General features: G+C 70.6%; 38 protein-coding genes and 1 rRNA gene (1 of these 39 only partly in view). 12 read left to right on the top strand and 27 right to left on the bottom strand.

Annotated features, from left to right (window positions below):
- The 4 genes from I004_RS0127010 to I004_RS0126995 form a co-directional block, all read right to left on the bottom strand.
- A 16S ribosomal RNA gene (locus tag I004_RS0127010) occupies positions 1 to 111 on the bottom strand; the annotation flags it as partial.
- Positions 112 to 679: 568 nt separating this feature from the next.
- Complete coding sequence (gene proC / locus I004_RS0127005; RefSeq protein ID WP_028438058.1) at positions 680 to 1,489, bottom strand: pyrroline-5-carboxylate reductase; 810 nt, start codon at positions 1,487 to 1,489, stop codon at positions 680 to 682.
- Between the two features lie 107 nt (positions 1,490 to 1,596).
- Positions 1,597 to 2,334 carry an ABC transporter permease gene (locus tag I004_RS0127000; protein ID WP_037977970.1) on the bottom strand — a complete coding sequence of 246 codons (738 nt, stop codon included), beginning with the start codon at positions 2,332 to 2,334 and terminating at the stop codon, positions 1,597 to 1,599.
- A gap of 73 nt (positions 2,335 to 2,407) precedes the next feature.
- The gene (locus I004_RS0126995) at positions 2,408 to 3,205 is read right to left on the bottom strand and encodes an ABC transporter ATP-binding protein (RefSeq protein ID WP_037977967.1); all 798 of its coding nucleotides are present in this window, start codon (positions 3,203 to 3,205) and stop codon (positions 2,408 to 2,410) included.
- Between the two features lie 218 nt (positions 3,206 to 3,423).
- Here I004_RS0126995 and I004_RS0126990 point away from each other — a divergent pair, with 218 nt between their 5' ends.
- The gene (locus tag I004_RS0126990) at positions 3,424 to 3,798 is read left to right on the top strand and encodes a hypothetical protein (protein WP_028438055.1); all 375 of its coding nucleotides are present in this window, start codon (positions 3,424 to 3,426) and stop codon (positions 3,796 to 3,798) included.
- A 174-nt stretch (positions 3,799 to 3,972) separates the two neighbouring features.
- Positions 3,973 to 5,493 (top strand): SulP family inorganic anion transporter, encoded by a 1,521-nt coding sequence (locus tag I004_RS36295; protein WP_051345485.1) that lies wholly within the window; start codon positions 3,973 to 3,975, stop codon positions 5,491 to 5,493.
- Between the two features lie 46 nt (positions 5,494 to 5,539).
- Here the strand turns inward: I004_RS36295 and I004_RS0126980 are convergent, their stop codons facing one another.
- From I004_RS0126980 to I004_RS0126965, 4 genes are all read right to left on the bottom strand, one after another.
- Positions 5,540 to 5,833, bottom strand: coding sequence for a hypothetical protein (locus I004_RS0126980; protein WP_028438054.1), 294 nt, complete (start codon positions 5,831 to 5,833; stop codon positions 5,540 to 5,542).
- 224 nt (positions 5,834 to 6,057) lie between these two features.
- Positions 6,058 to 7,899: a dihydroxy-acid dehydratase gene (gene ilvD / locus I004_RS0126975; protein WP_028438053.1), complete on the bottom strand. Its 1,842-nt coding sequence runs from the start codon at positions 7,897 to 7,899 to the stop codon at positions 6,058 to 6,060.
- Positions 7,900 to 8,124: 225 nt separating this feature from the next.
- Positions 8,125 to 8,742 (bottom strand): TetR/AcrR family transcriptional regulator, encoded by a 618-nt coding sequence (locus I004_RS0126970; protein WP_028438052.1) that lies wholly within the window; start codon positions 8,740 to 8,742, stop codon positions 8,125 to 8,127.
- Entirely contained in the window at positions 8,739 to 9,578 is an 840-nt protein-coding gene (locus I004_RS0126965) for a sugar phosphate isomerase/epimerase family protein (protein ID WP_028438051.1), read from the bottom strand. Before I004_RS0126965 ends, I004_RS0126970 begins: the two co-directional genes overlap by 4 nt.
- Before the next feature lie 26 nt (positions 9,579 to 9,604).
- Between I004_RS0126965 and I004_RS40525 the strand changes: the two genes are divergently transcribed.
- Positions 9,605 to 9,730, top strand: a complete 126-nt coding sequence (locus I004_RS40525; protein ID WP_486580421.1) for a hypothetical protein — start codon at positions 9,605 to 9,607, stop codon at positions 9,728 to 9,730.
- Positions 9,731 to 9,736: 6 nt separating this feature from the next.
- On the opposite strand, the gene I004_RS0126960 is transcribed toward I004_RS40525, so the two are convergent.
- Entirely contained in the window at positions 9,737 to 10,669 is a 933-nt protein-coding gene (locus I004_RS0126960; protein WP_028438050.1) for a Ppx/GppA phosphatase family protein, read from the bottom strand.
- 195 nt (positions 10,670 to 10,864) lie between these two features.
- Here I004_RS0126960 and I004_RS36290 point away from each other — a divergent pair, with 195 nt between their 5' ends.
- On the top strand, positions 10,865 to 11,713 hold the full coding sequence (locus tag I004_RS36290) for a DUF3109 family protein (protein WP_078511845.1): 849 nt from the start codon (positions 10,865 to 10,867) through the stop codon (positions 11,711 to 11,713).
- Between the two features lie 58 nt (positions 11,714 to 11,771).
- Here I004_RS36290 and I004_RS39670 read toward each other — a convergent pair whose 3' ends face one another.
- Positions 11,772 to 13,631, bottom strand: a complete 1,860-nt coding sequence (locus tag I004_RS39670) for a sigma-70 family RNA polymerase sigma factor (protein ID WP_051345484.1) — start codon at positions 13,629 to 13,631, stop codon at positions 11,772 to 11,774.
- Positions 13,632 to 13,932: 301 nt separating this feature from the next.
- On the opposite strand from I004_RS39670, the gene radA reads away from it, so the two are divergent.
- On the top strand, positions 13,933 to 15,354 hold the full coding sequence (gene radA, locus I004_RS0126945; protein ID WP_028438049.1) for a DNA repair protein RadA: 1,422 nt from the start codon (positions 13,933 to 13,935) through the stop codon (positions 15,352 to 15,354).
- Positions 15,355 to 15,424: 70 nt separating this feature from the next.
- Positions 15,425 to 16,552: a DNA integrity scanning diadenylate cyclase DisA gene (gene disA / locus I004_RS0126940; RefSeq protein ID WP_028438048.1), complete on the top strand. Its 1,128-nt coding sequence runs from the start codon at positions 15,425 to 15,427 to the stop codon at positions 16,550 to 16,552.
- A gap of 86 nt (positions 16,553 to 16,638) precedes the next feature.
- Here the strand turns inward: disA and I004_RS0126935 are convergent, their stop codons facing one another.
- Entirely contained in the window at positions 16,639 to 17,505 is an 867-nt protein-coding gene (locus I004_RS0126935) for a hypothetical protein (RefSeq protein WP_028438047.1), read from the bottom strand.
- A gap of 385 nt (positions 17,506 to 17,890) precedes the next feature.
- Between I004_RS0126935 and I004_RS0126930 the strand changes: the two genes are divergently transcribed.
- On the top strand, positions 17,891 to 18,847 hold the full coding sequence (locus tag I004_RS0126930; protein ID WP_028438046.1) for an A/G-specific adenine glycosylase: 957 nt from the start codon (positions 17,891 to 17,893) through the stop codon (positions 18,845 to 18,847).
- A gap of 77 nt (positions 18,848 to 18,924) precedes the next feature.
- Here the strand turns inward: I004_RS0126930 and I004_RS0126925 are convergent, their stop codons facing one another.
- The 3 genes from I004_RS0126925 to I004_RS0126915 form a co-directional block, all read right to left on the bottom strand.
- Positions 18,925 to 19,395, bottom strand: a complete 471-nt coding sequence (locus tag I004_RS0126925; protein WP_028438045.1) for a VOC family protein — start codon at positions 19,393 to 19,395, stop codon at positions 18,925 to 18,927.
- Between the two features lie 69 nt (positions 19,396 to 19,464).
- A complete protein-coding gene (locus tag I004_RS36280; RefSeq protein ID WP_486580417.1) occupies positions 19,465 to 19,986 on the bottom strand; it encodes a helix-turn-helix domain-containing protein in 522 nt (173 codons plus the stop codon).
- A gap of 12 nt (positions 19,987 to 19,998) precedes the next feature.
- Entirely contained in the window at positions 19,999 to 21,597 is a 1,599-nt protein-coding gene (locus I004_RS0126915; RefSeq protein WP_028438044.1) for an MDR family MFS transporter, read from the bottom strand.
- Between the two features lie 115 nt (positions 21,598 to 21,712).
- Here I004_RS0126915 and I004_RS0126910 point away from each other — a divergent pair, with 115 nt between their 5' ends.
- Complete coding sequence (locus I004_RS0126910; protein ID WP_051345483.1) at positions 21,713 to 22,273, top strand: TetR/AcrR family transcriptional regulator; 561 nt, start codon at positions 21,713 to 21,715, stop codon at positions 22,271 to 22,273.
- A gap of 168 nt (positions 22,274 to 22,441) precedes the next feature.
- Here the strand turns inward: I004_RS0126910 and I004_RS0126905 are convergent, their stop codons facing one another.
- Entirely contained in the window at positions 22,442 to 23,191 is a 750-nt protein-coding gene (locus tag I004_RS0126905; protein ID WP_028438042.1) for a peptidoglycan DD-metalloendopeptidase family protein, read from the bottom strand.
- 440 nt (positions 23,192 to 23,631) lie between these two features.
- Here I004_RS0126905 and I004_RS0126900 point away from each other — a divergent pair, with 440 nt between their 5' ends.
- Positions 23,632 to 26,283: an NACHT N-terminal Helical domain 1-containing protein gene (locus tag I004_RS0126900; protein ID WP_028438041.1), complete on the top strand. Its 2,652-nt coding sequence runs from the start codon at positions 23,632 to 23,634 to the stop codon at positions 26,281 to 26,283.
- Between the two features lie 142 nt (positions 26,284 to 26,425).
- The gene (locus I004_RS0126895) at positions 26,426 to 29,107 is read left to right on the top strand and encodes an NACHT domain-containing protein (protein WP_028438040.1); all 2,682 of its coding nucleotides are present in this window, start codon (positions 26,426 to 26,428) and stop codon (positions 29,105 to 29,107) included.
- Between the two features lie 59 nt (positions 29,108 to 29,166).
- On the opposite strand, the gene I004_RS0126890 is transcribed toward I004_RS0126895, so the two are convergent.
- The gene (locus I004_RS0126890) at positions 29,167 to 31,695 is read right to left on the bottom strand and encodes an ATP-dependent Clp protease ATP-binding subunit (protein ID WP_028438039.1); all 2,529 of its coding nucleotides are present in this window, start codon (positions 31,693 to 31,695) and stop codon (positions 29,167 to 29,169) included.
- A gap of 570 nt (positions 31,696 to 32,265) precedes the next feature.
- On the opposite strand from I004_RS0126890, the gene I004_RS36275 reads away from it, so the two are divergent.
- Positions 32,266 to 32,730, top strand: a complete 465-nt coding sequence (locus I004_RS36275) for a hypothetical protein (RefSeq protein ID WP_078511844.1) — start codon at positions 32,266 to 32,268, stop codon at positions 32,728 to 32,730.
- On the opposite strand, the gene I004_RS0126880 is transcribed toward I004_RS36275, so the two are convergent.
- The 9 genes from I004_RS0126880 to I004_RS0126840 all read right to left on the bottom strand — a co-directional run bounded on the left by I004_RS0126880 (position 32,709) and on the right by I004_RS0126840 (position 40,711).
- A complete protein-coding gene (locus I004_RS0126880; RefSeq protein ID WP_028438038.1) occupies positions 32,709 to 33,041 on the bottom strand; it encodes a histone-like nucleoid-structuring protein Lsr2 in 333 nt (110 codons plus the stop codon). The two genes, I004_RS36275 and I004_RS0126880, sit on opposite strands and share 22 nt — an antisense overlap.
- A gap of 190 nt (positions 33,042 to 33,231) precedes the next feature.
- Entirely contained in the window at positions 33,232 to 33,759 is a 528-nt protein-coding gene (locus I004_RS0126875; RefSeq protein ID WP_028438037.1) for an amino-acid N-acetyltransferase, read from the bottom strand.
- 281 nt (positions 33,760 to 34,040) lie between these two features.
- The gene (locus I004_RS0126870; RefSeq protein WP_028438036.1) at positions 34,041 to 34,448 is read right to left on the bottom strand and encodes a BlaI/MecI/CopY family transcriptional regulator; all 408 of its coding nucleotides are present in this window, start codon (positions 34,446 to 34,448) and stop codon (positions 34,041 to 34,043) included.
- Between the two features lie 51 nt (positions 34,449 to 34,499).
- Entirely contained in the window at positions 34,500 to 34,670 is a 171-nt protein-coding gene (locus I004_RS39960) for a hypothetical protein (RefSeq protein ID WP_028438035.1), read from the bottom strand.
- Positions 34,671 to 34,823: 153 nt separating this feature from the next.
- On the bottom strand, positions 34,824 to 35,621 hold the full coding sequence (locus I004_RS0126860; protein ID WP_028438034.1) for a type III pantothenate kinase: 798 nt from the start codon (positions 35,619 to 35,621) through the stop codon (positions 34,824 to 34,826).
- Positions 35,621 to 36,757, bottom strand: a complete 1,137-nt coding sequence (gene nadC, locus I004_RS0126855) for a carboxylating nicotinate-nucleotide diphosphorylase (protein ID WP_028438033.1) — start codon at positions 36,755 to 36,757, stop codon at positions 35,621 to 35,623. The genes I004_RS0126860 and nadC overlap by 1 nt, the downstream gene beginning before the upstream one ends.
- Complete coding sequence (locus I004_RS36270) at positions 36,754 to 38,691, bottom strand: L-aspartate oxidase (protein WP_078511843.1); 1,938 nt, start codon at positions 38,689 to 38,691, stop codon at positions 36,754 to 36,756. Before I004_RS36270 ends, nadC begins: the two co-directional genes overlap by 4 nt.
- Positions 38,688 to 39,758, bottom strand: a complete 1,071-nt coding sequence (gene panC / locus I004_RS0126845; RefSeq protein ID WP_078511842.1) for a pantoate--beta-alanine ligase — start codon at positions 39,756 to 39,758, stop codon at positions 38,688 to 38,690. Before panC ends, I004_RS36270 begins: the two co-directional genes overlap by 4 nt.
- A complete protein-coding gene (locus I004_RS0126840; protein ID WP_078511841.1) occupies positions 39,758 to 40,711 on the bottom strand; it encodes a DUF2520 domain-containing protein in 954 nt (317 codons plus the stop codon). Before I004_RS0126840 ends, panC begins: the two co-directional genes overlap by 1 nt.
- A 237-nt stretch (positions 40,712 to 40,948) precedes the next feature.
- On the opposite strand from I004_RS0126840, the gene I004_RS36265 reads away from it, so the two are divergent.
- Positions 40,949 to 42,151, top strand: coding sequence for a beta-eliminating lyase-related protein (locus I004_RS36265; protein WP_051345482.1), 1,203 nt, complete (start codon positions 40,949 to 40,951; stop codon positions 42,149 to 42,151).
- Positions 42,152 to 42,195: 44 nt separating this feature from the next.
- Here I004_RS36265 and I004_RS0126830 read toward each other — a convergent pair whose 3' ends face one another.
- Together I004_RS0126830 and I004_RS0126825 are read right to left on the bottom strand one after the other, a co-directional pair.
- Positions 42,196 to 42,882: a response regulator transcription factor gene (locus tag I004_RS0126830; RefSeq protein WP_028438030.1), complete on the bottom strand. Its 687-nt coding sequence runs from the start codon at positions 42,880 to 42,882 to the stop codon at positions 42,196 to 42,198.
- A 100-nt stretch (positions 42,883 to 42,982) separates the two neighbouring features.
- Positions 42,983 to 43,264, bottom strand: partial view of a DUF7134 domain-containing protein gene (locus I004_RS0126825; RefSeq protein ID WP_028438029.1) — the final stretch only. The gene runs 975 nt beyond the window's last position; the window shows 282 of its 1,257 coding nt (coding positions 976-1,257); its start codon lies off the right edge, out of view; its stop codon occupies positions 42,983 to 42,985.

Genomic DNA, 43,264 nt, shown 5'->3' with positions numbered 1-43,264 from the left:
TACTCACCCGTTCGCCACTAATCCACCCCCGAAAGGGCTTCATCGTTCGACTTGCATGTGTTAAGCACGCCGCCAGCGTTCGTCCTGAGCCAGGATCAAACTCTCCGTGAATGCCTTCAAAAAGACAGACCACAAAGAGCGGCACAACCAGGAGGAATAATCCCCGTCGTGCACAGCGTCCTCGCTGTCATCAAAGAAATCCACACCCCCAAAAAACCCGGGGATGCGGGGTATCAACATATCTGGCGTTGACTTTTGGCACGCTGTTGAGTTCTCAAAGAACGGACGCTTCCATCACAACCCTCACGGGCCACTCCGGGCGCTTCCCTCTCGGTGATCCCGACACTATCAGATCTGAATTCCCGTTCCGAACGGACCGGATTTCCCTCTCTGATTCCCCTGCCGGGAGGGGCCGTCTTCCGACGCGGCCGCCACAGTAGAGGAACTCCCCCGGCACCTCAAAATCGAGACGCCTCACAACCCACACCGAACTGATTTCCGCACACACAGGCACACGAAAAACAGCCCCGCGTTAAGGGGGATCACACCATCAGTGGTTGCCGTCGGACGGCGGGAGTGTCACCGGCGGAGCCATTGCGGCTGACCGGCAACTGTTGGAGCTTACACCACGTGCGAACGCCCCCCAAAACCGCTCCGGGTAAAGGCACGTGGAGGTCAATCAGCGCTTGCCGGCGGCCAGTTCGCGGCTGCGGTCGCGTGCCGCCTCGAGGGCGTCCAGCACGGCGGCGCGCACACGGTGGTTCTCGAGTTCGCGGATGGCGTTGATGGTGGTGCCGGCCGGCGAAGTGACGTTCTCCCGCAGGGTCACCGGGTGGTCGCCGCTGTCGCGGAGCATCGCCGCGGCGCCGATGGCGGCCTGGACGATCAGGTCGTGGGCCTTGTCACGCGGCAGCCCCAGGAGGATCCCCGCGTCCGTCATCGCCTCGACGAGGAAGTAGAAGTACGCCGGACCGGAGCCCGAGAGCGCGGTTGCCGCGTCCTGCTGGGACTCCGGGACGCGCAGCGTCTTGCCGACTCCGTTGAAGATCTCCTCGGTGAGGGCGAGATGGGCCTCGGTGGCGTGGCTGCCGGCTGAGACCACCGACATCGCCTCGTCCACGAGTGCGGGGGTGTTGGTCATCACGCGGACGACCGGGGTACCGGGCTGGAGCCGCTCCTCGAAGAGCGAAGTGGGAAGACCGGCGGCGCCGCTGATGACGAGGCGTTCGGCGGGGGTGTGCGGAGCCAGTTCGTCCAGCAGCGTGTGCATGTCCTGCGGCTTGACCGTGAGGATGAGGGTGTCCGCGTGCTTGGCGGCCTCGGTGTTGCTGACAGCCTCCACCCCGTGCCGGTCGCGCAGTTCCCGGGCCCGCTCGGGGCGGCGCGCGGTGACCAGGAGGTGGGACGGTGACCAGCCGCCCCTGAGCATCCCCGAGAGCAGGGCCTCACCGATCTTGCCGGTGCCGAGGACGGCGACTTTCTGGGTCATCGGGTGGTTCACCTCGTCCAGTGCGTACACGTGCTGTCTTCATCCTCGCACCGGCGCACGGGCCGCGGCGCATCCGTCCGGTTGGTGGATGCGCCGCGGCCGCACGGTCATGGCGTGCGTCGCCGCAGGGTCGCCGCGCCCACGAAGAGGACGAGGAGGGCCGAGCCCGCGACGATTACCCCGTCCCGAACGAAGTCGCCGGTGGGATCGGAGTGCTGGAGCACCTCGTTCATGCCGTCGACGGCGTACGACATGGGCAGGACGTTGGAGATGTACTCGAGGACCGGCTGCATACTGTCGCGCGGCGCGAAGAGGCCGCACAGCAGGATCTGCGGAAAGATGATCGCCGGCATGAACTGCACGACCTGGAACTCCGACGAGGCGAAGGCGCTCACGAAGAGCCCGAGGGCGGTGCCGAGGATCGCGTCCAGCAGGGCGATCAGCAGCAGCATGCCCGGTGAGCCCGCGAAGTCGAGGTCGAGGAGCCACACGGCCACAGTCGTGGCGATGGATGCCTGCACGACGGCGAGAACTCCGAACGCGAGCGCGTAGCCGGCGATCAGGTCCCCCTTCCCGAGCGGCATCGACAGCAGCCGCTCCAGGGTTCCCGAGGTGCGTTCGCGAAGGGTGGCGATGGACGTCACCAGGAACATCGTCACCAGCGGGAAGATGCCGAGCAGGGATGCGCCGATGGAGTCGAAGGCGCGCCGGTCGGCGTCGAAGACGTAGTACAGGAGGACGAGGAGCAGGACGGGCACGAACAGCAGCAGGCCGATCGTGCGGTGGTCGTGGCCGAGCTGGCGCAGTACGCGCCGGGCGGTGGCGAGGGTTCGGGCCGGCTTCATGGCTGTTCTCCGCGGGTCAGGGGCCAGCAGTTCGGGGGCAGGGTGCACGGGTGTGCCGTGCTGCGTGCAGGGTTCAGGACCCGGCGGTCTCGGCCCGGCGGGCCTCGTCCACCAGGTGCAGGAAGGCGCCTTCGACCGAGTCCGTGTGCGTACGGGCGCGGAGGGCGGCCGGGGAGTCGGCGGCCAGAAGCCGGCCGGAACGCATGAGCAGCAGGTTCTGGCAGCGGTCCGCCTCGTCCATGACGTGCGAGGAGATGAGGAGGGTGGTGCCGCGCTCCGCGGCGAGGCGGTGGAAGAGGTTCCACAGGTCGCGGCGGAGTACGGGGTCGAGGCCGACCGTGGGCTCGTCGAGTACGAGCAGCTCGGGCGTGCCGAGCAGGGCGACGGCGAGGGAGACGCGGGAGTGCTGGCCGCCGGAGAGGTTCCCGGTGAGTGAGTCGGCGTGGGAGGTGAGGTCCACGTCGTTCAGGGCCCGGTCCACCGTCCCGGAGCGCTCCCGGCGGGGGATCCCGAGGACGGCCGCGTAGTAGTCGAGGTTCTGGCGTGCGGTCAGGTCGCCGTAGACCGAGGGGTCCTGGGTGACGTAGCCGACGCGGGCGCGCAGGGGCGCCGATCCGGCCGGGCGGCCGAGCACGTCGAGGGTGCCGGTGACCTTGGCCTGGGTGCCGACCAGAGCGCGCATGAGCGTGGACTTGCCGCAGCCGGACGGGCCGAGCAGGCCGGTGACGCTGCCCGCGGGGACGTCGAAGGTGAGGTCGTCGACGACCGTACGGCCGCCTCGGACGACGCTGAGGCCGGCCGCGTGGATCGCCGGGCGTCCCGACCCCTGGGATTCACGTGCTGCCGGTCCCGGAGGACGCTTATTCATCATGTGATGAATTGTGTGGCGCACTCCTGGCCTGCGTCAAGCGCCGATGACAACCGCACTCGCACGCACGTATGACACCGGACCGGAACGGGGACGGGTTACAGCCATCCGCCCGTCGCTTTTCACGCAGAGTGCCTGTGCCGACTTGCAAACGCGCACAGCCTGGTTGACACAATGAAACCCTCTGTCAACAAGCGGTCGGGCGGATCGAGGGAGGCTTGATGCCGGCGAGCACACGCAGCGGCGTACGGGCCTTCGTCAGCGCCATGGTCCTGATGCTCGCCGCCCTTCTGGGCGCGGAATGCGTGTCCGCGCAGGCCATTGCGCAGGGAATGCGACCGGCGACGGCAGCTGCCGCGTACTCGGCGGTTCCGTACGAGCACACCGGCACGGCCGAGGACGACTGCAAACCGAGGCACGGACCGCGCCGCTCGACCAGCGTCCAGGCACCGAGGGGGACCCCCGGACGCGTGTGCGACTGCGATGTCCAGGCGATCGGGTCGCAGCGACGGGCGGCGTCGGTCACTGAACGTGATGGCGCCGCGCGTGGCCGCGCGGTCGACCGGCCCCTGCTCCACCAGACCTTCCGCTGCTGATCGTTGGAACGTACCCGCGTTCATCCGTGCGGACCGGACGTGCCGGCCGGACCCGGCGCCCGCCCCGCACGATCCCTCCGCTCCCTTTTCGTTCAGCGAACCCTGCAGCGACCCGTCGCGCCGTGTCCCGCCGCGCCATGCGGCGTGGACAGGCGGGCGGGCTGGAGATGCCCCATGCCTGTGAAATTCAAGGCCCGCGAGACCCTCCGGGCCGATGTCACCGCGTCCCTCGTCGTCTTCCTCGTCGCACTGCCGTTGTGTGTCGGCATCGCCGTCGCGTCAGGCGTCCCGGCCGAACTCGGCCTGGTCACCGGAATCGTGGGCGGCCTCGTTGTCGGGCTGCTGCCCGGCAGCAGCCTCCAGGTGAGCGGGCCCGCGGCAGGCCTGACCGTGCTCGTGTACGAGGCCGTGCAGGCTTACGGCCTCGCCGTTCTCGGCGTGCTGGTGCTGTGTGCCGGACTGCTTCAGCTGCTCATGGGCGCGCTGCGCCTGGGCAGGTGGTTCCGGGCGATCTCCGTCGCCGTCGTGCAGGGCATGCTCGCGGGGATCGGCATGGTGCTGATCGCGGGCCAGGTCTACGCGATGGCCGACGCGAAGGCGCCCGCCGGCGGTCCCGCGAAGATCATGGGGCTGCCGGGGCTCGGTGGCGACCTGCTCGGCGGCGGCATCGCACCGACGGCGGCCCTCTTGGGAGCGGGGACCATCGCCGTCCTCGTCCTGTGGCCCAGGTGGAGGCGCGCCGCGAAGGTCCTGCCCGCGCCGCTGGCCGCCGTCGGGCTCGCGACCGCGGCGACTGCCGCCTTCGACCTTCCGGTCGCGCGCGTACGGGTGCAGGGCGTGCTGGAGGCCGTACAGCCGCCCGGTGCACAGGACTTCGGGGCGCTGCTGTCGGTCGGGGTGGCCGCGACGGTGCTGGCCTTCACGCTCATCGCGTCGGCCGAGTCGCTCTTCAGCGCTGCTGCCGTGGACCGGCTGCACGACGGTCCCCGTACGGACTACGACAAGGAGCTGATGGCGCAGGGCGCGGGCAACGCGGTGTGCGGTGCGCTGGGCGCGCTGCCGATGACCGCAGTCATCGTGCGCAGCTCCGCGAACGTCGCCGCGGGTGCGCGGACCAAGCTCTCGCGTGTGCTGCACGGGGTGTGGCTGCTGCTCTTCGTGGCCGCGCTGCCGGGGGCGCTGGGAATGATTCCGGTGGCCACGCTGGCGGCGGTGCTGGTGCACGCGGGCTGGAAACTCATTCCCGTACGGCAGTTCGTGCCGCTGTGGCGGGAGCACCGTGCGGAGGCGGTGGTGCTGGCGGTGACCGCCTTCGCGATCGTGGGCACGAACCTGTTCGAGGGCGTGCTGGCCGGGCTGCTGCTGGCGGTGGTCAAGACCGCGTGGGAGATCTCGCACGTGCAGGTCGAGACGGAGGACGCCGGCCCGGATCAGGCGCTGCGCGTACGGGTGCTGGGCAACGCGACGTTCCTGCGGCTGCCCAAGCTGCTGGACCAGCTGGAGGCCCTGCCCGCGGACCGGAACGTCGAGCTCAATCTGGCAGGGCTGCGGCACGTCGACCACGCGTGCGGGATGGCACTGGCGGCGTGGGAGGAGGAACACAACTCCCGTGCGGGGGCTGCGCCTTCGCTCTCACCGGCAGCTCAGGGGCCCTCAGGCTCCGGGGGCTCGGGAGGGTCGGCGGCACCCGGGTGACGGACGACTCGGGTGACGGACGACTCGGGTGACGGGCGGCCGGCGGTCACTCGACCTCGCGCATCATCTTCCGGTCCAGCGAGTCGATGGCACGCCGGGCCGTCGTCAGCTCCTCGATGCTGCGACGGTGCAACTCGACGTTGTCCTCGAGGAGTTCCGCGTACTTGCGGGCGAGTTCCTTGTACTGCTCCTCGCGCGCCGCGAGCATGCGGGCGCGCCAGGTCGCGGCGATCTGCCATACGAGCACGATCAGCAGGACGAAGACGCCCGCGGTCCCGATGGCCGCTGCCCAGACTCCGGCAGGATCGGCGACCGCGAGGCCGACTGCTTGCTCACTCACTTCGCTGCCTCTTTCTCCGACTCCTGCGGGAATGTGCGCACTTGATGATGCGCACAGAGCAGGCGGGCCGGGAAGGACGCCACCGCGGACATCGGGGGCCGTTCAGGGTTCTCCCCGAGGCGGTTCCGGGTGCCGCCGTCAGCAGCACCCGGAAGGGTCCGTACGGCGGACCCGTAGGGGTCCCGCACGGCCCAAGCCGGACGGACGGCCGGGCCGGTTGCGGGCTAGCCGCCGAGCTGAGTCAGGTCGCGCACCGCGCCCTTGTCTGCGCTGGTGGCCATGACCGCGTAGGCGCGCAGCGCCGTGGACACCTTGCGGTCGCGGTCGCGGGGCGCGTACCGGCCGTTCAGTGCCTCGCGGCGCGCGGCGAGTTCCTCGTCCGGGACGTTCAGCCTCATGGTGCGGTTCGGGATGTCGATGACGATCTCGTCGTCGGTCTCGACGAGCGCGATCGTGCCGCCGCCCGCCGCCTCCGGCGAGACGTGGCCGATGGACAGGCCCGAAGTGCCGCCCGAGAAGCGGCCGTCGGTGATGAGCGCGCATGCCTTGCCGAGCCCGCGTCCCTTGAGGAACGACGTCGGGTAGAGCATCTCCTGCATGCCGGGGCCGCCCTTGGGGCCCTCGTAGCGGATGACGACGACGTCGCCCTCCTTGACCTGCTTGGCGAGGATGGCCTCGACGGCCTGCTCCTGCGACTCGCAGACCACGGCCGGGCCGGTGAAGGTGAGGATCGACTCGTCGACGCCCGCCGTCTTCACGACGCAGCCGTTCTCGGCGAGGTTGCCGTAGAGCACGGCGAGCCCGCCCTGCTGGGAGTAGGCGTGATCGATGTCGCGGATGCAGCCGCCCGCGGCGTCGGTGTCGAGGGAGTCCCAGCGCTCGGACTGCGAGAAGGCCGAGGCGGAACGGACACAGCCGGGCGCCGCGTGGAAGAGTTCCGTGGCCTTCGCGGAGGGCGAGCCGCCGCGGATGTCCCAGCTCTTGAGCCAGTCGGCCAGCGACGGGGAGTGCACGCTGTGCACGTCTTCGTTGAGCCTGCCCGCGCGGTAGAGCTCGCCGAGGATGGCGGGGATGCCTCCGGCGCGGTGCACGTCCTCCATGTAGTACGTGCCGTTCGGCGCGACCTTGGTCAGGCAGGGCAGTGAGCGGGAGAGCCGGTCGATGTCCGCCATCGTGAAGTCGAGCTCGGCCTCCTGGGCGGCGGCCAGCAGGTGCAGGATCGTGTTGGTGGAGCCGCCCATGGCGATGTCGAGCGCCATGGCGTTCTCGAAGGCGGCACGGCTGCCGATGCTCCGGGGCAGCACCGTCTCGTCGTCCTGCTCGTAGTAGCGCTTGGCCAGCTCGACGACGGCGGCGCCAGCGTCCTCGTACAGCGCCTTGCGGGCGGTGTGCGTGGCGAGGACGGAGCCGTTGCCCGGCAGGGAGAGGCCCATGGCCTCGGTGAGGCAGTTCATCGAGTTGGCGGTGAACATGCCGGAACAGGAGCCGCAGGTGGGACAGGCGCTGTCCTCGATGCGGCGCATGTCCTCGTCCGAGACGCTCTCATTGGCGGACTCGGAGATGGCACTGATCAGGTCGAGCTTGCGGACCGTGCCGTTGACGAGGGTCGCCGTGCCGGACTCCATGGGGCCGCCGGAGACGAAGACGGTCGGGATGTTGAGCCGCATCGCGGCGTTGAGCATCCCGGGCGTGATCTTGTCGCAGTTGGAGATGCAGATCAGGGCGTCGGCGCAGTGCGCCTCCGTCATGTACTCCACCGAGTCGGCGATCAGGTCGCGGGAGGGCAGGGAGTAGAGCATGCCGCCGTGGCCCATGGCGATGCCGTCGTCCACGGCGATGGTGTTGAACTCGCGCGGGATGCCGCCCGCCGCCTTGATCGCGTCGCTCACGATCCTGCCCACGGGCTGAAGGTGCGTGTGCCCGGGGACGAACTCGGTGAAGCTGTTGGAGACCGCGATGATCGGCTTGCCGAAGTCCTCGCGCGCTACGCCCGAGGCCTGCATGAGGGCTCGGGCACCCGCCATGTTGCGGCCGTGTGTGACGGTGCGGGACCTCAGCTCGGGCATGGTGGAACTCCCTCGTACGGTGCGTGCGCCTTCCGGTGACGCGCGATGTCTCCGGTGCGCGCCGCCCGGCGCCTGCGTTCGCCTCGCCTGCGGGGCGGCAGCTCGCACATTCGGTAGCGCCCGAGGATACGCCCACACGCCCGCGATCCGGACCTCGGGATCACATGCTGAGACCTGCCGTCCAGGGCGGCCGCACGGCCGCCGGCGGCCTGCCCCCGCCGGGGCTCAGCCGGTGAGATGCCGCTGCACGACGGGCGCGAGCCGGGGGATCAGCTCCTCGGGCGGCACTGACGCGATCGGCTCCACCTTGATCACATAACGCAGCATCGCGGTGCCGACCAGCTGCGCCATCGCCAGCTCCAGCCTCAGTGCCGCATCGGGCGCGTCCAGGGCGCCTGCGACCCGCTCCAGCAGGTTGCGGGTCATGAGGCCACGGAAGATCGACGCTGCCGTCTCATTGGTGAGCGCGGAGCGCATGATGGCGAGCAGGGGTTCACGGGTGGCCGCGTCCTCCCAGATGCCGAAGATGTAGCCGACGATTTGCTCGCCCCACTCCTCGGGACTGCCCGAGAGCAGCAAGTCGGGCATCTGCATGGCGGGCGCCATCGCTCCCTGCACGGCGGCGGAGAAGACCTGCTCCTTGGTGCCGAAGTAGTGGTGCACGAGGGCGGAGTCCACGCCCGCGCCGCGCGCGATCGCCCGGATCGACGCCTTGTCGTAGCCGCGCTCCGCGAACTCCGTACGTGCCGAGCTGAGGATGCGGTCCCGGCTTGCCGGCTCTCCGGCGCCCTTCTCCGCCGACGCGGGGCGGCCGCGTCTGCGTACCGGCCCGTTCGCGCTCACCGCTGGCCTTGCGGGGACGCGCCCCCGACGGCCGCCGACGCCAGGTGGAGCCGCGTGTACGCGAGTGCCTCGGCGAGGTCGGTCTCCCGCTCGGCCGCGGACATCGCGCGACGGGTGTTGACCTCGACGACCACGTGGCCGTCGAAGCCGGTCGCACCGAGCCGCTCCAGCATCTCCGCGCACGGCTGCGTGCCGCGCCCGGGGACCAGGTGCTCGTCCTTGTTGGATCCGGTGCCGTCCGCGATGTGCACGTGCCCGAGCCTGTCACCCATGCGGTCAAGCATGGCAAGGGTGTCGGTGCGGGACGTCGCAGTGTGCGAGAGGTCGATCGTGAAGTGCCGGTAGTCGTCCTGGGTCGGGTCCCAGTCGGGCGCGTAGGCCAGCATCTCGCGGTCGCGGTAGCGCCACGGGAACATGTTCTCGACGGCGAAGCGCACGTCGGTCTCGCCTGCCATCCGCCACACTCCGCTGACGAAGTCGCGCGCGTAGTTGCGCTGCCAACGGAAGGGCGGGTGCACGACGACCGTCGACGCACCGAGCCGCTCGGCCGCGTACCGCGCACGCTGGAGCTTCACCCAGGGATCCGTGGACCACACGCGCTGCGTGATCAGCAGACAGGGGGCATGTACGGCGAGCACGGGCACGCCGTGGAAGTCGGAAAGGCGGCGCAGTGCCTCGATGTCCTGGCTCACCGGGTCCGTCCACACCATGACCTCGACTCCGTCGTAGCCGAGGCGTGCGGCGATCTCGAAGGCCGTCGCCGTCGACTCCGGATAGACGGAGGCCGTGGACAGGGCGACCTTCACATCGGGGACGCGCGCAGCAGGTTGAACCACAGCAGACAGCCTAAGGCTCCGGCTGGATGATCAACCTGGGAGCGGAAGGCCACCCCGCCGCGGTGCACCCGTTGATCGTCCCGCTGGTCACGACGCTGCCGCGACGCCCCATGGGGGCCGCGGCAGCGCGCGTACGGCCCCCGCTGCCGTGAGGGATCTCACGAGCCGCGCAGGTGGTCGAGGCGGCGCAGGATCACGCCCTCGCGCAGCGCCCAGGGGCAGATCTCGACCTCGTCGACGCGGAAGAGATCCATCGCGGCCTCCGCGACCATGGCGCCGGCGAGGAGTTGGCGAGCCCTGCCCTCCGAGACCCCCGGCAGTTCCGCACGTTCCTCGACGGTCATGGCTTCCAGGCGCGGGACCCATTCCTCCAGCCCGGCGCGGCTCAACCGCCGTTCGACGTACGGGCCTTCGGAGCTTCGTGCCGCACCGGCGATGCGGGCGAGCTGCTTGAACGTCTTGGACGTGCCCACCGCGTGGTCCGGGGAGTTGAAGCGGGTGAACTCGCCGACGACGCGGGCGATTTCGGTCCGTACGTGGCGGCGCAGCGACCGCAGCGCCTCCGTGTCGGGCGGATCACCGGGCAGCCAGCCGCTGGTGAGCCTGCCGGCGCCGAGGGGCAGCGAGACGGCGACGTCCGGCTCCTCGTCCTGCCCGAAGGCGATCTCCAGCGAGCCTCCGCCGATGTCGAGGAGCAGCAGCCGGCCCACGGACCAGCCGAACCAGCGACGCGAGGCGAGGAAGGTGAGCCGCGCCTCGTCCTCGCCCGTGAGCACCTCCAGCTTGACGCCGGTCTCCTCGGCGACGCGTGCGAGTACGTGCTCCGCGTTGGCCGCCTCGCGCACGGCGGAGGTGGCGAAAGGGAGAAGGTCCTCGACGCCCTGGTCCTCGGCGACTTGAAGTGCCTCGGCGACGGTGGCGGCGAGGCGGTCGATGCCGTCGGAGTTGATCGCGCCCTCCCCGTCGAGGAGTTCGGCGAGTCTGAGCTCTGCCTTGTGGGAATAGGCGGGAAGGGGTCGCGCGCCGGAGTGCGCGTCTACGACGAGCAGGTGGACCGTGTTCGAGCCCACGTCGAGGACACCGAGTCTCATACGGTCACGCTAGCCGTATCGGGCGCCGCCACGGCTACGCTGGGGCACGTGGGTAAGACGAAAGCGGCGAAGCGCCGGAAGCAGGGCGGACAGGTAAAGCCGGGGCAGCCGGGACAACAGGCCCAGGGAGCTCAAGAGGCACAGGGCCACCAGGAGGCACAGATCGCACAGCAGCGGGCCGGCGGGAGCAGTGCGGTGGACGAGGAAGCGCAGGGCCGGGACGGCGCCGGCCCCCGGTCCGAGGAGACCGGCCTGGACTTCCCGCGGGCCTGGGTGGAGTTCCCCGACCCCGCCGACGACGAACAGCTCTTCCGCTGCGACCTGACGTGGCTCACCTCGCGGTGGCAGTGCGTCTTCGGGCAGGGCTGTCAGGGCATCAGGCCCGGCCGGGCGGACGACGGCTGCTGCACGCTGGGCGCGCACTTCTCCGACGAGGAGGACGAGGAGCGCGTCGCCGCGCACGTGGCGCGACTGACGCCCGAGACATGGCAGTTCCACGACGTGGGCACCGAGTCCGGCTGGGTGGAGAACGACGAGAACGACGGGGAGCGGCAGACGCGCCGCTGGGATGGGGCGTGCATCTTCAACAACCGGCCCGGGTTCGCCGGCGGTCAGGGCTGTGCCCTGCACAAGCTGGCGCTGCGGGAGGGCCGGGAACCGCTGGAGACGAAGCCGGACGTGTGCTGGCAGCTGCCCATCCGCAGGACCTTCGAGTGGGTCGAGCAAGCCGACGGCGAGCAGGTGCTGGTCGTCTCGATCGGCGAGTACGACAGGCGGGGTTGGGGTCCGGGAGGGCACGACCTCCACTGGTGGTGCACCTCGGCACCCTCCGCGCACGGGGCCGGTGACCCCGTATTTGTGTCGTACAAGCCGGAGTTGACGGAGTTGATGGGAGAGGCGGGCTATGAGGCCCTCGCCGAGCTGTGCGAACAGCGGCTCGGTGCCGACGGCAACGGCGGTGCGGCTTCCCGTCCGGGGTCGCGGTTCTCGCCGCTGCCGCTGCTGGCTCCGCACCCGGCCGACCCGCGGCCGACGCGGAACTGAACGAGGGCGGTGGCCCCGGCCGGTCGGCTGTGTCGACCGGCCGGGGCCGCTGCCCGCGTCAGCGGGGGGACGAACTCGGGTCGCCGGAGGACGGGGGATCCGACGGCGGCGGAGTCGTCGGATCCTCTGACGGCGTCGGAGTGGGATCGTCGGACGGCGTCGGAGTCGGGTGGTTCGACGGCGGCTTCGGTGAGGTCGATCCGGAACCTCGTCCCTGGATCGTGACGACAGCACCGGACGGTGCGACCCGGATGTGCGCGGACCAGGCGCCCGCGGGCTCCCGGCTCCGCAGGACACCGACCCGGACCGTGATGGTCTCGCCGGGTCGCAGCACGCCGCTCGTACGGCTGAAGACCAGCCATGAGGCGTCACCGGACATCGACCAGCGCACGGGTGAACTCCCGCTCGCCGTCAGCCTGATGAGCGTCGCGCCGCCCACGGGCCGTGCGTCGACGGCCAGCCGGCCGGCGCCCTCGGTGGCCCCGTCCTTGTCCTTGCCGTCCTTGTCCTTGCCGTCCTTCTTGCGCGAGTCGGCGCCCTTGTCGTGCTTCCGGTGGCCGTCGTGCCCGCGCGTACCGTCCTGCGCCGCGTTCTCGAACGGCTGCCCGCGCAGGGCCGATTCCTCGTCGGGGCCGGCGGCCGAGACGGACGAGCCGTCCGACTCCCCGGTCAGCGGAGCACCCCGGTACGCCGCCCACAGCGCGAGCACGGGGGCGGCGATGACCGTGGCCACGACCGTGGTGGTCACGGCCCTGGAGCGCAGCTTGTCGCGGCGCGCGCCACGGTCCTTCACCTCCACCGGGAAGCCCGTCCTGTCGAACCGGGGGATGTGCTTGTGACGCGCCCGCCGCACGGCGAGCACGGCAGCCTCCACGGCCGGACTCGGGGCCTCGAGCACCGCCAGCACCGCGGTACCCGCCGGCGCGGTGCCCGGCCACGCGACGCCGGACATGGCCCGCTCGGCGGCGCGGCGGCAGTGCGGGCACTCGTCGACGTGCTTGACGAGTTCGCGCCGGAAGGCGGGGCCGAGCAGCAGCTGGTCCTCACCGGCGAGGCCCGAGACGGCGGGGCAGCCACCGGACTTGACGACGGCGAGCGCGGCGCGGGTGCGCTCCACCTCGCAGGCCGCCTGTGAGAGCACCGCGCTCGCGGCCTCGGCGCTGAGCGACAGCACGGCGGCTACTTCGTGCGCGGGCAGGCCGTGGCGCACCGCCAGTTCCAGCGCCTCACGCTGCTCGGGTGTGGTGCCGGCAGCCTCCGGCCATGCGAGGGCCGCCAGGTCGCGGCGGCGCTGCGTGCGAGCGGCCTCGGTGAGATGCGCGGCGGTGGCCGGCACCGTGCCGCGGTTGCCCTCGCGGCTGTTCTGCTCGGCCAGCCGACGCAGGCAGACCCAGCGGGCGAGCGCGTACAGCCACGGCCGGTGCAGGGCGCGGCGGGAGGGGGCGCGGTCACGCTCGTGCTGCCGCTCGGCGATCACGAGCGCTTCGCCGACGGCGCTGATGGCCGCGTCGTGCTCGCACATCACCGACAGGCAGTACGTGAACAGGCCGTCCAGGTACGGCTCGTAGCGGACCAGCCCCGGGTCGGTCGACCAGCCCTCCGGAGCCGCCTCTGCCGTTGCCGTCGCAACTGAGGCCGCACCGGCGCCGGCTGACCGACCGACCGACCCCTCGGCCTCGGGCCACGCGACCGTGCCGGCGGAGGTGCCCGCCGTGCGCACGGCGCCGGAGGTGCCCGCCGCGTCGGCGACGGCCGAAGCGGCCGCACCGGCCTTGCCGCTCGCCCCCGCCTTCGGGGACGAGCCGGCTCTGCTGAAGACCTTGGACGCACCGGAGCGCTGGTGCTGCTTCGGCCGCCGCACCGAATGCGCACGGTGTGCACCGGTGGTGTGCGTGGGGTGGTCGCGCCTGCTGCTCATCACCCGGAGACGGTAGGCGGGCGGCGCTTCCGCTGCGGACCCAGTTGCCCAGGTTTAATCCTTACGGGTGACCATCTCCCACGAAAGGGGACGTGCCTCCTCTCGAAGGGCCCAACTGCCCTTACACGCACGGGTGACACCGGGTGGCACGGGAAGCGGCCGACGCCGCACACGCAGCGTGACAGGAGAGCGCGGAAGGGTTGGCCCGAGCCGGTACGCGACGTCACCACCGGAGGTTCGAGCAGCCTGCGGAACCCGGGTGGTGCCCGCGCTGTCAGCGCCCCCGTCTACGGTGACGACCATGGCTCCCCGCAAACCCTCCGCCAAGGACCGCCCCACGTACCGCTGTTCGGAGTGCGGCTGGCAGACGGCCAAGTGGCTCGGCCGCTGCCCGGAGTGTCACGCGTGGGGCACCGTCGACGAGGTCGGCGGCGCTCCCGCCGCGCGCACGACGGCGCCCGGCCGCGTCTCCGCCTCCGCCCTGCCCATCGGCCAGGTCGACAGCACGCAGGTCGCGGCGCGCGGCACCGGTGTCCCGGAGCTGGACCGGGTGCTCGGCGGCGGGCTGGTGCCCGGAGCGGTGGTCCTGGTCGCGGGCGAGCCGGGCGTGGGCAAGTCGACGTTGCTGCTGGACGTCGCGGCCAAGGCGTCCGACGAGGCCCATCACACGCTTTACGTCACGGGTGAGGAGTCGGCGGGCCAGGTGCGGCTGCGCGCGGACCGCATCGGGGCGATCGGCGACCACCTGTACCTCGCCGCGGAGACCGACCTGTCCGCCGTCCTCGCGCACCTGGACGAGGTGAAGCCCAGCCTGCTGGTCATGGACTCCGTCCAGACCGTCGCGTCCCCCGAGATCGACGGCGCCGCCGGCGGAGTGGCACAGGTGCGCGAGGTGGCCGCCGCCCTGATCCGCGCCTCCAAGGAGCGCGGCATGTCCACGCTGCTCGTCGGCCACGTCACCAAGGACGGGTCGATCGCCGGGCCGCGCCTCCTGGAGCATCTCGTCGACGTCGTCCTGCACTTCGAGGGCGACCGTCACGCGCGGCTGCGCCTGGTGCGCGGCGTGAAGAACCGGTACGGGACGACCGACGAGGTCGGCTGCTTCGAGCTCCACGACGAGGGCATCACGGGCCTCGCCGACCCTTCAGGGCTCTTCCTGACCCGGCGCGCCGAGCCGGTACCGGGCACCTGCCTGACGGTGACGCTGGAGGGCCGCCGTCCCCTCGTCGCGGAGGTGCAGGCGCTCACCGTGGACAGCCAGATCCCCTCCCCCCGGCGCACGACCTCTGGCCTGGAGACCTCCCGCGTCTCGATGATGCTCGCGGTGCTGGAGCAGCGGGGCAGGATCAGCGCCCTCGGCAAGCGGGACATCTACAGCGCGACCGTCGGCGGCGTGAAGCTCTCCGAACCGGCCGCGGACCTGGCCGTCGCGCTGGCTCTGGCGAGCGCGGCGAGTGACACCCCGCTCCCGAAGAACCTCGTCGCCGTGGGCGAGGTCGGTCTCGCCGGTGAGGTGCGCCGCGTCACGGGCGTGCAGCGCCGGCTCGCGGAGGCCGCCCGTCTGGGCTTCACACACGCCCTCGTTCCGGTCGACCCCGGGAAGGTCCCGGAGGGCATGCGCGTGCGCGAGGTCGCGGACATCGGGGATGCGCTGGCCGTGCTGCCCACCCGGTCCAAGGCGTCCGGCACACTCCGGCAGGGTGCCGCCCCGCCAGCGCAGTAGGGTGCGGCGCGCGCCGCCGGTAGACTTTGCCCCGGTCCCGCCCGTACGCACGAACGACCGAAGGAGTGCCGTGGCAGCCAATGACCGGGCAGCAGCTCCCGGCAGGACCGGTGGGGGAGGATCCGGTGCCGAGGGCCTGATGCGCGCCACGCTGAGCGCGGTGGCGCCCGGTACAGCCCTGCGTGACGGCCTTGAGCGGGTCCTGCGAGGCAACACCGGCGGACTCATCCTCCTCGGCATGGACAGGAACGTCGAACCGCTGTGCACCGGCGGCTTCGTCCTCGATGTGGACTTCTCGGCGACGCGGCTGCGCGAGCTGTGCAAGCTGGACGGCGCGCTGATCATCGACCGTGACATCACCAAGATCGTGCGGGCCGGCGTACAGCTCGTGCCGGACGCCTCGATCCCCACGGAGGAGACCGGCACCAGGCACCGCACCGCGCAGCGGATCTCCATCCAGACGGGATACCCGGTGGTCTCCGTCAGCCAGTCGATGCGACTGATCGCGCTCTACGTGGACGGGCAGCGGCGCGTGCTGGAGGACTCGGCGGCGATCCTCTCCCGCGCCAACCAGGCCCTGGCCACCCTGGAGCGCTACAAGCTGCGGCTCGACGAGGTCGCGGGAACGCTCTCCGCACTGGAGATCGAGGACCTGGTGACGGTACGCGACGCCTCCGCCGTGGCCCAGCGCCTCGAAATGGTGCGCCGCATCGCGACGGAGATCGCGGAATACGTCGTGGAGTTGGGCACGGACGGGCGGCTGCTCTCCCTCCAGCTCGACGAGTTGATCGCGGGAGTCGAGCCGGAGCGCGAGCTGGTGGCCCGCGACTACGTGCCGGAGCCGAGCGGGCGCCGCTCCCGCACGGTCGGCGAGGCCCTCGGCGAACTGGACAGGCTCACCCACTCCGAGCTGCTCGAACTGCCCACGGTGGCGCGGGCGCTGGGCTACAGCGGGGCTCCCGAGACGCTGGACTCCGCCGTCTCACCCCGCGGATTCCGGCTGCTGGCGAAGGTGCCGAGGCTGCCGGGCACCGTCATCGAGCGCCTGGTCGAACACTTCGGCGGTCTGCAGAAGCTGCTCGCGGCGAGCGTGGACGATCTGCAGACTGTCGACGGAGTCGGAGAGGCGCGGGCCCGCTCCGTGCGGGAAGGACTCTCCAGACTCGCGGAGTCCAGCATTCTGGAGCGGTACGTCTGAGGGGACGTTACCTGCCGGGCGGCCGCACACCGGCGCCCGGCCGTCCCGCGCACGCCTGCTGCCGGGTCTCGTAGGGGAAGCGGCCCCTATTTCAGTTCGAAGGAGGCGTCGAGCTCCTTCACGCCCTTGACGTCGACCTCGATCTCGTAGTCACCGGGCTTCACCGAATCGCTCGCCGGCGTACCGCAGTTGGCCACACTGGGCTCGCGGTACCAGACGAAGGTGTGGGTGGAGGTCCCGCTCCCGGAGAGCTGGTAGAGCGCGGGCTTCTCATCGCGTACGCAGTCGTCGGACTCCCAGATCTTCTTGCCGCCGGCGCTCTTGACGGTGACGATCGACTCCTTGCGTCCCAGGTCGAGCTTGCAGGGCGTGCCGCGCTTGTTCTTCACCGTCAGCTCGAACTCGGGCTTCTCCCCCGGCTCGTACTCCTCGTGCACGCTGCGTAGGGTCACCGTGACGCCGGAACCGCAGGCCGGCAGCTTGGACCCGGCCGGTACGGCCGCGCCGCCGCCGGAATCACCCGAGCCGCCTCCCGCTCCCGAGCCGGAACCGCCGCCGCCCGCGCTGTCGCCGCCGGTGGTGGCCGACGAGCCGCTGCCGCCGGGCCGCCAGCCCGAGCCGCCGCCCGACGATCCGTCATCCGCGCCACCGGATCCGCCGTCCCCTTCGTCGCCTCCGGAGCCGCCCTGGGAGCCGGCGCCCTCGTTGGACTCGTCGCGCCCGCCGGGGCGTTCGGTGATCGCGGGACCGGAATCCGTCGGCCCGGGTGTGATGGTGCTGACGGGCGGCTTGCCGTCGTCACCCTTGCCCTGGTTGCCACTGTCACCGCCGCCCAGGCCGAGCGCCCAGACCGCGAGCAGAACCAGCAGCGCGACGATGACAAGAGCAACTGCCCTTCGGCGCCAGTAGATGGAGGAAGGGAGGGGGCCGATCGGATTACGCAGTGATCCCACGCGCAAACCTTACGAGACAACGCGGGCCCCAAAGCCCGGTACCCGTTGCACGATGCGGCAACTTTTATGATGAACGTGCGGATCATCCGTACCTGAATTGCGAAGACCCTGTACACACACCTCTCATAGGCTGATGTGACGACCCTTCACGAGCACCGGAGGGCTTCCGTTCAGGAAGTCTCCGCATCCGGCACGGGGCCGCTGCCGCCGTCAGCGCGCCACGATCTCGCCCACCGCGCCGCCCACTTCGCGCACGCGCGTTCCAACTCCCCGTCCCGCCGGGACAGCGGCGCGTACCAGGGGTGTCACGGATGAGATGACCACACCCGTCGCCTGTGCGTCGCGTCTCTCGGGCGGCTGCCTCCGTGTCAGGATCGGTCCTGCCATGACTGCGACCACCGAGACCGCTCCGCCCGAGCCCGAGCCCGGAGCCGAGTCGGCAGAGACCCCCGGCTCCTTCGAGCAGACCGCCCGCGCCCTCCACTCCCCCGTCGTCGACTGGTTCGACGCGAACGCCCGAGACCTTCCCTGGCGCCGCCCCGAAGCGGGCGCGTGGGGGGTCATGGTCAGCGAGTTCATGCTGCAGCAGACCCCCGTGAACCGGGTGCTGCCGGTGTACGAGCAGTGGCTCAGCCGCTGGCCACGCCCCGCCGACCTCGCCGCCGAACCGCCCGGCGAAGCCGTGCGCGCCTGGGGGCGGCTCGGCTACCCGCGGCGCGCTCTGCGCCTGCACGGTGCCGCGGCCGCCATAGCTGAACGGCACGGCGGCGACGTGCCGCGCGAACACCCGCAACTCCTGGCGCTGCCCGGCGTCGGCGAGTACACGGCGGCGGCCGTCGCCTCATTCGCATACGGACAGCGGCACGCGGTCCTGGACACCAACGTCCGCCGCGTCTTCGCCCGTTCGGTCAGCGGCCGGCAGTACCCGCCGAACGCCACCACCGCCGCCGAGCGCAAGCTCGCCCGCGCGCTGCTCCCCGAGGACGAGACGACGGCGGCGCGCTGGGCGGCCGCGACGATGGAACTCGGGGCGCTGGTGTGCACCGCTCGCGCCCCCTCCTGCTCGCGGTGCCCGATCACGCATCTCTGTGCGTGGCAGCTTGCGGGTGCTCCCGAACACGTGGACCCGCCGCGCCGCACCCAGACCTATGCCGGGACGGACCGGCAGGTGCGCGGGAAGCTGCTGGCGGTGCTGCGCGAGGCGGTGACGCCCGTGCCGCAGGCCACCCTCGACCGCGTCTGGAACGACCCCGTACAGCGGGCGCGCGCCCTGGACGGACTGGTGGCCGACGGCCTCGTCGAGCCGATGCACGGCGGCTTCTACCGGCTGCCACTCACCTGACCTCGACGGCGCCGCCGGTCCCCCGGGCGCGGCGGCGCCGTCGGCTTGTCCTTCCCGGGCGTCGTCCCGGGCTCGTCCTAGGCGTCGCCCTGTGCGTCGTCGACGGAGCCGCTCCAGGGCTTGCTCATGTCCAGCTCCTCGCTCTCCCGCTGCTGGGTGAGCGAGTACCAGTTGCCGGACGGATCGCGGAAGAGAGCCTCGATGCCGTACGGGCGCTCCTGCGGCTCCTGAAGGAACTCGACGCCCTTCGCCTTCAGCTCGGCATACGTGGCGTGGCAGTCGTCGGTGCTGAACACGCCCGCCCCGAGCGCGCCCTTGTTCACCAGCGTCGTCATGGCCTCGCGCGACTCCGGGTCCAGGCCGGGGCCGTCCGGGCGCATCAGGGTGAGCTGCACGTCGGGCTGCCCGGGAGGGCTGACGGTGACCCAGCGCATCTCGCCCATGTCCATGTCCATGCGCTCGGTGAAGCCGAGGGTCTCGACGAAGAACTTCTTGTCGCGCTCCTGGTCGGTGGACCAGACGGTGGTGATGGCCAGACTCTTGATCACGGTCAGCTCCGGATCTGTCGACGGTCAGGGATCTCGCCGCGGCAGTGCCCGCGGCTGTGTCTCACCTTTTCAGCGCCGCTGTCGGGGGGCTTCTCCGTTGTTGCGCTCTTCGCCGCCCGGCACCGGCCCGTCGCCGGGCGAGCCCTCAGGGCCCGTGCCCGGCGGACGCCCGGGCGCCGGAGGAGCCTCCTTGAAGCCGCCGGTGAAGAGCATCGCGTAGCAGCCGGGGATCATCGCCGCCGCCCTGCGGCCGTGCTGCCTGCGGTAGTCGCTCGGGCTGGTGCCGGTCTGCTTCTTGAAGCGCGCGGAGAAGGTGCCGAGGCTGGTGAAGCCCACCGCCATGCAGATCTCCGTCACCGACAGGTTCACCGAGCGCAGCAGCTCCTCCGCCCGCTCGATCCGGCGGCGGCTGAGGTACTGGCCCGGCGACTCCCCGTAGGCGGCCTTGAAGGCCCGGACGAAGTGATAACGCGAGTAACCGGCATGGGCCGCGACGGCGTCCAGGTCGAGCCCGGGATCGGACCAGTCGCGGTCCATGGCGTCCTTGGCGAGGCGCATGGCGCGCAGTCGCGCCATGCCCGGCGTGTTCATGCGTAGAGGCTGTCACACGGGGCTGACACTGCCCTCGGGCTCCGTGGACGGTTCGGCCTCGTCCTTCGCGGCCGGCTCTTCGCCCTTGAGCGGGACCTCCCTGACGAACCAGGTGGCGACGAAGATGAGCAGCGCCGTCACGGCCGCGACCAAGAAGACGGTGTGTGTGCCGTCGGCCACCGCGTGCTCGTACGCCTCGCGCACCTGCGCCGGCAGCCGCTCCAGCGACGCCGCGTCCAGCTGCGCGGGTGTCCCGCTGCCACCGCTGGGCCCGCCGCCCGCGGCGGGGCCAGCGCGCTCGGTCATGGTCTCCCGGACGCGGTCGGCGAAGAGCGTGCCCATGAGGGCGACGCCGAAGGAGCCGCCGATCGTGCGGAAGAGCGTGGTCGTCGACGAGGCGACACCCATGTCCTTCAGCTCCACGCTGTTCTGTGCGATGAGCATCGTCAGCTGCATCAAAAAGCCCATGCCGGCGCCGAGCACCATCATGTAGAGCGCGGAGGTGGTCCGGCTCGTGCCGACGTCCAGCTGCGCGAGGAGGAGGAGCCCGACGGGGATCAGGGCGCCGCCGATCACCGGATACGCGCGGTACCGGCCGGTGCGCGTGGTGGCCCGGCCCGTGGTCACGGAGACGACCATCATCGGCAGCAGCACGGGCAGGAGCAGCAGCCCGGAGTTGGTCGCCGAGGCGCCCTGGACGCTCTGCTGGTAGAGCGGCAGGAACGTCATGGCTCCGAACATCACGAAGCCCAGCAGGAAACCGATCAGCGCCATCAGTGAGAAGTTGCGGCTGCGGAAGATGCCCAGCGGCAGTACGGGCTCCGCGACCCGCCGCTCCACGACGAGGAACGCCACGACCGCGGCGAGCGCCAGCGCGGAGAGGCCGATGATCACGGACGAGGACCAGTCGTACTCCGTGCCGCCCCAGCTGGTGACCAGTACCGCGGCGGTGATCCCCGTGGTGAGCAGGATCGCCCCCGTGTAGTCGATGCTGCCCTTCGCACGCCTCCTGGGCAGATGCAGCAGGGTGACGACCATGACGAGCGCGATGCCGCCCAGGGGGACGTTGATGTAGAAGGCCCAGCGCCAGCCGAGGTGGTCGGTGAGGGTGCCTCCCACGAGCGGGCCACCGATCATGGCGAGCGACATGACTCCGGCCATCATGCCCATGTACTTGCCGCGCTCGCGGGGCGGCACCAGCTCGCCCATGATCGCCATCGCGCCGACCATCAGGCCGCCGGCACCGAGACCCTGGAGCGCGCGGAAGCCGATGAGCTGGGACATCGTCTGTGCGGCACCCGAGGCGACGGAACCGGCGAGGAAGACCACGATCGAGGTCAGGAAGACGCCCTTGCGGCCGTACATGTCGCCGATCTTCCCCCAGAGCGGCGTCGAGGCGGCCGTCGTGAGGGTGTAGGCGGTGACCACCCAGGAGAGGTGCTCAAGGCCGCCGAGCTCGCCCACGATCGTGGGCATCGCGGTGCCGACGATCATGTTGTCGAGCATGGCCAGCATCACGGCGATCATCAGCGCGAAGACGGACATCCGTACGCTGGGGCCGGGCCCTCCGTCGGCCTTCCCGGCCGGCTGTCCCGCTGTCTCCGTGCTCATCCCGCTCCCCCACCTCACTTACTTGCCGACCGGCTAGTTGAGTACCATGAGCAAGTTAGGACGGCAGCTAGCCGGGCGTCAAGTAAGTTTGTCGGGAGACGAGGGGCCGAGGCTCATGACCAGGGGCAACACGCGGCAGCGCATTCAGGACGTCGCCCTGGAGCTCTTCGCGGCACGCGGATACGAGAAGACCTCGCTCCGGGAGATCGCCGAGCATCTCGGCGTCACCAAGGCCGCGCTGTACTACCACTTCAAGACCAAGGAAGACATCGTCATCAGCCTGTTCGAGGACCTGGCCCGGCCCTGCGACGAGCTGATCGCATGGGCCGGCGAGCAGCCTCCCGTCCTGGAGACGAAGCTGGAGGTGCTGCGGCGCTACAGCGAGGTCCTGCACCAGGCCGCCCCCCTCTTCCGCTTCATGCACGAGAATCAGGCCACGATGCGCGAGCTGAGCATCGGCGAGTCCTTCAAGGACCGACTGCTGAAGCTGATCGCCATCATCCAGCTGCCGGACGCCGGGCTGAGCGATCAAGTGCGCTGTTCCGCCGCGCTGTTCACGGTGCACGCAGGGATGTTCACGCTTCAGGACATCGAGAGCGACCCCGAGGACAAGCGTCAGGCCGTCCTCGAAGTCGCCCAGGAGCTGCTGGCCACGGCGCACGGGGGCAGTGACTGACCCAGCCGGCGCGCTGCGCGGTGGCACGACCCGGCCGAGGGACGAGCCCGTCCGCACCAGGTCGCACAGACCACCGCGGCGCGGTTCCCGTCCCGTGGGGGAACCGCGCCGGGCAGAACCGCCCCGGCCGGACCGGTCGGGACCGGTCCGGCCGGGGCTGACGGCTCGTCAGATCTTGACGCCGTGCGAACGCATGACCTGGACCGGCTCCTTGCCGGACCCGTAGTCAGGCGTGCTGCGGATCTCGAAGTGCAGATGCGGACCGGACGAGTTGCCGGTCGAGCCCGAAAGCCCGATCTTCTGGCCGGTCTTCACCTGCTGACCGGACTTCACCTTCAGCTTCGAGAGGTGCGCGTACTGGGAGTAGGTGCCGTTCTTGTGCTTGATGACGATGGCGTTGCCGTACGAAGAGCCGTCACCGGCGCCGTTCGGGCCCGCCTTGACGACGGTGCCGCTGTGCACGGCCTTCACGGGAGTGCCGGTCGGCACCGCGAAGTCCTGGCCGGAATGCTTGTGCGACCAGCGGTCACCGCTGTTGCCGAACCCAGCACTCAGCTGGTACTTGCCGGACACGGGCTTGGTCCATGAGTGCGCCTTCTTCTTCACGGAGCTCTTGCGGTCGGCGCTGCGCGAACTCCGGTCTTCCTTCTGGTCCTCCGCGCGCTCCTGCGCCTTCTTCTTGGCCGCGGCCTGCATGTGCTGCTGGTCGGCCTGCGCACGCGCGGAGTCGGCCTGTGACCGCGCGGAGTCGGCCATCTGCGACGCGGTTCCTGACGCGAAGACGTCGCCCTGCCCGTCCGAGTGGGCGGCGACAGCCGAGCCCGCACCCAGGACCACCGATACGCCGAGCCCGGCCGCTATTACGGCGAGGCGGTTGCGGCTACGGGGGTTGTGCGCGTTCTTGGGCGTCTTCGACATACGGGTACTACCTCCGGAATGGCTTGGGGGAACCCCGGCGTGGGATCTCGGGGACAAATCATTGGTAACCCGCACGATCCGGGATACCAAAGAGCGTTATTACTAATGCGGCCGGTAAGGACAGAGAGGACGGCAAGGCACTCTTAAGGATTATTCGGACAGCGTCCATGCGGCCGTCCCCTCACAACCGCTCTGTGCAGCGGCGCACCGCGGAAGGCGGAAGACCGGAACTCGGCGCCGCGGCACTCCTAACGCCGCTCGTACACGCCTGCGGGGCTGTGCCCCACCTCACGCCGAGAAGCATCTGCGGGGCCGGTTCACAGGGGTGGCGAGTGACCCACGTCGCATGACCGTGTGTGCATGCGCGGACAGGGAGCGTGCATCCCTGCGACTCCCCAACTCCCGCGCCGGGCGCCCTTCCCGTCCCTTACGATCCGCCCATGGAGCCCGTCACGATCGCCACGCGCATCGCCTCCGCAGCGGTCGGACCGATCGTCAAGAAGCTGTTCGTGCAGGAGGGCCCGGGAGCGGGACTGACCGACCGGCCGGTCCGCGTCTCCTCGCTCGTCTCCTTCAGGGGCGAGAAGCGCACCCTCACGGACAGGGACCTGCGCAGGCTGGCCGCCGAGTTGACGGAGCGCGCCGCTCACGTGTCCGGCCCGCGCGAGGGCCCCTGCGAGGAGACCCGCCGCGAACTGGCCGACGCGCTCACGACCGCCTTGCACAGCCTCGGCGACCTGGAGATGGACGACGTGCAGGCAGTTCGCCTCGGACCCCAGGGCCTTGCGCGGAGGCTGACCGTCCCGCGCTCGCTCTCGGCCGACGCCGACGCGTACTTCGGGCCCCTGCTGCACACGGCCTGCCTGCACATCCTGGACTTCTTCAGCCGCCGCTCGACGTTCATCCCCCGCACCCTCACCGAGCAGACGCACCAGCTCGACCGCCTCATCAACACCGCCGATCTGCTCCTCGAACGCGTCCCGGCACGCTCGGCGGAGGACGCCCGCTTCGAGCAGCGCTACGCGGAGCACATCGCCCGCAGGCACGGGGAACTGGCCATCTACGGCCTCGACTTCGGCCACCACCGCGAGTGGCGCCTCGACGCCGCCTACATACCGCTCGAGATCACGCAGGACACGCCGGACGCCCAGGGGACGCACGGTGGCGCAGATGAGCAGGTACAGCCCCTCCGTTCGGGGGCACCGCTGGCGGCCGACCGCATCCTGGCCGGTCACGACCGGGTCTTGCTGCGCGGCGGCGCCGGCTCGGGCAAGACGACGCTGATGCAGTGGCTGGCGGTGACGGCCGCCCGGCAGGCCTACGACGAGCAGACGACGCATCTGCTGGGCCGCGTCCCCTTCGTACTGCCGCTCCGTCGCATCATGCACGAGGGCCTGCCTGCACCGGACCGCTTCCTGCACGCGGTACGCAGCAACCTCGCCGGGGCGCAGCCCGACGGGTGGGCCCTGCGGGTGCTCACGGCGGGCCGTGCGCTCCTCCTGATCGACGGCGTCGACGAGGTGCCCGCGGACCGGAGGGAGGAGGCGAGGCGCTGGCTGCGGGAACTGACCGGCGACTTCCCCGGCAACCTCTGGCTGGTCACGTCGCGTCCGTCCGCCGCTCCCGAGAACTGGCTGGCCGGGCAGGGCTTCACGGAGCTGTCTCTCTCGCCGATGTCGCGTTACGACGTCGCCGCGTTCATCAGCCGCTGGCACAGCGCCGCCGAGGCGGAGCCCGGACATGCCGAGGCCCTGATCACCGCCGTCCGCACCAACCCCGACCTGGGGCGTCTCGCCGTCAACCCGCTGATGTGCGGGCTGCTGTGCGCGCTCAGCCGCGAACGCTGCGGGGCCCTCCCGTACGGCCGCAGGGATCTGTACGACGCGGCGCTCTCGATGCTGCTGGAGCGCCGCGACCGCGAGCGTTCCGTACCGGTACCGGACGGGCTGCGCCTGACGAAGGACGCTCAGTTGCTGCTGCTCGAGCGGCTGGCGCACTGGATGATCCGCAACGGCCGCACGGAGATGGACGAGGAGGACGCCGTCGCCCAACTCGGCCGCTCGCTGCCGTTGGTGGCTCCGGTCGACGCCACACCCAGGGAGCTCTTCCGGTATCTGCTCGACCGGTCCGGGGTGCTGCGCGAACCGGCGGAGGGCCGCGTCGACTTCGTACACCGCACGTTCCAGGACGCTCTGGGCGCCAAGGCGGCGGTCGAGGAGGGCGACTTCCCGCTGCTGCTCGACAACGCGCACAAGGATCACTGGGAGGACGTGATCCGCATGGCGGTCGCCTACGCGCAGCCCGTGGACCGTGCGCGGCTGCTGCGCGGGCTCGTCACGCGCGTGCCGGACGAGGACGGTTCGGAAGGAGCGAAGGAGGGCGCGGATGGAGCGGAGGAGGGCCGGCAGCCCGGCGGCGTACGGAATCTGCTGCTGGCCGCGGCCTGCCTGGAGCATGCGACCGACCTGCATCCGCAGGTGCGCGAGGAGGTCACCGCGAAGACCTCGCGGCTCTTCCCGCCGAGGAGCATGGCCGCTGCGCGTCATGTGGCCGATATCGGGGGCCCGATGCTGCTGGGACTGCTGCCCGGACCGGAGGGGCTCACGGACGCCGAGGCCACGTGTGCGGTCGTGGCCGCCTCCCGTACGGGTACGGACGCCGCGCTCCCGGTGCTGGCACGCTTCCGCGACCACTCCTCGCTCGATCTGAGGCGTCAACTGGTCTGGGCGTGGCACCGGTTCGACACGGACGAGTACGCGCGCGAGATCATCGCTCATCTCGACGAGTCGCAGCTGTACTTCACCGCGCACCACACCGACCATCTGCGTGCTCTGCGTGCCATGGGCGGCCGCTCGCGCGTCCAGATCGTCGGCAAGTACCACCCCGACCAGCTGGTCGAACACCTCGACCCGCACCGGCTGACGCACCTGTGGCTGCGCGACGGCTACGTGCGTCAGGGTGGGCAGGAGTGGCTTTCCGCCTTCCCGCGCCTGCACACGCTCGTCGTCCCGGAGACGGCGCCCCGGTACACGGCAACTCTCCCCGCCCATCTGACAGTTGTGCGGGAGAGCGACGTGTTCTCCGCCGGCTGACGGCGGTCGGCTCCCCGACCGTGGCCGGGCGGGGTCCGGCCGAATAGGCTGGACACGCAACGTGACCTGACGCACACTCATCCGCTTCGCCTGTCAGCGCACTCCACCGCCGACAGCAGCCCTGCCGGGAGTCCCCGAGTCCATGGATCAGCCCGTCGTACGTCTCGCCTCCTCCGTCGTCGACCCGCTCATCAGTCCTCTTCTCGTTCCGGGCCCGGTCGCTGCCGCCGCTCCGGCGTCTCCCTCGGGGCGGCTCATGGCCCACCTGGTCGCCTACCGCGGCGAGGAACCGACGCTGGGCTGGGCCGAACTGTCCGAGGTGGCCGCCGAGTTGATGCGGCTGGGACTGAGGGGCACGGGGCAGCGGCTGGCCGCGGACGAGGAGCCCGCCGTCGCGAACCTCCTCGCACACTCGCTGTGGGCGGTCGGCGACCTGGACACCACGGACGCGGAGGCCGTGCGGCTGGGGGCGCCCGCATACGCGAGGCGGCTGCACTCCGCCGTGCCGGACACCGACCCCGAACTGTCCTCCGAGGCCTCGTGGTTCTTCGAGGACCTGCTGGCGGCCGTCTGCCTCCACTTCCTCCATCTGATCGTCGAGAGCTCCCCCGCGCTCGCCAACTCGCTTCCCGACCAGTGCAAGTACGTCCGCGAACTCGTCGAATTCGAGGACAGGGAGGCGCTGGCGGCGTCGGCGGCCCGGCCCGGCCCGGAGGACGCCGAGTTCGAGCTGCGGTATCTGCGGCACGTCGCGGAGCAGTTCAACCGCGTCACCATCTACGGCATCGACCTGCCCAACCCCGACGCGCCCGACCACTGGTCCCTCGACGCGACCTACCTCAACCTCTCCGCGGAGTTCAGCGGCGACGGCGACACCGCAGACGCCAACGGCGACGGGCAGGGCTTCCCCGAGGAGAACGCAGATCAGAGCGGCGACGAGCACGGCAGCGAATCAGGTGCCGGTGCCGGAGGGGCCGCCCCCGTCATGACCGCGGACCGCGCACTGGCCAGGCACAAACGCGTGCTGCTGCGCGGGGTCGCGGGCTCGGGCAAGACCACCCTCATCCAGTGGCTGGCCGTCTCCACCGCACGCGCGGCCCTCCCCGAGGAACTGCAGACGCTGCACGACCGCATACCTTTCGTGCTGCCCGTGCGCCGCTTCGCCACCGAGGGATTTCCCGCTCCCGCGGAGTTCCTGTCGGCCGTGCACCATCCACTCGCGGCGGAGGCACCGGAGGGCTGGGTCGAACGCGTACTGGCCTCGGAGCGGGGCCTGCTTCTCGTCGACGGCATCGACGAGGCGCCGGAGCCCCAACGCGAGGCGGTCCACGTCCAGTTACGCCCGCTGCTGCAGAGGTACTCCGGCAACCTGTGCCTCGTCACCTCGCGTCCGCCGGCCGTGGACGCGGACTGGCTGGCCGAGGACGGCTTCACGGACCTCACTCTCGCCCCGATGAACCGCGACCAGGTCGCGGCCTTCATCACCGCCTGGCACACCGCGGCACGCACCGACGAGGGGAAAGACCACGACCGTCTGAACGAGTACAAGGAAATGCTGCTGCGGTCCATCCCACTCTTCCGCGAGCTGCGCGTACTCGCCACCAATCCGCTGATGTGCGGGCTGATCTGCGCCTTGAACCGCGACAGGTCGGGCTCCATGCCGAAGGGCCGCGGGGAGCTGTACGACGCGGCGATGAAGATGCTCCTGGAGCGACGCGACCCCGAGCGGCGGGTGCAGGCGGACACGATCGTCCTGCCACGCGCGCACCGCGAGACCCTGCTGCGCAAGCTCGCCTTTCGCATGCTGACCGACGAGCGCACCGTTCTCGACCACGCGGGCGCGCTACGGGAGATCGCTCGTCACCTCCCCGCCCTGCCCAAGGTCGCGGGTCAGGGAAATCCGGAGCAGATCTTCGACCACTTGCTGGAGCGCACCGGGCTGCTGCGTGAACAGGCGGACAGATCCGTGGAGTTCGTCCACCGCACGGTTCAGGACTACCTGGCGGCGAAGGAAGCGGTGGAGCAGGGCAGTCTGGACCTGCTGTTGGAGCACGCGCACGAGCCGGAGTGGGAGGAAGTCTTCCGCATGGCGGTCGCCCACGCCCGCCCGCGCGAGTGCGCGACGCTGCTGCAGGGACTCCTCGCTCCCGGAGCGATCGGGATGAAGCGGAAGCGGCGGCGGCTGCTCGCGGCGGCGTGTCTGGAGTACGTCACCGAGCTGGACCCGGAGACCCACGCCCGCGTGCGCCGCGAGACGCAGAACATGGTCTCGCCCACCGACGACCGGGGCGCCCGCGGGCTCGGCTGGGTCGGCCCGATCGTGCTGGAGATGATTCCCGATCCGGCGTCGGTGCCGGAGGAGAAGGCATACCGGCTGGCCCTCACCGTGACGCGCATCGAGGACGACGCCGCCGTCGACTATCTGGCCCGGATGCGGCACCGCAAGTCGCTGAAGGTGCGTACCGAACTCGCCCGCGGGTGGCGCAACTTCGAGACGGAGCGGTACGCGGCAGAGGTCATCCGGCACCTCGACCCCGAAGGGCTGTTCTTCCCCGTCACGGACCGGGCCGAGCTGACGGAGTTGCGGAAGCTGGGCGGCAGGGAGCGGGTGAAGATCGTCGGCCGGTTCACACCGGGTGAGCTGCTGGACGGGCTCGTGGCCGACCGGCTCACCCATCTGTGGATCGCCTTCGACCTGGGCGCGGGCATGAAGATGGGGTGGCTGAGCTCGTTCCCGTCGCTGACCGCGCTGCGCGTGGATCCGCGCCTGCCACCGGTGACCGACGTACCGGACGGCATACGCGTCATCGAGCACCCCGCATGAACCACGAGAAGTCCCCCGCCACTCGGTGACGGGGGACTTCTCGCAGTAGGGCCTCGGCCTTACGCCTCCTTGGAGAGGTTGGGGCCACCGCCCGCCGCCGACTCCACCGGAGGTGCGTCGGGCAGGGCGGCCTTCTCCTCGCCGCGGAAGGTGAACTTCTTGTCCTCGTCGGTCTCACCCTCGGTGTCCACGACCACGATGTGGCCAGGACGCAGCTCACCGAAGAGGATCTTCTCGGACAGCTGGTCCTCGATCTCGCGCTGGATCGTCCGGCGCAGCGGCCGGGCGCCCATCACGGGGTCGTAGCCTCGCTTCGCGAGCAGCTGCTTGGCGTCCGTGCTCAGCTCCAGACCCATGTCGCGGTCCTTGAGCCGCTCGTCCACCATCGCGAGCATCAGGTCGACGATGCGGATGATGTCGTCCTGGGTCAGCTGGTGGAAGACCACCGTGTCGTCGACACGGTTGAGGAACTCCGGGCGGAAGTGCTGCTTCAGCTCGTCGTTGACCTTGGCCTTCATCCGGTCGTACCCGGCACTGACGTCACCCTGGCCGGCGAAGCCCAGGTTGAACCCCTTGGAGATGTCCCGGGTGCCGAGGTTGGTCGTCATGATGATGACCGTGTTCTTGAAGTCGACGACCCGGCCCTGGGAGTCGGTCAGGCGGCCGTCCTCCAGGATCTGCAGCAGGGAGTTGAAGATGTCCGCGTGCGCCTTCTCGACCTCGTCGAAGAGGACCACGGAGAACGGCTTGCGGCGGACCTTCTCGGTCAGCTGACCGCCCTCTTCGTATCCCACGTATCCGGGAGGCGAGCCGAAGAGCCGGGAGACGGTGTGCTTCTCGCTGAACTCCGACATGTCGAGGGAGATCAGCGCCTCCTCGTCGCCGAAGAGGAACTCGGCGAGCGTCTTGGACAGCTCCGTCTTACCAACACCGGACGGGCCCGCGAAGATGAACGAACCACCGGGACGCTTCGGGTCCTTCAGACCGGCGCGCGTACGCCGGATCGCCTGGGAGAGCGCCTTGATGGCGTCCTCCTGCCCGATGACGCGCTTGTGCAGCTCGTCCTCCATGCGCAGCAGACGCGAGGACTCCTCCTCGGTGAGCTTGAAGACCGGGATGCCCGTGGCCGTGGCCAGGACCTCCGCGATCAGCTCCTCGTCCACCTCGGCGACGACGTCCATGTCGCCGGCCTTCCACTCCTTCTCCCGCTTGGCCTTCTGGGCCAGCAGCTGCTTCTCCGTGTCGCGGAGAGAGGCCGCCTTCTCGAAGTCCTGCGAGTCGATCGCGGACTCCTTGTCCCGGCGCACGTTCGCGATCTTCTCGTCGAACTCGCGCAGGTCCGGCGGCGCGGTCATCCGGCGGATGCGCATGCGGGAGCCGGCCTCGTCGATCAGGTCGATCGCCTTGTCCGGCAGGAACCGGTCGGAGATGTAGCGGTCGGCGAGCGTGGCGGCGCCGACCAGGGCGGCGTCCGTGATGGAGACGCGGTGGTGCGCCTCGTACCGGTCGCGCAGACCCTTGAGGATCTCGATGGTGTGCGGCAGCGACGGCTCGGCGACCTGGATGGGCTGGAAGCGGCGCTCGAGGGCCGCGTCCTTCTCCAGGTGCTTGCGGTACTCGTCGAGCGTCGTGGCACCGATCGTCTGCAGCTCACCGCGGGCCAGCATCGGCTTGAGGATGCTCGCGGCGTCGATCGCGCCCTCGGCGGCGCCCGCACCGACCAGCGTGTGCAGCTCGTCGATGAACAGGATGATGTCGCCGCGGGTGCGGATCTCCTTGAGCACCTTCTTCAGGCGCTCCTCGAAGTCACCGCGGTAGCGGGAGCCGGCGACCAGGGCACCCAGGTCGAGGGTGTAGAGGTGCTTGTCCTTGAGGGTCTCCGGCACCTCGCCCTTGACGATCGCCTGCGCCAGACCCTCGACGACGGCGGTCTTGCCGACGCCGGGCTCGCCGATGAGCACCGGGTTGTTCTTCGTACGGCGCGAAAGCACCTGCATGACCCGCTCGATCTCCTTCTCGCGCCCGATGACCGGGTCGAGCTTGGATTCGCGGGCGGCCTGCGTGAGGTTGCGGCCGAACTGGTCCAGGACAAGGGAGGTCGAGGGCGTGCCCTCGGCGGGGCCGCCTGCGGTGGCCGCCTCCTTGCCGCCGGAGTAGCCGGAGAGCAGCTGGATGACCTGCTGCCGCACCCGGTTCAGATCGGCGCCCAGCTTCACGAGGACCTGGGCGGCGACGCCCTCGCCCTCGCGGATCAGGCCGAGCAGGATGTGTTCCGTACCGATGTAATTGTGGCCGAGCTGAAGGGCCTCACGGAGCGACAGCTCCAGCACCTTCTTCGCACGGGGCGTGAAGGGGATGTGGCCCGAGGGCGCCTGCTGGCCCTGGCCGATGATCTCCTCCACCTGCTGGCGGACCGCCTCGAGCGAAATCCCGAGGCTCTCCAGTGCCTTAGCGGCGACACCCTCACCCTCGTGGATCAGGCCCAGGAGGATGTGCTCGGTGCCGATGTAGTTGTGGTTGAGCATCCGGGCTTCTTCCTGAGCCAGGACGACAACCCGCCGCGCGCGGTCGGTGAACCTCTCGAACATCGTTAATCGCTCCTCAGAGCGGTCAGGCAGTAAGGGGACGCTCCCCTCTCTGTCCTTCCGCAGCTTAGTCCCGCAAGCGGGGACCGCTCATTCCATCTGCCGACTCCGGCCCGGCTGCGCCGACGGCCGGCCACGCTCCCGAGGGAAGCACAGTCGGGCCTCCTTCCCCGAACAGCCGACAACACTTCCAACCCGATGGTGCGAGACGATGTTCCCGCAGGCCAGGCGTATCCACCCTGATTCACTACGCCCACGGCGAACGGCTCTTGGCCGAATGGCTCCCGGCTCGTCGTCATCGCTCTTCGCACCCCCCGTGTCACCAGGTCTTTGTGCTGCTGTCCGGCCTGAAGCAGGCAGGACCGACCTCAGAACCTTCTTACCCGCTCGCACTGACACTCCATGCCGGGCTTGTCCGAGTCGGCAGAGGGCATCCGCTGAGGGCGAACAGCCTTGCACCTGGCGCTTCTCACGCACGTCACCTTGTGCGCACGCGTGAACACACAGAGCTGTCAAGTGTAGCCGCGGCACAACGCCCCGTAACCCGGAGGGGGTTCGTCAGTTGCTCCGGTCGTGAGCTTCGCGATTCCCGGGCCGCACACGGCTTCCGGCGCCCACGTCCCCGGGGGCGGGGGCGCCGGTGAGGGTGCCCCGGAAGGCGCCGGCGGTTACGACGCGCTGGTGCTTTCCGCGGATGCGGGCCTGGCACTGCTGCGGCGCCGGGGCGTGCAAACGGGACCCGTGGCGTTCGACAGGGAAAGCGGATGCGTTCAGCTGCTCGTCCCGGAGGGCAGCGCGGAGGAATTACCGGGACTGCTGGAGTGGCTCGAATGGGGCGGCATCGAACTGGGGCTGGCGGGCCGTACCGCTTACGACCCTCGGGAGGCCGCCGTATGGCTGCGGCCTCCCGGGCCGGGGCGTGAGGCGGATCGCATCGATCTCGTACGGCTGGTCAGCGCTGCGGCGACGGAATGCCACCGGGCGAGGCTTCGAAGCACCGCACGTAAGTCGCGGGATCAGCCGTTGGCCTTCTCGTAGGCCTCTCGGATATTGGCCGGAACACGGCCGCGGTCGTTGACCTCGTAACCCTGTTCCTTCGCCCAGGCACGGATCTTCGCGGTGTCCTGACTGCTGCCGCCGCCGGAGACACGGCCCTTTCCGCGAGCCGAACGGCCACCGGTACGCCGGCCGCCCTTCACATACGGATCGAGCACCGTACGGAGCTTGTCCGCATTAGAGGTGGACAGGTCGATCTCGTAGGTCTTCCCGTCCAGAGCGAACGTCACTGTCTCGTCGGCCTCGCCGCCCTCGAGGTCGTCGACCAGAAGAACCTGAACCTTCTGCGCCACCGCGTACTCCCATTCGTCATGGATAACTCGATTACTGATACTGACGAAGAAAGCAAACCGCTTTTCGGGGAGAAACACAAACCCTCGGTTGAGTTTGTCCGGTCCACCGACGGGATTGGCGGGATCTTTCGGACAAAGCGCCACCGTCGTCCCTCGGTCGAGTGGCATGGAGCGGTCACGAGTCCGTCACTCAGAGATGCAGAAGCATGCGACTGTTGCCCAAGGTGTTCGGCTTCACTCGTTCGAGACCCAGGAACTCTGCCACTCCCTCGTCAAAGGAACGCAGCAGTTCGCTGTAGACATCGCCGTCGACCGGCGTCTCCCCGATCTCCGTGAAGCCGTGCCTGGTGAAGAAGTCCACTTCGAAGGTGAGACAGAAAATGCGCCGCACACCCAGCCATCGTGCGGTGTTCAGGAGCTTCTCCAGCAGGAGATGACCCACGCCGGTGCCCTTGAGCGCGGGATCGACCGCGAGCGTCCTGACCTCGGCCAAGTCCTCCCACATCACATGGAGAGCGCCGCATGCGACCACCTCGGCGTCGTGATCGCGTTCCGCCACCCAGAACTCCTGAATGTCCTCGTAAAGGGTGACCGTGGCTTTGTCGAGCAGGATGCGGTCGCGTGAGTAGACATCGATGAGGTGGCGCACTGCGCGCACATCTGTCGTGCGTGCACGGCGGACGGTGACTTCTGATACGGAAGGGGATGGGGACGCCATGAACGGGACGCTATCGCCCTTGCCGAAGGCGGCACTCTCCGGGTCCGGGGCGTTCCCCGACGCCTTCCTGAGACGTTCCGGTGGCCTTCCCGGAGACGTTCCGGGCACGTTCCGCCACAGGTTCCCGAGCGGCTTCCTGAGCGCTTCCGTTCCGGGGCCGCGCTCCCCTGCTCCGTGAGTTCCGCGAGTTCAGCACCGTTCTACGGCGTTCTACGGAGTTCTACGGGACTCCACGGGTTCAGCGCGTTCCGCGTTCAACCGCGGTCCTTCTTCTGCGTTGGCTAGTGGGTCTCACGCGGCGCTCTCTCCGGAGCATCGACATGCACATCGTTCAGCTGCACGACGCGCAACGCATCACGTACGGCATCGAGCTGTTCCGGAGTCATGCGGCCGAAGAACTCCACGAGAGCGGCGGCGGCGTTGTCACTCGACGCCCAGGCCTCGTTCATGAGTGCGGCGGAGTAGGCGGCACGCGTCGAGACCGGCTCATATCGATAGGCCCGGCCTTCTTGGCGTCTGCGGAGCCAGCCCTTCTGGTGGAGGTTGTCCATTACGGTCATGACCGTCGTGTACGCGATGGACCGGTCGTCCCGCAGATCCTCGAGAACTTCCCGCACGGTGACGGGACGGTTCCACCGCCATACCCGCGTCATGACGGCGTCTTCCAACTCTCCCAATGGCCGAGGCACGCCGTGAATAATAGTCGGAGTTGTCCCGAATACCGCAGGGAAGATCGCGGATCAGTCCGCTTTCTTCTGCCTGACGCGCTCCGCACGGGCGAAGGCGGCGTCCACGGCCGCGTCTTCCTTGGCCTTGTTCGCGCCACCCTGGCTCTTCACGATCGTCACGATGAGAGCGGTGAATGCCACCGCCATCACGACGGGCGGTGTCAGTGCCGCGATGTAGTCCATGCCTGTCGTGCCTCCTTCAGAACAGGCCTCCAGACTACGGCAGCCCTCCAGGGCGCCCGAGACCGGCCACGGGCGCCTGAGGGAGCGTGAGGGCGCACGGCTCCCTCAGTCCCTCAGCTACGGCTGACGCCCGTCACCTACGGTCGGCGTCCCTCAGGTACGGCTGACGTTGCGCTCGTAGACGAGGCGGAGGCCGATCAGCGTCAGCCAGGGCTCGTGCTCGTCGATGGCGGATGCCTCGCCCAGCACCATCGGTGCGAGGCCGCCGGTGGCGATGACCGTCACGTCGTCCGGGTCGTCGGTGAGCTCACGGGCGATGCGGTCGACGACACCGTCCACCTGGCCGGCGAAGCCATAGAGGATGCCCGACTGCATGGCCTCGACGGTGTTCTTGCCGATGACGCTGCGCGGGCGGGCCAGCTCGATCTTGCGCAGCTGCGCGCCGCGCACGCCGAGCGCGTCCACGGAGATCTCGATGCCGGGGGCGATGACGCCGCCGACGTACTCGCCCCGCGCGGAGACGGCGTCGAAGGTGGTGGCCGTGCCGAAGTCGACGACCACGCAGGGGCCGCCGTACAGCTCGACCGCGGCGAGAGCGTTGATGATGCGGTCGGCGCCGACCTCCTTGGGGTTGTCCATGAGGATCGGCACACCCGTCTTCACGCCCGGCTCGACGAGGACTGCCGGGATGTCGCCGTAGTAGCGGCGGGTCACCTCGCGCAGCTCGTGCAGCACGGACGGGACGGTCGAGCAGATGGCGATGCCCTCCACGTTGTCGCCGAGCTCCTCGCCGAGGAGGGGGTGCATGCCCATCAACCCCTGGAGGAGCACTGCGAGTTCGTCGGCCGTGCGGCGGGCGTCGGTGGAGATGCGCCAGTGCTCGACGATGTCTTCGCCGTCGAAGAGGCCCAGGACGGTGTGAGTGTTACCGACGTCGATGGTCAGCAGCATCAGTCATCAACCTCTTCGCGCTTCTCACCGGCGCCTTCCGTCTCGCGGAGGTCCAGGCCGATGTCGAGGATCGGGGAGGAGTGGGTGAGGGCGCCGACGGCGAGGAAGTCGACGCCGGTCGCGGCGTAGTCCCCGGCGTTCTCCAGAGTGAGACGGCCGGAGGACTCCAGCTGGGCACGCCCCGCGACGAGGGCCACGGCCGCCGCCGTCTCGTCCGGCGTGAAGTTGTCGAGCAGGATCAGGTCGGCGCCCTCGGCGAGCACCCCCTCGATCTGGTCGAGGCGGTCGACCTCCACCTCGATGGGGATGTCCGGGAACTCGGCGCGCACGAGTCTGAACGCCTCGGCGACGCCGCCCGCCGCCACCACGTGGTTGTCCTTGATGAGCGCCGCGTCGGAGAGGGAGAAGCGGTGGTTCGTGCCGCCGCCGCAGCGGACCGCGTACTTCTCCAGGGCGCGCAGCCCCGGCGTCGTCTTGCGGGTGTCGCGTACGCGCGTCTCGGCGTGCGTGCCGGAGTCGGCGGCTGTGGCGGCGCGGGAGATCTCGTCCGCCCAGCTGCGGGTGACGGTGGCGATGCCGGAGAGACGGCAGAGCAGGTTGAGGGCGCTGCGCTCGGCGGTGAGCAGGTCACGGGTGCGCGTGCGTACCGTCAGCAGCCGCTGCCCGGCCTCGACCTGGCCGCCGTCCTCGACGTGGCGCTCCACCTCGAACTCGTCCGTGCACACCACGGAGAGGACGGCCTCGGCGATGTGCAGCCCGGCGACGGTCCCCTCCTCCCGGGCGACGAAGTCGCCTGTGGAGAAGGCGAGTTCGGGGATGGTCGCGACGGTGGTGACGTCGACGCCGTGATCGAGGTCCTCCTCGATGGCCAGGTGCGCGATGTCCTCGACCTGTACGGGGTCGAGACCCGCGTCGGCCAGGAGCCGCGCGAGGTCGGGGTCGAGTCCGCAGTCCAGCGGATCCAGGTCCCACGCGGCGTCCGCGCCCTCCGAGCCGCCACTGCCGCACCCGCAGGAGTCGCCGCAGCCGCCGGACTGCGGGGTGAGGGCCGAGGCGGGACCGCCGATCTGGAGCAGGGGCACGTCGACGGGCTGAGGGCGTCGCTCCTCCGGGGAGTCCGGAAAGGGGCTGGTCACGGCTTCTCCGTAGGGGTGTGTGGTGGCGGGGCCTGTGATGCTTCGGAACGGTCCGGAGCGCTGCCGGGCTCCGGGAGGGCGTCCGCGGCCGGCGGGAACACGGTCGGCGGAAATGCGGTCGTCGGGGTCGTACGGACGTCGAGACTACGGCCCGCCCCGTGCACACCAATGACGAGGTGCCGGCGCCAGGCGGCATCGTCCCGGCCGGGGTGGTCCTCGCGCCAGTGGCAGCCGCGGGTCTCCTCCCTGCGGAGCGCGGCCGCGACGAGGACGCGGGCGACGAGGTGAAGGTTGGCGGTCTCCCACGTCTCCACACCGGGGTCGGCCGGCTTGTGCGCCGTGACCGCGGTGAGCGCGTCGAGGCGGGCGGCGGCATCGGCGAGGCTGGCTGCGGAGCGCAGGACTCCGGCGCCGGCCGTCATGACGCGCTGGATGTCGGGTCGTGCCTCCGCGGGAAGCAGGGGTGTCACGCCGGGCCCGTGCGCGGCATCGGTGGCCGGGCGGTGGGAAGCGGGGGCGTCCTCGCCGCTGCCTTCAGCACCCTCCTCAACGGCCTGTGACACGGCATCGGCGATGCGTTCGGCGAAGACCAGGCCCTCCAGCAGGCTGTTGGAGGCGAGCCGGTTCGCGCCGTGCACACCGGTGCAGGCGACCTCGCCGCACGCGTACAGGCCGGGGACGGTGGTGCGGCCGTGGAGATCCGTGCGCACGCCGCCGCTGGCGTAGTGCGCGGCCGGTGCCACGGGGACGACCTCGGTCACCGGATCGATGCCGTGGCTGCGGCAGGCCTCGAGGATCGTGGGGAAGCGGGACTCCCACATGGCGGCGCCGAAGTGGCGGGCGTCGAGATACATGTGCTCGGTACCCGGGTCCGCGCCCGCCTCGGCGGCCCGCCGCATGATCGCCTTGGCGACGATGTCGCGCGGCGCCAGCTCCGCCAGTTCGTGCTGCCCGGCCATGAAGCGCACGCCGTCGGCGTCGACGAGATGGGCGCCCTCGCCGCGTACGGCCTCCGAGATCAGCGGCTGCTGACCCTCGGCGTCGGCGCCCAGGTACAGCACCGTCGGGTGGAACTGCACGAACTCCAGGTCGCTGACCTCGGCTCCCGCGCGCAGGGCCAGGGCGACGCCGTCGCCGGTGGACACGGACGGGTTGGTGGTCGCGGAGAAGACCTGGCCCATGCCGCCGGTGGCGAGCACGACCGCCGGGGCGTGCACCGCTCCGACGCCGTCGTGCTGGCCCTCGCCCATCACATGCAAGGTGACGCCCGCGGCAGCGCCGTCCGCCGTCTTGAGCAGGTCGAGCACGAGGGCGTTCTCGACGGTACGGAGGCCACCGCGACCGCCGCGCCCGTCCCGTACGGCGTCGAGGAGCGCGCGGGAGATCTCCGCGCCGGTCGCGTCGCCGCCCGCGTGCGCGATGCGCCGGCGGTGGTGGCCGCCCTCGCGGGTCAGCTGTATCTCGCCGGTGCGGGGGTCGGCGTCGAAGCGGGCCCCGGTGCCGATGAGGCGCCGCACGGCGGCGGGCCCCTCGGTCACGAGCGTGCGGACGGCCTCCTCGTCGCACAGCCCCGCTCCGGCGACGAGGGTGTCGTCGAGGTGCTGTGCGGGGCTGTCGCCCTCGCCGAGGGCGGCCGCGATGCCGCCCTGCGCCCAGCGCGTGGAGCCGTCGTCGAGGCGCGCCTTGGTGACGACGACCGTGCGGAGCCCGGCGGCGTCGCAGCGCAGAGCAGCCGTCAGACCGGCGACGCCGGAGCCGACGACCACGACGTCCGCGTCGATCCGCCAGCCGGGCGCGGGGGCACGGAGCGGGCCCGTGCTGCCGGTTGGTACGGGAACGTCGAGGCTGTGACCGTGGCGCTCACCTGCCGCGGTTCGGGCCGCCCCGGCGGGCTCCTCCTGGCCGAGGGACCGCGTCCCCTTGGGCCCCGTCATCGCAGCGAACCGAGGGGCAGGAGGATGTTGTCGATCAGCCGGGTGCCGCCGACGCGGGCGGCGACCGCGAGCACGCCTTCTTCCGCGTCTGCCGCTTTTTCCGCACCCGTTGGAGGCGTGTGGCCGGACTCCCCCGCGCGTTCGGTGAGTTCGGTGAAGTCGGCGGGATCGATGAGGGCCAAGTAGTCCACGTGCAGGGGTGGTTCGCGACGGGCGGCACCGTCCAGGACCGCGCGCGCCGCCGCCAGGGCGGTGTCGATGCCGTCGGGCATCGCGTCCCGTGCCGCGAACAGGGCCCCGGAGAGGGCGAGCGCGCTGTCACGCTCATCGGGCGAGAGGTAGCGGTTGCGGCTGGAGAGGGCCATTCCGTCGGACTCGCGTACGGTCGGCACCCCGATGATCTCCACGGGGAAGTTCAGGTCCGTCACCATCCGCCGGATCAGGGCGAGTTGCTGTGCGTCCTTCTGCCCGTACAGCGAGATGTCGGGCGCGGTCATGTGCAGCAGCTTCGCCACGACGGTGAGCACACCGTCGAAGTGCCCGGGCCTGTACGCACCTTCGAAGCGCTCGCCCATCGGGCCGGCGGACACGCGGACCTGCGGGCCGGTCTCCCCCTGGCCTCTTCCCCCGGCGCTCCGTGAGGATCCGGCGCTCTCCGGGTAGACCTCCTCGACGGACGGTGCGAACACCACGTCCGCGCCCGCCTCTTCGGCCACTTCCAGATCGGCGTCGAGCGTGCGCGGATAGCGGTCGAGGTCCTCGGAGGGGCCGAACTGGAGCGGATTGACGAACACGGTGACGACCACCTGCCCTTGCCGACCCACGCGCTCACGTGCGGTGCGGATGAGCGAGGCGTGCCCGGCGTGCAACGCGCCCATCGTCATGACGACGGCTCGCTCCCCGGGCGCTCCGGCTCCGAACCCGGCGGCCGTGGCGCGCAGTTCGGCGGCCGTATGGACAAGTCGTATGTGCCGCAGGTGCGTTCCGGCTGCCACGCCGTTCGGCTCCGCTCCCGCGGTGTCCGACGCCGCGGCAGCCGGTGCCGCGTTCTCTGCCGTGCCCTTCATCAGCGCCGGCCTCCTTCGGACAGGACGTCGAGCAGTTCCTCGGCGAGTTCGGGCTTGAGGAGGCCCTGGTCGATGGCGCGGTCCGCGGTGGCGCGTGCCATCGCGAGGTAGCTGGCGACCATGCGCGGTGCGTGTTCGGCGAGTTCGGCGAGGTGCGCGGAGACGGTGCCCGCGTCGCCGCGCGCGACCGGTCCCGTCAGTGCCGCGTCGCCGGAGCGCAGGCTGTTGTCGAGCGCGGCGCCCAGCAGCGGCCCGAGCATCTTCTCGGGTGCCTCGACCCCGGAGGCGCGCAGCAGGTCGACGGACTGCCCGACAAGGGTGACGAGGTGATTCGCGCCGATCGCCAGGGCCGCGTGGTAGAGGGGCCGTGCCTCCTCCGCGATCCACTCCGGTTCACCGCCCATCTCGATGACGAGCGCCTGGGCGGCGAGCCGCAGCTCCTCGGGCGCCGTGACGCCGAACGAGCAGCCCGCGAGGCGCTGTACGTCGACGGGCGTCCCCGTGAACGTCATGACCGGATGCAGGGCTATCGGCAACGCGCCCGCGCGCAGGGCCGGTTCGAGCACGCGCGTGCCGTAGCGGCCCGAGGTGTGGGCGATGAGCTGGCCCTGCCGCACGGCGCCCGTCTCGGCGAGCCCGGTGATCAGCTCGGGCAGCACGTCGTCCGGCACGGTGAGCAGCACCAGATCGGCCTGGGCCAGGACCTGGGGCGGGTCGACGAGCGGGACGCCGGGAAGCAGCTCCGCGGCGCGGCGCCGCGAGCGCTCCGAGACGCCGGAGGCGGCGACCGGACGGTGCCCGGCCAGCCGCAGGGCGGCGCCGAGAGCGGGGCCGACACGGCCGGTGCCGACGACGCCGACGGTGAGGCGTGCAGGCCGGTCCTCCGCCCGGGCGGGGCCGCTCAGGCCTCCGCCGGAGGCGTCCGGAGGGTTGGCTGGGTGCTGATCGTTCACGGCTTGGCGGCCTTCCGTATTCCGTTCCGGTCCTCGCCAGGTACCGGACGTCCTGCGGGCCATGCTATTCCTTCGCGGCGAGCGGGAGCGCCGAAGGGGCGCACGGGGTCGGCGGATGCACCCCGCGGCGGCGACCGGCCCCGCAGGGGGAGGGAACCCCCGCGCGCGGCCGCCCCACCGTCACCGCGAGCGAGGCGCCGGGGGCACCCTGGCGGCCCGCGCCCCCCGGAAGCGAGGATGCCCGTCATGGACGGACCTGAGCGGGAGGAACGGGCGCGGCTGCAGCGCGCATGGAACGGTGCCGTGCGCAAGCTCGCGGCGGGCCCCACCGCTGAGACCATCGGCGCACGCCTGGCACGTCTGGCGGCGGAGGGCGCCGACGCGTACGACCTCACCGGCTGGTCCGACATGTACGGGAACGAGGACGGCATCGTCGGGGAGCTGGAGCGGCGCACGGCAGCCGCCCTCGGCACGGAGGCCGCCGCCTTCTTCCCCACCGGGACGATGGCGCAGCAGGCCGCGCTGCGCTGCTGGGCGGACCGTACGGGCGACGCCACGGTCGCCATGCATCCGCTCGCTCACCCGGTGCGTTGGGAGGGCGATGCCCTGCGGCGGCTCACCGGCCTGAACGTGGTGCACCCGACGGACGCGCCCCGCCTCCCGTCCGCGGACGAAGTACGGGACGTGGCCGAGCCGTTCGGCACCCTCGCCCTCGAACTGCCCCTGCGCGAGGCCGGGTTCCTGCTGCCGTCCTGGGACGAGCTGACCTCCACGGTCGCCGCTGCGCGCGAACGGGACGCCGTCGTGCACTTCGACGGCGCCCGGCTGTGGGAGTGCCCCACGCACTTCGGCCGCACCCTGGCCGAGATCGCCTCGCTCGCCGACACCGTCTACGTCAGCTTCTACAAGTCCCTCGGTGGCCTCTCCGGGGCCGCGCTCGCCGGCCCAGAGGCGGTCGTCAAGGACGCGGCAGCGTGGCGGCACCGCTACGGTGGCCAGCTCTTCCAGCAGTGGCCCACGGCCCTGGCCGCGCTGGTGGGCCTGGAGCGCGAACTGCCGCGCCTGCCCGAGTACGTGGCGCACGCGAAGCTCGTCGCGGAAGCGCTGCACGGGGCGCTGGCGGAGTCGGACGTGCCGTGGTGGCTGGTGACGCCGCGCGTGCCGCACACCCATCAGTTCCAGGTCTGGCTGCCGTACGGGGTGAAGGAGTTGACCGAGGCGAGCGCCCGCCAGGCGGAGAAGACCGGGACGCTGCTCTTCAGGCGCTGGTCCGAGCCGACGGGTGCGCCCCCCGGCCTGTCGATGCACGAGGTGACGGTCGCCGGGGACGGACTCGAGTGGTCCGCGGAGGACGTACGGGCGGCCTTCGCGGACTTCCTCGGCTTCCTGCGGGCGTCCGGGACGTGGTCCGCGTTCGGGTCGGGCGCAGGCGCGGAGTGAGCGCGTAGCCGCCGAATCCGGCGGTGGCCGGCTCCCCGGGACCTCTACTGCGCGCCGCCACCCGCCCTGACCAGCTTCGTCTCGTACGCGAGGACGACCGCCTGCACACGGTCGCGCAGTTCGAGCTTGGCCAGGATGCGGCCCACATGGGTCTTCACGGTCGCCTCGGAGAGCACGAGCTGGGCGGCGATCTCACCGTTCGAGAGGCCCTGCGCGACGAGCGTCAGCACCTCCCGCTCCCGGTCGGTCAGCCGCTCAAGCCCGCGCGAGAGGGGCTCGGGAGTGGTGGCGGGCAGCACCGTCGAGAAGCGGTCGATGAGCCGGCGCGTGGTGCTCGGAGCGACCACCGCGTCCCCGCTGTGCACGGCGCGGATCGCGGCGAGCAGATCGGCCGGCGGCACGTCCTTGAGCATGAAGCCGCTCGCACCCGCCTTGAGGGCCGAGAAGGCGTACTCGTCGAGGTCGAAGGTCGTCAGGATCAGCACCTTCGGCGAACCGGGCCCGCCCTCGCTCCCGGAGCAGATGCGGCGGGTGGCCTCGACCCCGTCGACGTTCGGCATCCGCACGTCCATCAGCACGACGTCGACGGCCGTCGAACGCAGCGTCTCCAGTGCCTGGGCGCCGTCCCCGGCCTCGGCGACGACCTCCATGTCCTGCTGCGCGGCCAGCACCATCCGGAAGCCGGTGCGCAGCAGCATCTGATCGTCGACGAGCATCACGCGGATCGTCATCGGGGCCCCTTCGAGGTGGTCTTGGCGGGAGGTGCGGACGCGTACGACTCGGATGCGGCGTACGACTCGGATGCGGACAAGGGCTTCGTTCCTCTGCTGCTCAGTGGGCGGCCTTGAGCGGCAGCACGGCGCTGATCCGGAAGCCGCCGCCGGGCCGCGGGCCGGTCTCCAGACTGCCGCCGACCATGCCGACGCGTTCGCGCATTCCGATGAGGCCGTGACCGAGCCCGTCGGTGCCGCCGTCCTCGTACAGCTCGCGCTCCGCGCCCCGCCCGTCGTCCTCCGCGAGCAGCGACAGGTCGTCCGGGCCGTAGCGGAGCATCACGGTCGCTCCGACCTCGGGGCCGCCGTGCTTGCGTGTGTTGGTCAGCGCCTCCTGCAC

The sequence above is a fragment of the Streptomyces sp. TAA486 genome, from assembly GCF_000426165.1.
This window is presented reverse-complemented; position numbering and strand designations above follow the sequence as displayed.

Bases quoted from the DNA above. Each gene is read 5' to 3' on its own strand.
- proC (WP_028438058.1), bottom strand. From the start codon at position 1,489: ATGACCCAGAAAGTCGCCGTCCTCGGCACCGGCAAGATCGGTGAGGCC.
- I004_RS0127000 (WP_037977970.1), bottom strand. From the start codon at position 2,334: ATGAAGCCGGCCCGAACCCTCGCCACCGCCCGGCGCGTACTGCGCCAG.
- I004_RS0126995 (WP_037977967.1), bottom strand. From the start codon at position 3,205: ATGATGAATAAGCGTCCTCCGGGACCGGCAGCACGTGAATCCCAGGGG.
- I004_RS0126990 (WP_028438055.1), top strand. From the start codon at position 3,424: ATGCCGGCGAGCACACGCAGCGGCGTACGGGCCTTCGTCAGCGCCATG.
- I004_RS36295 (WP_051345485.1), top strand. From the start codon at position 3,973: ATGCCTGTGAAATTCAAGGCCCGCGAGACCCTCCGGGCCGATGTCACC.
- ilvD (WP_028438053.1), bottom strand. From the start codon at position 7,899: ATGCCCGAGCTGAGGTCCCGCACCGTCACACACGGCCGCAACATGGCG.
- I004_RS40525 (WP_486580421.1), top strand. From the start codon at position 9,605: ATGATCAACCTGGGAGCGGAAGGCCACCCCGCCGCGGTGCACCCGTTG.
- I004_RS0126960 (WP_028438050.1), bottom strand. From the start codon at position 10,669: ATGAGACTCGGTGTCCTCGACGTGGGCTCGAACACGGTCCACCTGCTC.
- I004_RS39670 (WP_051345484.1), bottom strand. From the start codon at position 13,631: ATGAGCAGCAGGCGCGACCACCCCACGCACACCACCGGTGCACACCGT.
- radA (WP_028438049.1), top strand. From the start codon at position 13,933: ATGGCTCCCCGCAAACCCTCCGCCAAGGACCGCCCCACGTACCGCTGT.
- I004_RS0126930 (WP_028438046.1), top strand. From the start codon at position 17,891: ATGACTGCGACCACCGAGACCGCTCCGCCCGAGCCCGAGCCCGGAGCC.
- I004_RS36280 (WP_486580417.1), bottom strand. From the start codon at position 19,986: ATGAACACGCCGGGCATGGCGCGACTGCGCGCCATGCGCCTCGCCAAG.
- I004_RS0126915 (WP_028438044.1), bottom strand. From the start codon at position 21,597: ATGAGCACGGAGACAGCGGGACAGCCGGCCGGGAAGGCCGACGGAGGG.
- I004_RS0126910 (WP_051345483.1), top strand. From the start codon at position 21,713: ATGACCAGGGGCAACACGCGGCAGCGCATTCAGGACGTCGCCCTGGAG.
- I004_RS0126905 (WP_028438042.1), bottom strand. From the start codon at position 23,191: ATGTCGAAGACGCCCAAGAACGCGCACAACCCCCGTAGCCGCAACCGC.
- I004_RS0126900 (WP_028438041.1), top strand. From the start codon at position 23,632: ATGGAGCCCGTCACGATCGCCACGCGCATCGCCTCCGCAGCGGTCGGA.
- I004_RS0126895 (WP_028438040.1), top strand. From the start codon at position 26,426: ATGGATCAGCCCGTCGTACGTCTCGCCTCCTCCGTCGTCGACCCGCTC.
- I004_RS0126890 (WP_028438039.1), bottom strand. From the start codon at position 31,695: ATGTTCGAGAGGTTCACCGACCGCGCGCGGCGGGTTGTCGTCCTGGCT.
- I004_RS0126875 (WP_028438037.1), bottom strand. From the start codon at position 33,759: ATGGCGTCCCCATCCCCTTCCGTATCAGAAGTCACCGTCCGCCGTGCA.
- I004_RS39960 (WP_028438035.1), bottom strand. From the start codon at position 34,670: ATGGACTACATCGCGGCACTGACACCGCCCGTCGTGATGGCGGTGGCA.
- I004_RS0126860 (WP_028438034.1), bottom strand. From the start codon at position 35,621: ATGCTGCTGACCATCGACGTCGGTAACACTCACACCGTCCTGGGCCTC.
- I004_RS36270 (WP_078511843.1), bottom strand. From the start codon at position 38,691: ATGACGGGGCCCAAGGGGACGCGGTCCCTCGGCCAGGAGGAGCCCGCC.
- panC (WP_078511842.1), bottom strand. From the start codon at position 39,758: ATGAAGGGCACGGCAGAGAACGCGGCACCGGCTGCCGCGGCGTCGGAC.
- I004_RS36265 (WP_051345482.1), top strand. From the start codon at position 40,949: ATGCCCGTCATGGACGGACCTGAGCGGGAGGAACGGGCGCGGCTGCAG.
- I004_RS0126830 (WP_028438030.1), bottom strand. From the start codon at position 42,882: ATGACGATCCGCGTGATGCTCGTCGACGATCAGATGCTGCTGCGCACC.